56 protein-coding genes (2 of these 56 running past the window's edge) are annotated in these 56,379 nt (G+C 70.1%); 31 read left to right on the top strand and 25 right to left on the bottom strand.

All coding sequences use genetic code 11. The features are described 5' to 3' along the window. From R3I40_RS00275 to R3I40_RS00285, 3 genes are all read left to right on the top strand, one after another. Window positions 1-423, top strand: partial view of an NUDIX hydrolase gene (locus tag R3I40_RS00275; protein WP_285262043.1) — the 3' portion only. It extends 276 nt beyond the left edge of the window; 423 of the gene's 699 nt are visible here — the last part of the coding sequence; its start codon lies beyond the left edge, outside the window; the stop codon is at window positions 421-423. A 90-nt stretch (window positions 424-513) separates the two neighbouring features. Further along, entirely contained in the window at window positions 514-897 is a 384-nt protein-coding gene (locus tag R3I40_RS00280; RefSeq protein WP_259922595.1) for a cold-shock protein, read from the top strand. Window positions 898-899: 2 nt separating this feature from the next. Further along, window positions 900-1,874 (top strand): DUF3027 domain-containing protein, encoded by a 975-nt coding sequence (locus R3I40_RS00285; protein WP_285262042.1) that lies wholly within the window; start codon window positions 900-902, stop codon window positions 1,872-1,874. Window positions 1,875-1,889: 15 nt separating this feature from the next. Here the strand turns inward: R3I40_RS00285 and R3I40_RS00290 are convergent, their stop codons facing one another. The 5 genes from R3I40_RS00290 to R3I40_RS00310 all read right to left on the bottom strand — a co-directional run bounded on the left by R3I40_RS00290 (window position 1,890) and on the right by R3I40_RS00310 (window position 10,007). After that, the gene (locus R3I40_RS00290) at window positions 1,890-3,026 is read right to left on the bottom strand and encodes a DNA polymerase III subunit delta' (protein WP_285262041.1); all 1,137 of its coding nucleotides are present in this window, start codon (window positions 3,024-3,026) and stop codon (window positions 1,890-1,892) included. Beyond that, window positions 3,023-3,772: a dTMP kinase gene (tmk, locus tag R3I40_RS00295; protein WP_183376173.1), complete on the bottom strand. Its 750-nt coding sequence runs from the start codon at window positions 3,770-3,772 to the stop codon at window positions 3,023-3,025. The genes R3I40_RS00290 and tmk overlap by 4 nt, the downstream gene beginning before the upstream one ends. Before the next feature lie 320 nt (window positions 3,773-4,092). Then, window positions 4,093-6,804 carry a type I DNA topoisomerase gene (gene topA / locus R3I40_RS00300; RefSeq protein WP_259922598.1) on the bottom strand — a complete coding sequence of 904 codons (2,712 nt, stop codon included), beginning with the start codon at window positions 6,802-6,804 and terminating at the stop codon, window positions 4,093-4,095. A 58-nt stretch (window positions 6,805-6,862) separates the two neighbouring features. Then, the gene (locus tag R3I40_RS00305; protein WP_285262040.1) at window positions 6,863-8,521 is read right to left on the bottom strand and encodes a DUF7059 domain-containing protein; all 1,659 of its coding nucleotides are present in this window, start codon (window positions 8,519-8,521) and stop codon (window positions 6,863-6,865) included. Further along, complete coding sequence (locus R3I40_RS00310; protein ID WP_285262039.1) at window positions 8,511-10,007, bottom strand: PrsW family glutamic-type intramembrane protease; 1,497 nt, start codon at window positions 10,005-10,007, stop codon at window positions 8,511-8,513. Before R3I40_RS00310 ends, R3I40_RS00305 begins: the two co-directional genes overlap by 11 nt. 237 nt (window positions 10,008-10,244) lie before the next feature. On the opposite strand from R3I40_RS00310, the gene R3I40_RS00315 reads away from it, so the two are divergent. After that, window positions 10,245-12,545: a DNA 3'-5' helicase SftH gene (locus tag R3I40_RS00315; RefSeq protein WP_285262038.1), complete on the top strand. Its 2,301-nt coding sequence runs from the start codon at window positions 10,245-10,247 to the stop codon at window positions 12,543-12,545. On the opposite strand, the gene R3I40_RS00320 is transcribed toward R3I40_RS00315, so the two are convergent. The 7 genes from R3I40_RS00320 to R3I40_RS00350 form a co-directional block, all read right to left on the bottom strand. Further along, entirely contained in the window at window positions 12,542-12,745 is a 204-nt protein-coding gene (locus R3I40_RS00320) for a hypothetical protein (protein WP_239376709.1), read from the bottom strand. The two genes, R3I40_RS00315 and R3I40_RS00320, sit on opposite strands and share 4 nt — an antisense overlap. A gap of 76 nt (window positions 12,746-12,821) precedes the next feature. Then, window positions 12,822-13,184, bottom strand: coding sequence for an Rv3654c family TadE-like protein (locus R3I40_RS00325; RefSeq protein ID WP_259922605.1), 363 nt, complete (start codon window positions 13,182-13,184; stop codon window positions 12,822-12,824). A 47-nt stretch (window positions 13,185-13,231) separates the two neighbouring features. Then, window positions 13,232-13,606, bottom strand: coding sequence for a TadE family type IV pilus minor pilin (locus R3I40_RS00330; protein ID WP_239376708.1), 375 nt, complete (start codon window positions 13,604-13,606; stop codon window positions 13,232-13,234). Continuing rightward, window positions 13,606-13,821, bottom strand: a complete 216-nt coding sequence (locus R3I40_RS00335) for a DUF4244 domain-containing protein (protein WP_239376707.1) — start codon at window positions 13,819-13,821, stop codon at window positions 13,606-13,608. The genes R3I40_RS00330 and R3I40_RS00335 overlap by 1 nt, the downstream gene beginning before the upstream one ends. Window positions 13,822-13,986: 165 nt before the next feature. Beyond that, on the bottom strand, window positions 13,987-15,045 hold the full coding sequence (locus R3I40_RS00340; RefSeq protein ID WP_239376706.1) for a type II secretion system F family protein: 1,059 nt from the start codon (window positions 15,043-15,045) through the stop codon (window positions 13,987-13,989). Further along, window positions 15,042-16,169, bottom strand: a complete 1,128-nt coding sequence (locus R3I40_RS00345; RefSeq protein ID WP_285262037.1) for a TadA family conjugal transfer-associated ATPase — start codon at window positions 16,167-16,169, stop codon at window positions 15,042-15,044. The genes R3I40_RS00340 and R3I40_RS00345 overlap by 4 nt, the downstream gene beginning before the upstream one ends. Continuing rightward, the gene (locus tag R3I40_RS00350) at window positions 16,166-17,188 is read right to left on the bottom strand and encodes a nucleotide-binding protein (protein WP_239376704.1); all 1,023 of its coding nucleotides are present in this window, start codon (window positions 17,186-17,188) and stop codon (window positions 16,166-16,168) included. Before R3I40_RS00350 ends, R3I40_RS00345 begins: the two co-directional genes overlap by 4 nt. A gap of 258 nt (window positions 17,189-17,446) precedes the next feature. Between R3I40_RS00350 and R3I40_RS00355 the strand changes: the two genes are divergently transcribed. Further along, window positions 17,447-17,965, top strand: coding sequence for a tetratricopeptide repeat protein (locus R3I40_RS00355; RefSeq protein WP_183376189.1), 519 nt, complete (start codon window positions 17,447-17,449; stop codon window positions 17,963-17,965). Here the strand turns inward: R3I40_RS00355 and R3I40_RS00360 are convergent. Next, window positions 17,932-18,717 carry an exodeoxyribonuclease III gene (locus R3I40_RS00360; protein WP_285262036.1) on the bottom strand — a complete coding sequence of 262 codons (786 nt, stop codon included), beginning with the start codon at window positions 18,715-18,717 and terminating at the stop codon, window positions 17,932-17,934. The two genes, R3I40_RS00355 and R3I40_RS00360, sit on opposite strands and share 34 nt — an antisense overlap. 72 nt (window positions 18,718-18,789) lie before the next feature. On the opposite strand from R3I40_RS00360, the gene R3I40_RS00365 reads away from it, so the two are divergent. Together R3I40_RS00365 and R3I40_RS00370 are read left to right on the top strand one after the other, a co-directional pair. Then, window positions 18,790-19,668, top strand: a complete 879-nt coding sequence (locus R3I40_RS00365; protein WP_183376193.1) for an SDR family NAD(P)-dependent oxidoreductase — start codon at window positions 18,790-18,792, stop codon at window positions 19,666-19,668. 27 nt (window positions 19,669-19,695) lie between these two features. After that, the gene (locus R3I40_RS00370; RefSeq protein ID WP_183376195.1) at window positions 19,696-20,301 is read left to right on the top strand and encodes an orotate phosphoribosyltransferase; all 606 of its coding nucleotides are present in this window, start codon (window positions 19,696-19,698) and stop codon (window positions 20,299-20,301) included. Window positions 20,302-20,456: 155 nt separating this feature from the next. Here R3I40_RS00370 and ypfJ read toward each other — a convergent pair whose 3' ends face one another. Next, window positions 20,457-21,365, bottom strand: a complete 909-nt coding sequence (gene ypfJ, locus R3I40_RS00375; RefSeq protein WP_285262035.1) for a KPN_02809 family neutral zinc metallopeptidase — start codon at window positions 21,363-21,365, stop codon at window positions 20,457-20,459. A 209-nt stretch (window positions 21,366-21,574) separates the two neighbouring features. On the opposite strand from ypfJ, the gene R3I40_RS00380 reads away from it, so the two are divergent. Genes R3I40_RS00380 through R3I40_RS00390 form a run of 3 tightly spaced genes read left to right on the top strand, consistent with a single transcriptional unit; the run spans window position 21,575 to window position 24,098 of the window. Next, window positions 21,575-22,240, top strand: coding sequence for a DedA family protein (locus tag R3I40_RS00380; RefSeq protein ID WP_183376199.1), 666 nt, complete (start codon window positions 21,575-21,577; stop codon window positions 22,238-22,240). Further along, window positions 22,237-22,971, top strand: coding sequence for a TrmH family RNA methyltransferase (locus R3I40_RS00385; protein WP_183376201.1), 735 nt, complete (start codon window positions 22,237-22,239; stop codon window positions 22,969-22,971). Before R3I40_RS00380 ends, R3I40_RS00385 begins: the two co-directional genes overlap by 4 nt. 38 nt (window positions 22,972-23,009) lie before the next feature. After that, window positions 23,010-24,098, top strand: a complete 1,089-nt coding sequence (locus R3I40_RS00390; RefSeq protein WP_285262034.1) for an NAD(P)-dependent alcohol dehydrogenase — start codon at window positions 23,010-23,012, stop codon at window positions 24,096-24,098. 30 nt (window positions 24,099-24,128) lie between these two features. Here R3I40_RS00390 and R3I40_RS00395 read toward each other — a convergent pair whose 3' ends face one another. Then, complete coding sequence (locus tag R3I40_RS00395; protein WP_317700146.1) at window positions 24,129-24,800, bottom strand: response regulator; 672 nt, start codon at window positions 24,798-24,800, stop codon at window positions 24,129-24,131. Between the two features lie 247 nt (window positions 24,801-25,047). Between R3I40_RS00395 and R3I40_RS00400 the strand changes: the two genes are divergently transcribed. The 3 genes from R3I40_RS00400 to R3I40_RS00410 all read left to right on the top strand — a co-directional run bounded on the left by R3I40_RS00400 (window position 25,048) and on the right by R3I40_RS00410 (window position 29,326). Further along, window positions 25,048-27,180 (top strand): sensor histidine kinase, encoded by a 2,133-nt coding sequence (locus R3I40_RS00400; RefSeq protein WP_285262032.1) that lies wholly within the window; start codon window positions 25,048-25,050, stop codon window positions 27,178-27,180. 99 nt (window positions 27,181-27,279) lie between these two features. Next, window positions 27,280-28,311 (top strand): class II fructose-bisphosphate aldolase, encoded by a 1,032-nt coding sequence (gene fbaA / locus R3I40_RS00405; RefSeq protein WP_183376209.1) that lies wholly within the window; start codon window positions 27,280-27,282, stop codon window positions 28,309-28,311. Between the two features lie 175 nt (window positions 28,312-28,486). Next, window positions 28,487-29,326: a PTS sugar transporter subunit IIAB gene (locus R3I40_RS00410; RefSeq protein WP_183376211.1), complete on the top strand. Its 840-nt coding sequence runs from the start codon at window positions 28,487-28,489 to the stop codon at window positions 29,324-29,326. On the opposite strand, the gene R3I40_RS00415 is transcribed toward R3I40_RS00410, so the two are convergent. Next, window positions 29,327-30,067: a glutamine amidotransferase gene (locus R3I40_RS00415; RefSeq protein WP_259928077.1), complete on the bottom strand. Its 741-nt coding sequence runs from the start codon at window positions 30,065-30,067 to the stop codon at window positions 29,327-29,329. Window positions 30,068-30,118: 51 nt separating this feature from the next. Here R3I40_RS00415 and R3I40_RS00420 point away from each other — a divergent pair, with 51 nt between their 5' ends. Continuing rightward, on the top strand, window positions 30,119-31,741 hold the full coding sequence (locus R3I40_RS00420) for a PTS ascorbate transporter subunit IIC (RefSeq protein ID WP_317700033.1): 1,623 nt from the start codon (window positions 30,119-30,121) through the stop codon (window positions 31,739-31,741). 147 nt (window positions 31,742-31,888) lie between these two features. On the opposite strand, the gene R3I40_RS00425 is transcribed toward R3I40_RS00420, so the two are convergent. After that, entirely contained in the window at window positions 31,889-33,430 is a 1,542-nt protein-coding gene (locus R3I40_RS00425) for a UDP-glucose dehydrogenase family protein (RefSeq protein WP_285262030.1), read from the bottom strand. A 216-nt stretch (window positions 33,431-33,646) separates the two neighbouring features. Between R3I40_RS00425 and R3I40_RS00430 the strand changes: the two genes are divergently transcribed. Genes R3I40_RS00430 through R3I40_RS00440 form a run of 3 tightly spaced genes read left to right on the top strand, consistent with a single transcriptional unit; the run spans window position 33,647 to window position 36,194 of the window. Beyond that, complete coding sequence (locus R3I40_RS00430) at window positions 33,647-34,267, top strand: hypothetical protein (protein ID WP_285262029.1); 621 nt, start codon at window positions 33,647-33,649, stop codon at window positions 34,265-34,267. A 29-nt stretch (window positions 34,268-34,296) separates the two neighbouring features. Continuing rightward, window positions 34,297-35,565 (top strand): Nramp family divalent metal transporter, encoded by a 1,269-nt coding sequence (locus R3I40_RS00435; RefSeq protein ID WP_285262028.1) that lies wholly within the window; start codon window positions 34,297-34,299, stop codon window positions 35,563-35,565. Next, window positions 35,547-36,194, top strand: a complete 648-nt coding sequence (locus tag R3I40_RS00440) for a metal-dependent transcriptional regulator (protein ID WP_285262027.1) — start codon at window positions 35,547-35,549, stop codon at window positions 36,192-36,194. The genes R3I40_RS00435 and R3I40_RS00440 overlap by 19 nt, the downstream gene beginning before the upstream one ends. Before the next feature lie 20 nt (window positions 36,195-36,214). Here R3I40_RS00440 and R3I40_RS00445 read toward each other — a convergent pair whose 3' ends face one another. The 6 genes from R3I40_RS00445 to R3I40_RS00470 all read right to left on the bottom strand — a co-directional run bounded on the left by R3I40_RS00445 (window position 36,215) and on the right by R3I40_RS00470 (window position 40,657). After that, window positions 36,215-36,442, bottom strand: coding sequence for a hypothetical protein (locus R3I40_RS00445; protein WP_285262026.1), 228 nt, complete (start codon window positions 36,440-36,442; stop codon window positions 36,215-36,217). Next, entirely contained in the window at window positions 36,439-36,732 is a 294-nt protein-coding gene (locus R3I40_RS00450) for a DUF2516 family protein (RefSeq protein ID WP_285262025.1), read from the bottom strand. The genes R3I40_RS00445 and R3I40_RS00450 overlap by 4 nt, the downstream gene beginning before the upstream one ends. Window positions 36,733-36,741: 9 nt before the next feature. Continuing rightward, on the bottom strand, window positions 36,742-38,025 hold the full coding sequence (locus R3I40_RS00455) for an FUSC family protein (protein WP_239376238.1): 1,284 nt from the start codon (window positions 38,023-38,025) through the stop codon (window positions 36,742-36,744). Window position 38,026: 1 nt separating this feature from the next. Continuing rightward, the gene (gene ygfZ, locus R3I40_RS00460) at window positions 38,027-39,121 is read right to left on the bottom strand and encodes a CAF17-like 4Fe-4S cluster assembly/insertion protein YgfZ (RefSeq protein ID WP_285262024.1); all 1,095 of its coding nucleotides are present in this window, start codon (window positions 39,119-39,121) and stop codon (window positions 38,027-38,029) included. Next, window positions 39,118-39,660, bottom strand: coding sequence for a heme-binding beta-barrel domain-containing protein (locus R3I40_RS00465; protein WP_285262023.1), 543 nt, complete (start codon window positions 39,658-39,660; stop codon window positions 39,118-39,120). Before R3I40_RS00465 ends, ygfZ begins: the two co-directional genes overlap by 4 nt. 217 nt (window positions 39,661-39,877) lie before the next feature. Then, complete coding sequence (locus R3I40_RS00470) at window positions 39,878-40,657, bottom strand: hypothetical protein (protein WP_239376234.1); 780 nt, start codon at window positions 40,655-40,657, stop codon at window positions 39,878-39,880. Window positions 40,658-40,721: 64 nt separating this feature from the next. On the opposite strand from R3I40_RS00470, the gene mshD reads away from it, so the two are divergent. The 10 genes from mshD to R3I40_RS00520 all read left to right on the top strand — a co-directional run bounded on the left by mshD (window position 40,722) and on the right by R3I40_RS00520 (window position 51,028). Then, on the top strand, window positions 40,722-41,600 hold the full coding sequence (gene mshD, locus R3I40_RS00475; protein ID WP_285262022.1) for a mycothiol synthase: 879 nt from the start codon (window positions 40,722-40,724) through the stop codon (window positions 41,598-41,600). A gap of 66 nt (window positions 41,601-41,666) precedes the next feature. Continuing rightward, window positions 41,667-42,596, top strand: coding sequence for an NUDIX hydrolase (locus R3I40_RS00480; protein ID WP_183376235.1), 930 nt, complete (start codon window positions 41,667-41,669; stop codon window positions 42,594-42,596). Between the two features lie 136 nt (window positions 42,597-42,732). Continuing rightward, entirely contained in the window at window positions 42,733-43,836 is a 1,104-nt protein-coding gene (gene pstS / locus R3I40_RS00485) for a phosphate ABC transporter substrate-binding protein PstS (protein ID WP_183376237.1), read from the top strand. A 4-nt stretch (window positions 43,837-43,840) separates the two neighbouring features. After that, complete coding sequence (gene pstC, locus R3I40_RS00490; protein WP_183376239.1) at window positions 43,841-44,791, top strand: phosphate ABC transporter permease subunit PstC; 951 nt, start codon at window positions 43,841-43,843, stop codon at window positions 44,789-44,791. Window positions 44,792-44,801: 10 nt separating this feature from the next. After that, complete coding sequence (gene pstA, locus R3I40_RS00495) at window positions 44,802-46,061, top strand: phosphate ABC transporter permease PstA (protein ID WP_239376228.1); 1,260 nt, start codon at window positions 44,802-44,804, stop codon at window positions 46,059-46,061. A gap of 26 nt (window positions 46,062-46,087) precedes the next feature. Beyond that, the gene (gene pstB, locus R3I40_RS00500; RefSeq protein ID WP_239376226.1) at window positions 46,088-46,867 is read left to right on the top strand and encodes a phosphate ABC transporter ATP-binding protein PstB; all 780 of its coding nucleotides are present in this window, start codon (window positions 46,088-46,090) and stop codon (window positions 46,865-46,867) included. 181 nt (window positions 46,868-47,048) lie between these two features. Continuing rightward, window positions 47,049-47,375 carry a rhodanese-like domain-containing protein gene (locus tag R3I40_RS00505; RefSeq protein WP_183376243.1) on the top strand — a complete coding sequence of 109 codons (327 nt, stop codon included), beginning with the start codon at window positions 47,049-47,051 and terminating at the stop codon, window positions 47,373-47,375. Beyond that, entirely contained in the window at window positions 47,372-48,100 is a 729-nt protein-coding gene (locus R3I40_RS00510) for an SDR family oxidoreductase (protein WP_183376244.1), read from the top strand. The genes R3I40_RS00505 and R3I40_RS00510 overlap by 4 nt, the downstream gene beginning before the upstream one ends. Window positions 48,101-48,213: 113 nt before the next feature. Continuing rightward, the gene (locus tag R3I40_RS00515) at window positions 48,214-49,836 is read left to right on the top strand and encodes an MFS transporter (RefSeq protein WP_285262021.1); all 1,623 of its coding nucleotides are present in this window, start codon (window positions 48,214-48,216) and stop codon (window positions 49,834-49,836) included. Between the two features lie 7 nt (window positions 49,837-49,843). Continuing rightward, a complete protein-coding gene (locus R3I40_RS00520; RefSeq protein WP_239376218.1) occupies window positions 49,844-51,028 on the top strand; it encodes an amidohydrolase in 1,185 nt (394 codons plus the stop codon). Window positions 51,029-51,048: 20 nt separating this feature from the next. On the opposite strand, the gene R3I40_RS00525 is transcribed toward R3I40_RS00520, so the two are convergent. Both R3I40_RS00525 and purB read right to left on the bottom strand, forming a co-directional pair. Continuing rightward, window positions 51,049-51,342: a metal-sensitive transcriptional regulator gene (locus R3I40_RS00525; protein ID WP_183376247.1), complete on the bottom strand. Its 294-nt coding sequence runs from the start codon at window positions 51,340-51,342 to the stop codon at window positions 51,049-51,051. Then, a complete protein-coding gene (purB, locus tag R3I40_RS00530) occupies window positions 51,335-52,735 on the bottom strand; it encodes an adenylosuccinate lyase (protein WP_285262020.1) in 1,401 nt (466 codons plus the stop codon). The genes R3I40_RS00525 and purB overlap by 8 nt, the downstream gene beginning before the upstream one ends. Window positions 52,736-52,776: 41 nt before the next feature. Here purB and R3I40_RS00535 point away from each other — a divergent pair, with 41 nt between their 5' ends. The 4 genes in view from R3I40_RS00535 to R3I40_RS00550 are tightly spaced (at most 11 nt apart) and all read left to right on the top strand, a layout consistent with a single transcriptional unit that may run on beyond the window. Next, window positions 52,777-53,862 (top strand): histidinol-phosphate transaminase, encoded by a 1,086-nt coding sequence (locus R3I40_RS00535; RefSeq protein ID WP_285262019.1) that lies wholly within the window; start codon window positions 52,777-52,779, stop codon window positions 53,860-53,862. Next, entirely contained in the window at window positions 53,859-54,995 is a 1,137-nt protein-coding gene (locus tag R3I40_RS00540) for a thiamine pyrophosphate-dependent dehydrogenase E1 component subunit alpha (protein ID WP_317700034.1), read from the top strand. The genes R3I40_RS00535 and R3I40_RS00540 overlap by 4 nt, the downstream gene beginning before the upstream one ends. Then, a complete protein-coding gene (locus R3I40_RS00545) occupies window positions 54,995-55,975 on the top strand; it encodes an alpha-ketoacid dehydrogenase subunit beta (protein ID WP_285262017.1) in 981 nt (326 codons plus the stop codon). The genes R3I40_RS00540 and R3I40_RS00545 overlap by 1 nt, the downstream gene beginning before the upstream one ends. Before the next feature lie 11 nt (window positions 55,976-55,986). Further along, a protein-coding gene (locus R3I40_RS00550) for a dihydrolipoamide acetyltransferase family protein (protein ID WP_285262016.1) crosses the window boundary here: on the top strand, window positions 55,987-56,379 show its start. Its footprint extends 1,047 nt past the window's final position; only the first 393 of its 1,440 coding nucleotides appear in the window; the start codon lies at window positions 55,987-55,989; its stop codon lies beyond the right edge, outside the window.

Here is a 56,379-nt window from a genome sequence, read left to right on the forward strand (position 1 = left end):
GAAACATGGGAGGAGGTGGGGCTGAGCGCGGACCGCTTCACGGTGCTCGGGGCCCTCCCCCCGGTGGTGCTGGCGCTGCGGGACATCCGGGTGGTGCCGGTCATCGCGTGGATGCCGTCGGCCCCCGCCTCCCTCACCCTGAGCGAAGCGGAGGTGCACCGGGTGCTGTGCCCGCCGCTGCGGGGCCCCGGTTCGCTCAGCGACCCAGCGGTGGTGTGCTGGGCGCGGGCGATGGGCCGCAGCATGGGGGAGGCGTACGATCTGCCGCAGGACCCGGACGACCCGGATGACGATGCGTTCGTGTGGGGCTTCACGGCGGGGCTGCTGCGGCGTCTGCTGGCGGCGATCGACCCGTCGCTCGTGGTGGAGCCGACCGAGGAAAGGCCCGTTCCCGCGTACAGGGTGTGGCGGCCCGCCGGGTAGACTGGAGCGGATCAACGATCACAGATGCGTCGCGCGCAGAACCCTGCGACCGCTGACGCAGGCGAGCCGAGAACGAGGAGTGCGAGAGACGTGCCCAAGGGACGAGTGAAGTTCTTCGACGTGGAGAAGGGCTTCGGATTCATCACCAGCGAGGATCGGACCAGCGTATACGTGAACGCCTCGGTCCTCCCCGATGGTCTGACCAGCCTGCGTCCGGGCACACGCGTCGAGTTCGACATGGTCGACGGTCGCCGCGGACCCCAGGCGCTGTCCGTTCAGCTCCTGGAGCGCAGCCCGTCCGTGGCGCGCAACCGCCGCACCCCCGCGAAGGACATGGTGCTGATCGTTGAGGACCTCATGCAGCTGCTGGACGGAGCCTCGACGTCGCTCCGCCGCGGCCGCTACCCCGAGAAGCAGCAGGCGGAGAAGATCGCCTCCGTGCTGCGTGCCGTTGCCGACGATTTCGAGGCGTGAGCATGACGAAGAAGGCGAAGCTGGACGCGGTGAGCGCAGCGGCCGTTGACCTGGCCGCTGAGGCGCTCGTGGACGTCACCGAGTCAGGACAGGTGGGTGCGCATGTGCGCGCCGAAGCGACCGGCGAACGCCTGGTCACCCACGTGTTCGAATCCACCATCGAGGGCTACGCCGGTTGGTACTGGATCGTGACGCTTGCGCGCGCACCCCGCGCGAAGCAGCCGACGGTGTGCGAGACCGCGCTGGTCCCGGGCGATGACGCCCTCCTGGCGCCGGAGTGGAAGCCGTGGGCGGAGCGCCTGCGCCCCTCCGATGTGGGAGCCGACGACGTCCTCCCGTACCGCGAGTTCGATGAGCGCCTCGAACAGGGCTTCGAGCAGACCGACGCCGCGGAGGAGGACCGCGCGGTGCAGTGGGAGCTGGGCCTCGGCCGCCCCCGTGTGCTGTCCCGTGAGGGCCGCGAGGAGGCCGCGACCCGCTGGCACGGCAGCGACTTCGGACCGAAGCCGCTGTCCAACCGTCGCCGCCGCGGCACGGTGCAGGCGCACTGCTCCTCGTGCGGGTTCCTGTCCCTGCTGTCCGGGTCGCTGCGCCAGGAGTTCGGTGTGTGCACCAATGAATGGTCCCCGGCAGATGGTCGCGTGGTGTCCCTGCAGTACGGCTGCGGCGCCCACTCGGAGACCCGGTCCGGTGACGAATCCACCGGTGAGCAGCTGCCGCCGGCGGTTCTCGACGACAACGAAGTGGACTTTGTGGATCGCTTCGAGGAGAAGTCGATCATCGACGAGAAGCTCCTGCAGAAGGAGATCGAGAAGGCCGCGAAGGCGGACGCCGCCAAAGCCGACGCCGCCAAAGCCGACGCCGCCAAGGCCGAGGACGGCAAGCGCGACGGTGCTGAGGCCGATGGCGCGAAGGCCGACCAGGCCGATGACAGCACGCGCGATGACGTCGCGAACGAAGACCAGGCGAAGGACTGACCCCGTGGGCCCCGCTCAGCCGAGCGCGGCCTGAGCCAGCAGCGCCTCCAGCGCCAACTGCGGCGGCACGTTCCCGCCGATGCGCTCACGCGCCGTCCCCACCTCATCCAGCATCGCCAGGCTCGACGCCGGCGTGCTGTACTCCGCGCGCGCCTGCAGAGCATCCATCACACCCTCGTTGATGATCTCCGCGCCCGCATTCAGCTGCAGGGTCAGCACATCGCGGAACACCGAATGGATGTCCAGCAGGAACCGGTCGATCACATCGCGGGTCATGCGGGTGGCGCGCTTCTTCGCCTCATCCTCCAGCTGCTTCAGCTGCGACCGCAGCTGCGGCGGGATCCGCCCCGCAGCTTCCTGACCCGTGGCGCGCAGGAACTCCTCCTGCTGCGACTGCGCCACCCGGTCGGCTTCATCCTTCGCCTCCGCGTTCGCCGCCTCCACCAGCTTCTGCGCATATGCAACCGCGCCGCCCACACTGGTCAGCGCCAGCAGCGCCCGCGCCGCCTCCTCGCGCTGAGCCAGTGCCTCCGGCTGATGCACGTACCGGCGCGCAATCCCGATATGGCCCTGCGCTGCCCGCGCCGCCCGGCTCGCCGTCTGCGGATCCGCGCCGTCCCGGCGCGCAAGCAGGTCCGCCACATCCGCCGGCGCCGGTGTCACCAGCGTGACGAGCCGGCAGCGGGACCGGATCGTCTGCGCCATGTCCTGCGCCGACGGCACGCACAGCATCCAGATCGTCCGCGGCGGCGGTTCCTCGATCGCCTTCAGCAGCACATTGAACGTGCCCGCGCTCATCCGGTCCGCATCCTCCACGATGATGATGCGGTACGGCGCGGTCGCGGGGGAGCGCTGCGCAGTCGCCACCAGTGACCGCACCTCATCCTTCGAGATCGAGAGCGTATCCGTCGCCACCACCGACACATCGGCGTGGGACCCCGCGAGGACCATGCGGCACGCGTGGCACTGCCCGCACCCGTTGGCCTGCTCGCACTGCAGCGCCGCCGCGAACGCCCGCGCCGCAATCGACCGGCCCGACCCGGGCGGCCCCGCGATCAGCCACGCCTGCGCCAGATTCCCGCCGGGGACGAGGGCCCGCGTGAACTGCTCGATCGCGGCCCGCTGGCCGACGACCTCATCCCACACGCTCACAGCTGTCCCAGCTTCTCCGCCACCACGGCGGCGTGCGTGCGGGCCCATCCGGTGATGGCGTCCCGCAGCTGCTCAGTGACCTCATCGATCCCCGCGCCTGCATCGATCACGGCCCACCGGTCCGGCTCCTTCGCCGCACGCTCCAGGTACGCGGAACGGACGCGCTCATGGAAGTCGAGGGCCTCGCGCTCCAGCCGGTCATGCGTCCCCACATCGCGGCGCTCCGCCAGCTTCTGAGGTGCGATGTCCAGCAGCAGCGTCAGGTTCGGCATCAGACCGCCCACCGCCCACATGCTCAGCGACTCGACGTCTTCGACCGGGAGGGTGCGGCCCGCCCCCTGGTACGCGACCGACGAATCCAGATACCGGTCCGTCAGCACGATCCCGCCGGCGTCCAGATGCGGCCGGATCACCGTCTCCACATGGTGGGCGCGGTCCGCGGCGTACATCAGCGCCTCCGCGCGGTCCGCCACATGGTCCGAATGCAGGATCAGGGAACGCAGCTCGGCGCCCAGAGCGCTGCCGCCCGGCTCCTTCGTCCGCAGCACCGGCGGGCCGGTCGGAGCCCCGCCGGGCCGGGACCCGTCGGCCCCCGAGGAGAAGCCGACGAACGGGCTCTCGGGGCCGGAGAGGAACTCGTGCACGCGCGGCATCTGGGTGGTCTTGCCGCCGCCGTCGCCGCCCTCCAGGGAGATGAACAGTCCGCTCTCAGCGGTGCGGGCAGCAGGGGGAGTCAGCGAAAGCATGCCGCCATTCTCGCAGATCCCCGCGAGAGAACCCGAGCGGTACTGACGCGACTGTGGAGGACTGGCAGGCTACTCGTCGTAGACGTGCCCGAGGCCCGACGCCCGACGCCCGCATCTCCTTCACGCGCTGGTGGTCGTGCTCCACACTGAGCACGGAGTACCCGTACTCCTCGGTCAGCTCACGGTACGCGGCACGACCCACCGTGCCCATGCCCGGCACGATCGCGTTCGCATCCCCCAGCTCGATCGGACGGTCCTCGGGGGGGGGGAGGAACGGAGGGTCCATGCCGCCGCGCCGCGGGACGGGCGCGGCGCGCGGGTCACCTCTTCTGCGCGGCCTTCGAGGTCGTGGTCTTCTTCGCGGGCGCCTTGCGGGTGGTGGTGCGCTTCGTGGTCCGGCGCTTCGCCGGGCCCTTCGCGCGCTTCTCCGCGAGGCGCTCCACTGCGATCTCGTGCGTCAGGTTCTCCAGCACATCGTCGCGGCGCAGGGTCACGTTGGTGGTGCCGTCCGTGATGTACGGGCCGAACCGGCCGTCCTTCACCACGATCGGCTTCTCACTGGTCGGGTCCGTGCCGAGCTCCTTCAGGGGCGGCTTCGCGGCGGCGCGGCCGCGGGTCTTCGGCTGCGCGTAGATCGCCTGCGCCTCCTCCAGGGTGATGGAGAAGATCTGGTCCTCACTCTGCAGGGACCGCGAGTCCGTGCCCTTCTTCAGGTACGGGCCGTAGCGGCCGTTCTGCGCCGTGATCTCGGTGCCGTCCTCCTCGGTGCCCACCACCCGCGGCAGGCGCATCACCTTGAGGGCGTCCTCGAGCGTCACGGTCGCCATGTCCATCGACTTCAGCAGGGACCCGGTGCGCGGCTTCGGACGCTTCGTCTTCGGGATCGACTCGTCCACCTCGAGGACCTCGGTGAAGTAAGGGCCGAAGCGGCCGTCCTTCACGATGATCTCGTTGCCGGTGTCGGGGTCGGTGCCGAGGGCGCGGCCGTCGTCCTTCTGACGCTCCAGCAGCTCCTTCGCCTTCTCCAGGGTCAGCTCATCGGGCGCCAAGTCACCGGGCACGTTGGCGCGCACGGGGGAGCCGTCCACGGTCCTCTCCACGTACGGGCCGTACTGGCCGATGCGCAGGTCGATGCCCTCGCCGAGCTCGGTGGTGTTGATGGCCCGGGCATCGATCTCGCCGAGGTCGTCCACCAGGGTCTTCAGGCCGTGGGCGGCGTCGGGCGCTGCGCCCGGCCCGGCGTTCTCCGGACCGAAGTAGAAGTCCTTCAGCCATTCGGTGCGGTCCTGGGTGCCTGCGGCGATGCGGTCCAGACCCGCCTCCATATCGGCGGTGAAGTCGTAGTCCACGAGCTTGCCGAAGTGCTCCTCCAGCAGGCGCACCACGGAGAAAGCCAGCCAGCTCGGCACCAGCGCGGTGCCCTTCTTGAACACGTAGCCGCGGTCCTGGATCACGCCGATGGTGGCGGCGTAGGTGGAGGGGCGGCCGATGCCGCGCTCCTCCAGTGCGCGCACCAGGGATGCTTCGGTGTAGCGCGGCGGCGGGGTGGTCTCGTGGCCGTCCGGCGTCAGCGACACCACCGACAGCGCCTGCCCCTCCGACATCTGCGGCAGGCGCTTGTCCTTCGCGTCGTCGTCGTAGCGGCCCTGGTCGCGGGACTCCTCGTAGGCGGCGAGGAATCCGCGGAACGTGATGATGGTGCCTGATGCAGTGAACTCGGCGGTGCGGCCCTTACCGGAGACGCCGAGGGTGACCGACGTGGTGGTGCCCTTCGCATCCGCCATCTGGGAGGCGATGGTGCGCTTCCAGATCAGCTCGTACAGGCGGAACTCGTCACCGCTGAGCTGCGACCCCACCTCGGCGGGGGTTCGGAAGTTCGAACCGGCGGGGCGGATCGCCTCGTGCGCCTCCTGCGCGGACTTCGACTTCGAGGAGTACACGCGGGGACGGTCCGGCACATACTCGTCGCCGTAGAGGTCGGCGGCCTGGGCGCGGGAGGCGCGGATCGCCTCACCGGACAGCACCACTGAGTCGGTTCGCATGTAGGTGATGTAGCCGTTCTCGTACAGCCGCTGCGCCGTGGACATGGTCTGGCGGGCGCTCATCCGCAGCTTGCGGGACGCCTCCTGCTGCAGGGAGGACGTGGTGAACGGGGCGGCGGGCCGGCGCGTGTACGGCTTCGATTCGAGACCGGAGACCGTTGCGGGCTCTCCGTCGATCGCGGAGATGAGGGAGGCGGCGGACTCCTCGGTGAGGACCGTGACCGACGGGTTCTTCAGCTCACCGGCATCGGTGAAGTCGCGGCCGGAGGCGATGCGGGCGCCGTCCACGGTGCGCAGCAGCGCCGTGAACGCGGGGGTGTCCGCGGTGCGGTCGGCCCCGTCGGCGGTGGAGAACTCGCCGGTGATGTCCCAGTAGGAGGAGGGGACGAACGCCATGCGTTCGCGTTCGCGGTCCACCACGAGGCGGGTGGCGACGGACTGGACACGACCCGCGGACGTCCCGCGCTGCACCTTGCGCCACAGCACGGGGGAGAGCTCGTAGCCGACGATGCGGTCGAGGATGCGGCGGGTCTCCTGCGCGTTGACCAGGCGGTTGTCCAGTTCGCGGGTCTCGTGGAGGGCGCGCTGGATGGCGTCCTTGGTGATCTCGTGGAACACCATGCGGTACACCGGCAGCGACTTCTTCGGCTTCAGCGTCTCCAGCAGGTGCCACGCGATCGCCTCTCCCTCGCGGTCCTCATCGGTGGCGAGGTAGAGGGCGTCGGCGTCCTTCAGCAGGCGGCGCAGCTCGGTGACCGTCTTCTTCTTGTCGGGGGAGACCACGTAGTAGGGCTCGAACCCGTTCTCCACATCGACGGCGAACTTCTTGTACGGGCCCTTCTTCAGCTCCGCCGGGAGGTCCTTCGGCAGCGGCAGGTCGCGGATGTGGCCGACGGACGCCGCCACGGTGAAGTCGTCACCGAGGTAGCGGCCAATGGTCTTGGCCTTGGCGGGGGACTCGACAATCACCAGATTGCGGTCTGCACTCACGGCGGCACTCTCCTCGATCAACGTCTACGGCCTGGTCGCCATGAATGTAGCACCCTCGTCATTCGGCCCGGAAAGAGAGGAATCCCCAGTGGAGAAGTGTCCGCACCTGCTCCAGGACCCGCTCGCTCACCTCCTCGAACTCCTCACCGGACAGCGCTGCGTATGCCTGGACGAGCGGCTTCAGCGGGTGGGTGCCGTCGAGAACGCCCAGCACACCGGCCATTTCCGAGGTGAGCGGCAGAGTGCGTCCGAACGCGCCGCCCTGCACCAGATCGATCATGACGGGGTCCTCCGCCCCGGGCACGAAGTGGCGGCGCTCCATGACGTCGTCCGCGCGCGCGAGGTGGGATGCGAGCAGGTCATCATCGTTGAGGCCCGCCAGGGTGACGGCGTTCACCAGCATTCCCTTCAGTCGCGGACCCAGCGGCCCCTGCCCCGTGGTCCCCACCTCATCGAGCAACCGCACCGCGGGGCGGGTGTCCGTCGGCCGGTGGAGGATCACGTACCCGAAGCCGACCTCCTCCACATCTCGGGACGCGAAGTCCTCTAGGTAGGCGGTCATCATCGCCGCCCAGCGGTCATCGCGCGGGGTGAGGCCGCCGTCGCGCAGCCACGTCTGCGCGTAGGAGGCGGGGTCCTCCCGGTCGCGCTGGATGACGAACGCGTCCACGTCCGAGCCGTCGAGCCAGGCCGACGGGTGCTCCCGCCAGTCGGCACCGGCGGTGATCTCCCAGTTCGCGAGCATGGCGGCGATGCCGCCCGGCTCCAGATGGTTCGGGAGGTCGCGGATGAGGTCGGCGACGAGGGCATCACCGGCGCGGCCGCCGTCGCGGTAGGTCCACGTGTCCCCGCCGGGGGTGCGCGGGGTGATGACGAACGGCGGGTTCGAGACTACGAGGTCGAAGCGCTCCCCGGCGACGGGCTCCAACATGGAGCCCTGACGCAGCTCCAGGGCGCACCCGTCGGGCAGCGATTCTCGGTTGAGGAGGGCGTTGAACGCGGTGAACGCGAGAGCGCGCTCGGAGATGTCGGTGGCGATGACGCTGCGGGCGTGGCGGGCGGCGTGCAGCGCCTGGATGCCGCAGCCGCAGCCGAGGTCGAGGGCGCTGCGCACCTCACTGCGCGGGGTGAGGGCGATGAGGGTGGAGGTGGCGCCGCCGATGCCGAGGACGTGGTCGCCGTCGAGGGCGCGGCCGGTGGCGGTCTCGCCGAGGTCGGAGGCGATCCACCAGAGGATGGCGCCGTCGTCGTCCTCGGCCTCGTAGGGGCGCAGGTCGATGGCGGCGCGCACGAGGCGCGGCCGGCCGTCAGCGTCGCGCCCGAGGGCCCCACCGGCGGGATCGCCGGCGGGGGTGAGTAGGCCGAGCGCCAGCGCACCCGCCACCGTCAGCGTGGGCAGAACCTCCTCGACCTCGTCCGCGGGCAGAGCGGCGCCGAGCGCGAGCAGCCGCATGAGCAGGGCCGACGGGTGCTCACTGACCGCCAGTTCCCGCTGCGCCGGGATCGCGTTCTCCGCCTCCAGGGCGCGCTGCGCCATGGGGGAGAGGACCTCATTGAGGCGGGTGACGGTGAAGTCAGCGGCCGCAAGGTCCGCGCGCAGCGCGTCGATCGGAGGGAGGACTCCGTCGGCCCCCGCCTCGCCGCTGATGCGGAACGGTGACGCGCTGTGCGTGAGGTGACCGAGCAGGGGCCCGATGGACAGCGGTTCAGCGGCCATACCCCACCCCCTGCGGCACCACACCCGCCTGGCGCGCCTGCGACAGGAGGTTCGCGCGGTTCGCCTCCATATGGTTGAGGAAGTACTGCTCCGCCTCGAGGTGGCGGGGCTTCGCGCCGTCGGCCAGCAGACGCTGACGGGTGAACGCCAGCTCCGCCGCCTGACGGATGAACTTCTTCATCGTCGGCTTCGCGTTGAACGTGGCGGCCCAACGGCGGCCCTCGCGGCGACCGCTCCAGGTGGCGAGCATGGTGACCTCGTCGTGGGTGAGCCAGCCCTGGTTCGCGTAGTCGCCGAGGCGGGCGCGGGTCAGGCCCGATTCGAGGCGGATCAGGACCGCGATCAGAATGAACCAGATCGTGAACATGACGAACCAGCCGATCGCCAGGAGGACCAGGCCGCCGAAGCCGCCCAGGAGCGTGGAGGAGAAGTTCCACATGAAGTGCAGGAACATCGCCGGCAGCGGCGCCACCAGGAACGAGAGGATCGCCGGGACCAGACCGAAGCGCCGGTCGATCAGGCCGATCACCATGCCGGTCATCGACGTGAACACGCAGTGACCCCAGATGCCGAGCACACCGCGCACCACGATCAGCATGGTCGCGGCCTGCACCCCGCCGGCCTCCGCGGCCCGCAGGTAGTACTGAATGTTCTCCACGAACGCGAAGCCGCCGCCCACCAGGGCACCGATGATGATGCCGTCCAGCGGGCCCGTGATGTGCTTGCGGAACACCAGGAAGATCAGCGCCACCCCGAGGCCCTTCAGCAGCTCTTCGGTGACCGGCGCGGAGAACATCGCGGTGGCTGCGTGCGCGGTCTGCTCATCCAGGAAGTACGCGTACGCGAACTCGCCGAACACGGAATTGAGGATGCCGGCGATCATCGTGGACACGCCCGCACCCCACAGCACCGCGATGATCTTCATATAGACCGGCATCGGGTGCCACATGTCCACCAGGAACATCACCAGGATGATCACCACGAGGGAGCAGAAAGCGACGGTGCCGTAGAACGCCGTACCGAGGACACCGAACGTCAGCGCGTACAGCAGGAACGACGCCGCGAGCACCACCAGCAGCACCGGCACCATGAGCCAGCCGATGACGGCGCGCCAGTTGACGGTCCTGACCTCATTGTTGACCGCCTCGATGCGGCGCAGCTGCGTGCCCCACGCCGACTCCGGCTGGATCTGCTGCGGCTGGGTGACCGGCTGGCCCCACTGGTCGAGGGCCGGCGCAGGCGCCTGGCGGCGCGGCCTGGGACCCCCGGACACTCCCTGCGGCTGTGCGAACTGCTGCTGGCCCGCGTATCCCGGACCCTGCGGCTGGCCCGCCGTACCGGGCCCGCGCGGAACCGACGGCGGCTGCTGCGGCTGCGCGCCCGCGCGGCGACGCAGCCCTGTGCCACCTCCCTGGACACGGCGCAGCCCGGTCTCGAACAGCTTCGGAACCTCGTAGGACTGCTGCACCGGCTGCTGCTGCCACACCGGTGCCTGTCCACTCGCCGCCGGCTGACCGGCCGCACTGCTGGGGCCCCGTCGGCCCGGCTGCTGCGACTGAGCGGACCGCCCAGGCTGACCGGGTCCACCGGGCTGAGCAGGATGACCAGGCTGACCGGGCTGCTGCGGATGGGAGGGGTGGGCGGGCTGGCGGCGGGGGTCACGGGGTGAGTTCGCGTTCGACGCGGGGTGAGATGGGTGGCTCATGACTACCATTGTGCGGCAATGACAACCGCGGCACAGCTCGTTGAGCGGATAACGGGACCCATCGATCGGGCGGAGAGCCTCCTCCGCCTCGAACGCATGCCCGGCCGGGCCGCCCAGCACGCACCCTGGCCCCGCTGGATCGACCCCCGGCTCGTCCTCGCTCTGCAGGACCGCGGCGTCCGCGAGCCTTACACCCACCAGGTGGAGGCCGCCGAGTTCGCCCGCGCCGGCCGCCACTGCGTGATCGCCACCTCCACCGCGTCCGGGAAGTCACTCGCCTACCTGATGCCGGTGCTGACGGCGCTCGCGGCGCCCCGCTCGGAGGCGAAGCGCGCCACCGCCCTCTACATTGCGCCCACGAAGGCGCTCGCGCAGGACCAGCTGCATTCGGTCCGGACCCTGGCCCGCGACGCCGGCATGCCCGAGGTCCGCGCCGCCACGTTCGACGGCGACACCCCGAGCGAGGAGCGCCGCTGGATCCGCAGCCACGCCAACCTCATCCTCACCAACCCGGACATGCTGCACTTCGGGATCCTGCCCGGTCACGAGCACTGGGTGCACACCCTGCGGGCGCTGCGCTACATCATCATCGACGAATGCCACGTGTACCGCGGCGTCTTCGGCGCCCACACCGCCATGGTGATGCGCCGCCTGCAGCGCATCGCCCGCCACTACGGCGCGAACCCCACGTTCATCCTCGCCTCCGCCACCTCCGCGGCCCCGTCGGCCTCCGCCTCCCGCCTCACCGGGGAGTCCGTCACCGCCGTCACGGCCGACGGGTCCCCGCATGCGGGCCGCACCATCGCGTTCTGGCAGCCGCCCGCGGATGCGTCACCACCCGCCGAAGCGGGCGGGCTCCTCGCCGACCTCGTGGATGCCGGGGCGCAGACCCTCGTGTTCACCCGCGCCCGCCGCTCCAGCGAACTGGTGGCGCGCACCGCCCAGCGGATCCTGGAGAGCCGCCGGCCCGACGCCGGCCGAGTGGTGGCGGCCTACCGCGGCGGCTACCTGCCGGAGGAGCGCCGCGCCCTCGAACAGCGGCTGCGCAGCGGCGACCTGCGGGGCCTCGCCTCCACCAACGCCCTGGAGCTCGGCATCGACATCGCCGGGCTCGACGCCGTGGTGGTGACGGGGTGGCCCGGCACCCGCGCCTCCCTGTTCCAGCAGTTCGGGCGCGTGGGCCGCTCCTCCGCCAGCGGGGCCGACGGCGGCCTCGCCCTGTTCGTGGCGCGCGACGACCCCCTGGACCAGTACGTGGTCACCCACCCGGACACGATCCTGGATCAGGACGTGGAAGCGGCCGTGTTCGACCCGGAGAACCCGTACGTGCTCTCCCCGCACCTGGCGGCGGCCGCGTCCGAGCTGCCGATCCGGGACGGGGAGGAGCACGTGTTCGGGCCGACGGCACGGGAGCTCCTCGACGAACTCGCGGCGCGGCGCGTGCTGCGACGGCGAGCATCGGGCTGGTTCTGGACGCTGGATGCGAACGCGCACGACCTCACGGACCTGCGCGGCAGCGGCGGGGAGCCCGTCAGGATCGTGGATTCGGAGACGGGGCAGCTGATCGGCACTGTGGACGGCGGCTCCGCGCACACGCACGTGCATGACGGCGCGGTGTACCTGCACCAGGGCGTCAGCTTCGTGGTGGACCGGCTCGATGCGGATGCGAACGTGGCGATGGTGCACCGGGAAGCGCCGCCGCACACCACGCACCCGCAGTCGCAGACGTCGCTGACGATCCGACAGGTGCGCGACTCTGTGCGCTGGGGCGAGGTGCAGGTGTGCACAGGCCGCGTGGACGTCACCAGTCAGGTCACCGGGTATCAGGTACGGGACATCTACACCTCCGCCGTGATCGCGAACCGGAATCTGGACCTGCCGCCGCGCACGCTGCAGACCGCGGCGGTGTGGTTCGAGATCCCGTCGGCCCTGACGGAGGCGGCGGGGATCGAGGCGGCGGACCTGCCGGGCGCGCTGCATGCCGCGGAGCATGCGCAGATCTCCCTGCTGCCGCTGCTCGCCACCTGCGACCGGTGGGACCTCGGCGGGCTGTCGAGCGCCCACCACCCGGATGTGGGCGGGCCCGCAATCTTCGTGTACGACGGCGCCCCCGGTGGTGCGGGCTTCGCCGAGCGCGGCTACGCGACGGCGCAGTCGTGGCTCTCGGCGACGGCGGACCTCATCGAGTCATGCCGCTGCGCCGACGGGTGCCCCGCCTGCGTGGTGTCCCCGAAGTGCGGCAACGGCAACGAGCCGCTGTCGAAGGCGGGGGCGGTGCGGCTGCTGCGGGCTCTGCTCGACCGCGTGCCGTCGGACTAGCCGCGCAACCCGTCGGGCCAGCCCCCCACGACCCGCCGGGCCGTCTCGCCCACGAGGACCATCATGGCGACGAAACCGATGATCGAGTCCAGGGACGAACGCGGGACCAGACCGACCACCCTGGCCGCCCACAGCACACCGATGATGATGACGCCCTTGATCGCGCCGGTGAAGAGGTGCCCCGTGATGGCGTGGACCATTGGAGGCGGAGTGAACTGGGCGGATGCTGGTTCGCTGCTCACGTCCTGTCCCAGAATCGGGGATCTGCCTTCCACCCTAACCAGAGCGCTCGGCGCCGGTGGGTGCGGGACCGGCACGGGCGATGGCGCGCGCGGATCCGATCCGTCCCGCAGGGAGCCGCACCTCGATGACGACGTCCTGACCGTCGCTGCTGCAGGAGAGCACATCCGCCCCGTTCGCGTGCGCGATCATGGCCGCAGTGGAGCACCCGTCGGCCCCAACAGCGGCCGCGTCCGCGCCCGAGAGCGCCGCCAGATCTGCCGCACCCTGCGCACGGGCATGGGCGATGTGCACCTGGCCGAGCATGACCACGAGGGCGAGCAGCAGCGACGCGATGGAGCACCACGTCAGCATCGCTGCCGGTGCCGACCCCTCCTCCGAGCCGCACCGCCCGATCACGCGGCGGCGCGCTCCAACAGGAGCGGCGCTCGCGGGCCGGCGGGGCGTCACGGTGCACCACCCGGTGCCAGATGCGGTTCCAGGCGCGCCGTCGCCTCCGACCTCAGCGTCAGGCTGAGGCCGCCGAGCAGCCCACCGGCGAGGCGGTGCTCCTTCGTTGCCCGCACCGTCACGAGGTCACCGGACCGCGACACGCTGAACTGAGCGCCGTCCCCGGCGACGGCACGGCCATCACGCGCCGGATCGTCCTCGCCGCGCATAGCGGCGCGCGCAGTCGCGGAGGCGCCGTCGTGCAGGCGGGCGCCGTCGGCCATCACTGCCCCCACCTGCGCGATCAGCAGGAGGAGGGCGGAGACGACCGTGAGCACCACAGCCGTCTCCGCCGTGACGGCACCGCGCTCGCCGCGAAGTGCCGTCATCATCAGCCGCCCATTCCCAGGGCACTGGTGACGATGCCCATCAGCAGGCTCTGCACCTCCTCGGACCGCAGCAGTGCGACCAGCACAGCCGCGAACCCGCAGGCGGCGAGAAGAGTGATGGCGTATTCCGCGGTCGTGGCGCCGTCCTCACGGGCGAGTCGGGCGCGCAGGGTGCCGATTGTGCGGTTCATGCGTCGGCGGATCGTGGTGGTGGACATGGTTTCTCCTTCTTTCTCCAACCGGGCCGGGCGGCCCGGAGACAGCGGGGGAGAGGGGCGGGGGTTGCCGGCGCTGCAGGCGGGAGGCCGACGGGGCCGTCGGGGGCGCAGGAGGGAGGCCGACGGGTGCGCCGGTGGGGGCCGACGGAGCCAGCGGTGGGTGGGCTACCCGCCGCCGAGGATCAGGCCCAGATCGGCGGTGAGCAGGTCGATGATGATCGGGACGATGCCGAGCGCCACGAACGCGGGCAGGATCGCGACCCCCGTCGGCAGGACGAGCCGGACGGCGAGCCGCGCCGCCGCCGCTTCCGCATCGCGGGCGCGGGAGCGCCGCAGGTCCCGAGCCTGCATCCGCAGAAGCGGCGCCAGCTGCGCACCCGTTGCGTGCGCGAGGATAGCGGTGGAGCGGATCGAGGCGAGCTCGCCGCCCAACCGGGACAGCGCAACCGTCGCGGCGACTCCCTGTTCGAGGGCGAGCCCCGCGCGGACCAGTTCCGGGCCGGGCGGTTTATCGCCCAGCGCGCGGCCCACTGCTCGCAGCGCGTGCGCGAGCGGTGACCCCGCTTCGATCACGGCGGCCAGAACATCCAGGATGATGCTGGGGTCCACGTGCGGAACCGTCCCCCGGGCCACGTGCAGAAGGCGCAGCATCCACCACCAGCCCGCGGCGGTCAGCGTCCCTCCGAGCGCCAGCAGACCGAGACCGGCGGGGGAGCCGAACAGAACACTGAGCGGGTCCGCGCCGAGCGCGAATCCGAGCACGAGCGCCGCCAGCGGCAGCGCCATCAGGATCCGCGCCGTCGCCTTCGGGCCGGCGAACGCGCTGTCGCGGGCGCGCTCTGCATCGGCCAGGTCCCGCAGGGAACCCGCGAGGTGCAGCAGCAGACTGCTCGCCGCCGCGCCGCTGGTGGCGCTGATGCGCAGACAGAGCGCCAGGGCCCGCAGGTGCGGGTCGTCGCCGTCGGGAACGGCGCCGAGAGCGATCCGCTGCGCGAGAGCCTTCGGCGCCTCCGCCTCCTGCGCGGCGGCGACGGCAGCCCAGGCGCGCGACGGTGCGATGCCGCCCTGCAGCACCATGGACACCTGGTCGAGCAGGGCCGTCAGCTCCGCCGGCGCGGGATTCGCGCCTCGGGCCGGGCGGGCGCGCCGGACCGCGCGGTCGACCTGGGCAGGGCGGTCGAGCCGAGCGGGGCCGACGGGGACCGAAGCACGCGCCGCAGTCATCGCAGCCTCGCTTCGATCTGGTCGAACGCCGGGAAGAACCGTGCATTGTCCCCGGTGAACCGTGCTGCCAACTCACTGGTGAGGCGCCCGTCGGCCCCGCGGCAGAGGATCGCGACCGAATCCAGCACTCGGTGCGCGCCGTCGCGGCGCATGTGCAGCACGAGGTCGATCGCGGACAGCACCTGCGCGCTCAGAGCACGGTCCGTCAGCCCCGCGAGCGACCCGAGCGCCTCCAGACGCGCCGGCACATCCGCCGCCGTGTTCGCATGCAGCGTGCCGCAGCCGCCCTCATGGCCCGTGTTCAGCGCCTGCAGCAGTTCACGGATCTCCTCACCGCGGCATTCGCCCACCACGATCCGGTCCGGCCGCATCCGCAGGCACTGCCGGACGAGCATCCCGAGCCCCACCTCGCCGGCGCCCTCCGCATTCGCGTGCCGTGCCTGCAGATGCACCGTGTGCGGGTGGTCCGGCTCCAGCTCAGAGGCATCCTCCACGATCACAATCCGCTCCCGCTGGCCGACCTGCGCCAGCATCGCGGACAGCAGAGTCGTCTTGCCCGTGCCGGTGCCGCCGGAGATCAGGAACGCGCAGCGGCGGTCGATGATCCGCTCCAGCAGGGTGCGAGCCGACGGGTGCAGTGTGCCCGTCGCCTCCAGCGCATCCAACGACAGGGGAGTGGCGGCGGCCAGGCGCAGCGAGATAACGGCCCCGCCGGCGCTCAGCGGCGGCAGCACAGCGTGCATGCGGATCCCGCCGGGCAGCTGCGCATCCGCCCACGGCATCGCGTCATCGAGGCGGCGCCCACCGATCGTGGCGAGCCGCACCGCGAGCTGCCGGGCCTCGTCCCGGCCCAGGCGCAGGTCAGCGCGCTTCAGACCGTCGGGGGAGTCGGTCCAGACGGTGCCGTCGGCGTTGACGAGGATGTCGGTGACGCCGGGGGCGGCCAGCGGCTGCAGCGGGCCGAGGCCACTGATGTGGTCGCGCAGCTCCGCGGTGACCTCCAGCAGGCTCTGCGGGCCGCGCACCTGGCCGTTCTCCTCCAGTACCCGGGCCACCCTCGCCACATCAACCTCGCCCGGGTGGGCGAGCAGGTCCGCGTGCACCAACGACAGCAGATCGGTCATGACCGTGCCTCCCATGACGACCAGAACGCCGCGCAGGCGGCATCGGCCCCGCCGCGGCGCACATCCACCACGGGCTGCACGCCGGGGCGGCTGTCGCGGAACGACATCGCCACCGGCAGGTCCAGGTCTGCGCGCACATCCCGCACCCCCACATCGCCATGGCGGCGCACAGCGATCCCCATCGACGGTGCCGCCTCCCGCAGCTGCTCCGCGCGCCGCACAGCCGAGCGAACAGCGAGGTCACGGGCGTGCACCACCATGAGCACCTCGCGGCTGAGCGGCGCGATCTCCGCGGCGATGCCGAGCCCCGCATCGACCACCACGAAGCCGTCCACGCTGGTGAGCGCGGTGAGGATCCGGCCGACGGTGGCCGCCGCCGGCACAGGCCCGGTCAGCAGGTGGATCCCGTCGATCTGCGGCAGGGCGGAGCGGATCGCGGACCCGGCCGCGGCATCCGCGTCTGCGAAGTCCGGCCAGTGGGCGCCGGGGACGTGGGCGGCGCCGATGACGTGCTCCATCCCCGGCCCCGACGGGTCCGCATCCACGAGGGTGACGGGCCTGCCCGTGCGGGCAGCCGCCCCGGCGAGACGTGCAGCGAGGGATGTGGCACCGGCGCCGCCGGACCCGGGTACAACGGTGATGATCGCGCCGCGGCCGGGCCGGCGGGATGCGCCCGCGAGGTCTGCGAGCAGGTCAGCGGATTCGCCGGGGAGGATCCGGAGGCTCGCCGCCCCGGCGTCCAGGGCGCGGCGCCAATCAGCGGCGCGGGGAGCAGTCGAGGTCAGCACGATCACCGGCGCGTCAGGCGAGGCGAGCGATGCGGACCCGGCGGCGGAGCTGAGGTTCGCCAGCCCCGTCAGTCCGGTGAGGACGACGGCGCAGCCGGGCTGGGGTTCGGTCACCACGCGCATCTGCGCCGCCTCAGCATGGTCGATCGCCGACTGCCTCAGGTCGGGCGGCAGGTCGACCACGGCCGCCGTCGGCTGTGATCTGTGCGGGTGGGTGGGGAAAACGCTCATGTCCCCATCGAACGGGAGCCGCCGGCACCGGGCCAGGGGCGGGCCCGGGATGGGGACAAGTGGGATGGGGGACGGACGTCCCGATGCCTCCACCCCATCCCCATCTCCATACGACTGTCAGGTAACCATCGGGTCACAGGGTCTTGTGCATTGGATCACAGCGCCGCACAATGGAGGACGTCCGCGCTGCCGCGCTGATACACCCCCGTCATCCGCTCCCGGTCCGTTCGGATCAAGGATTCAGCGAAGGAGCCACCCGTGACCTCAGAGATCCCCGCCCAGCCCATTGCGGCATGCGGCTGGTACATCGATGTCCGCACGCTTCTGCCCGTCATCAACGACCTCGCCGCATTCCGCGCCCACTACGCCGCCGACCCCGCCCGTGACGCCGTCGAAGCGCTCTGGACCGGTCACCCGGACCGTGCCGAACAGCTGCTGATGGAGCTCAGCGCCGAGAACCCGTCGAACCTCCGCTACCGCGCCCTCCTCGCGGACGCCCACCGGGACCAGGGCGACACCGACTGGGCGGTCGCCGCCTACCACCAGCTCGTGGACGCGACCCGCGGCGGCGCGCTCGAAGCCGTCATGTGGCAGCACCTCGGCAAGGCGCTGTTCGTCGCCGGCAGCTTCACCGAAGCGGAGAACGCGTTCAGCCGCGCGCTCGACCTCCGCATCGCCGGCGGCGCCGACGACGACCTCATCGAGTCATCCATGCTGGCGCTGGACCGCGCCAAGCAGCTCGCTCACAGCGAGACGTCGAGGATGATCGGCGCGTGATCGCTGGTGCCCTTCTGGGCGCGCTCCTCCGTGTCGATCATGGCGCCGGTGGCGGCCTCATGCACCGCCGGTGAGGAGAACAGGAAGTCGATCCGCATGCCCTGCTTCTTCTGGAAGCGGCGAGAGGTGTAGTCCCAGTACGTGAACGTGCCGGGTGCGTCCAGCCAGTCGCGGGTGGCGTCGCGGAACCCCGCCCCCTCCAGCGCTCGGATGCGGCGGCGCTCCGGCGGTGTCACGTGGGTCTTCCCCTCGAAGAACGACGGATCCCACACGTCGGCATCCGTCGGCGCGACGTTGAAGTCACCGGCGAACACGATGGGGGCCGACGGGTTCTTCGCCAACAGAGAGCGCCCATGCTCGGTGAGGCAGTCCAGGAACTCCAGCTTGTAGTCGTAGTGCGCGTGGTCGATCTCCCGGCCGTTGGGGATGTACAGGGAGGTCAGGCGCACCCCGCCGACGGTCGCGGTGATGGCGCGGGCTTCGGCGACGCCGTCGTACTCCGGCATGTCCGGCAGGCCGATCTCCACATCCTCCAGACCCACGCGGGACACGATCGCGACACCGTTCCACTGGTTGAGCCCGTGCGCCGCCACCTCGTAGCCGCGGGCCTCGAGCTCGGCGAGGTCCAGCTGTTCGGGCTTCGCCTTGATCTCCTGAAGGGCGATGGCGTCGATCTGCCGGGTGTCCAGCACGTCCAGCAGGCGGCCCATGCGGGCGCGCAGTGAGTTGATGTTCCACGAAGCGATGCGCATGCGGGCCAGTCTACGGGCGGCGGGTGGCCGATTCCTCGGACCCCGGTGAGCATCGCGGTCTACAGTGGCGCTATGACTCGAGCACTGATCACCGGCGCCACTTCCGGCCTCGGTCTCGAATTCGCCTGGCAGCTGGCCGGGCTCGAGCACGATCTGGTGCTGGTCGCCCGCAACGCCGAACGCCTGGACGCTGTCGCTGCACAGATCGAATCCCTCCACGACGTCCGCGTCAGCACCCTCGCGGTGGACCTGTCGGACCGCGACGGGCTCGACCGCGCGGCGCGGCGCCTCACCGACCCGGTCACTCCGATCGATCTGCTGGTGAACAACGCCGGCTACGGCCTGCACACCGAGTTCCTCGCCACGGACGTCGAGGAGCACGAGATCCAGCTGGACCTCCTGGTCAGGGCGGTGCTGGTGCTCTCGCACACGGCCGCGAACTCGATGATGCAGCGCGGCCGCGGCGCCATCATCAACGTGTCCTCCCTCGCCGGATACACCGCCGCCGGCACGTACGCCGCCGCCAAGAGCTGGGTCACCGTGTTCACCGAAGCGCTCGCTCTCGAACTGGAGGGCACGGGGGTGACCGCGACTGCGCTGCTGCCGGGGTTCGTGGAGACGGAGTTCCATGAGCGCGCCGCGATCGATGTGCAGGGCCTGCCCCGCGTCACCTGGCTGAAGGCCCCGTACGTGGTGGAGCAGGCGCTGAAGGACAGCGCGAAGGGGGAGGTGCTGTCGATCCCGTCGCTGAAGTACCGGACTGCCTCGGAGATCTCCCGGATCATGCCGCGGCCGCTGATCCGTCGGCTGACGGGGCCGGGATGGTCGCGCCGCCTGAACGAACGCAAGCTGCGCACCGCCCGCACTGGCAGTGCGCTGCGCCGCCTGCGGATGCCGTGGTGGGACGCCCCGGAGGCCGACGGGGGCCGCGGCGACAAGCCCCGCCGTTGAGGCAGTCGCGCCGCTTAGACTGGGGGCATGGTCACCAACAGCCCCTTCACCGTCTCCTCTGAAACCGCTCGCGCCCGCCTGCTCGACCTCATCGGCGAACTCGCCGTGGTCCACCAGCGCGTCACCCTGTCCTCCGGCAAGGAGGCCGATTTCTACATCGACCTGCGCCGCATCACCCTCCACCACGAAGCAGCCCCGCTCGTGGGCCGCGTGATGCTGGACCTCTTCGAATCCCAGGGCCTGCTGGGGACGGTGGAGGCCGTCGGCGGCCTCACCCTCGGTGCCGACCCCGTCGCCACGTCCATCATGCACGCGTCCGCGGCGCTGTCCGCCGCGGGGTCCCTCACCGGTGACCCGCTGGATGCGTTCGTGGTGCGCAAGGCGAACAAGGCGCACGGTCTGCAACGCCGCATCGAGGGCCCCGGTGTGCAGGGGCGCCCCGTCATCGCCGTGGAGGACACCTCCACCACCGGCGGATCGGTGCTCACCGCCACCGAGGCGCTCGAACAGGAGGGTGCGGACATCCGCGCGGTCGCCGTCATCATGCACCGCTCCGAGGAGTCCCGCCGTGCCGTCACCGACGCCGGCTACGACTACATCTACGCCTACGAACTGTCCGAACTCGGGCTCTGACCTCAGACTCGCCAGCGACCAGGCCTGCTCCCCCTGCGCCCGTGCCGCCGGCGCAGGTGTGTGCGCATGAGAAAGCGCCCCGCCGGAGATGATCCGACGGGGCGCTTCGTCAATCCGAATCGGGCTGCGGGGTCCGCTCCCGCTGCCGCTGTGGGTCAGCCGCGGTTGCTGAACGTGTCGCAGGCGCCGTAGGAGCCTTCGTTGTAGCCGGTGATGAACCACTGCTGGCGCTTCTCACTGGAGCCGTGCGTCCACGTATCGGGCTGAACCCTACCGCCGGCGACCTCCCCCTGAATGTGGTCATCGCCCACCGCGGAGGCGGCCGAGAGGGCGTCCTTCACATCCTGCTCGGTGAGCGGCTCCATGTAGCGGTTGCCGTCCGAGTCCTTCGTCTCCACAGCATTGCGGGCCCAGACACCGGCGTAGCAGTCGGCCTGCAGCTCGAGCGCCACCTGGTCGGACTTCGGGCCCGTATCACGACGGTTGATGCGGTTCATCGTGCCGTCGAGGTTCTGGATGTGGTGGCCGTACTCGTGCGCCACCACGTAGGCCTTCGCGAGCTGCCCCTGGTTCGCGCCGAAGCGGCTGGAGAGCTCATCGAAGAACGACACGTCCACGTAGATCGTGGAATCGGCCGGGCAGTAGAACGGGCCGGTGTCCGAGGAGGCGGCGCCGCAGCCGGTGCTGACGCTGCCGGAGAAGACTCGGCCCTGCGGCTCCTTCCAGGTGAAGCCGGCGGACTTCGCCTCCTGCTGCCAGAACGCGTCCGCAGTCTCCACCACGGCCTGGACGTAGCAGTCGTCCTTCTCGTTGGCGTCCTTGCCGGTCTGGCAGTGCTCCAGGGCCCCTCCCTGGGCGCTCTGCTGCTCCTGGCCGCCACCGCCGCCCCCGCTGAACATGCCGGAGAACAGGAGGAACAGGATGATCAGCACAATGGTGCCGCCGCCACCGCCGCCCAGCATCATGAGCGGGCCCAGGGGCAGTCCGCCGCCCCCGAATCCGCCGCCACCGCCGGCGCGGCCCACGTTCCCTGAGCCGATGTTGGCATTCGGATTGAAAGTCATAACAGTACGGTAACCCTCCGACCGTCGCATTCCTACTGAATGCGGCGGATCCGTGCCCGTCTGCGGAGCCCGTCGCCCCTCATCCCCGCACCCGTCGGCCCCCGCTCCCGCCCACCCTTCAGTCGGGTTCGTCACCCGTTCGCGCAGACGACGTGCAGAACTCGTGGAGGCCGGCCGGGTCGTCGGGGGAGGTGCGTAGGATTGCCGGCGTGAACATCATTGACTGGGCCGTGAACACCATGGGGACGCTCGGCGGGCCGGGCGTTGCCCTGCTTCTCCTCCTCGAATGCGTCTTTCCGCCGATCCCCTCCGAAGTGATCCTCCCGCTCGGCGGCGTCTCCGCCGGCCGCGGCGAACACACCTACATCGGCATCCTCATCTGGTCCGTGATCGGGTCCGTGCTCGGCGCGTACATCCTGTACGGCATCGGCCGCGCCCTCGGCCCGGAGCGAACCCGCGAGATCTTCATCCGTCTGCCGCTGATCAACGCCAAGGACTTCCAGAAGACCGACGAGTTCATGCAGAAGCACGGCAAGACCGCCGTGTTCCTCGGACGCTTCATCCCCGGCATCCGCTCCCTGATCTCCGTGCCCGCCGGCATGTTCGCCATGCCGTTCGGTGTGTTCACCCTGCTCACCGCCGCCGGCTCCGCGATCTGGAACGCGATCTTCATCGCCTTCGGCTACTACCTCGGCTCCCGCTGGCAGGTCATCGAGCCGTACACCGACATCTTCTCCAAGGTCTGCTACGTGCTCGTCGTGCTGGTGTGCCTGTGGATCCTCGTCAAGCTGATCATGCGTGAGCGCAAGCGCCGCGCCGCGGGCCTGCCGGACCCGGACGAGAAGCACCTCGAAGAGCTCAAGAAGGACCAGTGAGCGCCAGCGACCCCGTCGGCCCCGCTGACCCGGCGGCGCCCGCCGCACCGGCTCAGCCGGCGGAGCGCACCGCCCCGGCAGCCCCTGCGACGTCGGCCTCCCCGGGCCGGCCGGCGGTCGGCGTGGGCCCGCACCCGGAGCCCTGGCCGACGGATCCCCGCCTCGACCCGGACCTCCTCGCCCACGGGGACCGACGCAACGTCCCCGATCGCTTCCGCTACTGGCGGCGCGACGCCATCGTGGCCGAGCTCGACCGCGCCACCCGCAACGACCTGCACATTGCGATCGAGAACGTGGAGCACGACTTCAACATCGGCTCCATCGTCCGCACTGCGAACGCCATGGGCGTGGCCGCGTTCCACATCGTCGGCCGACGCCGCTGGAACCGCCGCGGCGCCATGGTCACCGACCGCTACCAGCACGAACACCACCACCCCACGCCTGAAGAGTTCATCGCCTGGGCGCGCAGCGCGGGCCGCGAGATCATCGCGATCGACAACGTCGACGGCGCCGTGCCGCTCGAGCACACCCCGCTGCCCGCCAGCAGCGTCCTCGTGTTCGGTGAGGAGGGCGGGGGAGTGAGCCCCGAGATCCTCAGAGCCGCATCGGCCATCGTCGGGATCTCCCAGTTCGGCTCCACCCGCTCCATCAACGTGGGGCACGCCGCCGCCATCGTCATGCACACCTGGGTCACGCAGCATGTCGACGTGCCGCGCGACCTGCACCGGTAGCCCGCCGAACCTCCAGGCCGCGTCGCTACCCTGGCGGCATGACCTTCACCGTGAAAGCCCTGCAGAAGACCGGACCCGATCAGCCCTTCGACGTCGCCGAGATCGAACGCCGCGACCCCCGCGCCGACGACATCGTCATCGACATCAAGGCTGCCGGCGTGTGCCACAGCGACATCCACACCATCACCAACGAGTGGGGCCGGGCGCACTTCCCGCTCACCGTCGGCCACGAGATCGCCGGCGTCGTCAGCGAGGTCGGCGCGGACGTGACCCGATGGAAGGTCGGCGACCGCGTCGGAGTGGGCTGCCTCGTCAACTCCTGCGGCGACTGCGAGCAGTGCCGCGAGGACAACGAACAGTTCTGCCTCAACGGCGCCACCGGAACCTACAACTCCGAAGACGTCGACGGTACCATCACCCAGGGCGGATACTCCGAGAAGATCGTGGTCAACGAACGCTTCGCCGTCCGCATCCCCGAGAAGCTCGAGTTCCTCGAAGCCGCGCCGCTGCTGTGCGCCGGCATCACCACCTACAACCCCATCACCCACTGGGACGTGAAGGAGGGCGACAAGGTCGCCGTCGTCGGTCTCGGCGGGCTCGGCCACATGGGCGTCCAGATCGCCGCTGCGAAGGGCGCCGATGTCACCGTCCTGTCCCGCACCCGCGCCAAGGAGGCCGACGCGCTCGCCCTTGGCGCGAACCGCCTCGCGGCCACCGCGGAGGATCCCGACTTCTTCGCGAATCACCGCGGCGAATTCGACTTCATCCTCAACACCGTCTCCGCCGCATTCGAGCTGAAGGACTACCTGGGCCTGCTGAAGCCGCGAGGCGCCATGGTGCTCGTGGGCCTGCCACCCGAGGGCCTGCCGCTGCCGGCCGGCGCGGTCATCGGCAACTCCAAGGTCCTCGCCGGCTCCAACATCGGCGGCATCGCCGCGACGCAGGAGACCCTCGACTTCTGCGCGGAGCACGGCCTGGCTGCGAAGATCGAGGTCATCAGCGCTGAGCAGATCGACGAGGCGTACGAGCGCGTGGTCACAGGCGATGTGCACTTCCGCCTCGTCATCGACACCGCGACGATCACCGACGCCCCCGTCGGCCCAGCCGCAGCCGCCAGCGCCGCATAGCAGCGCCCGGCCGCCTGACCCGGCCCCCGGTCACCGCCCGGCGCTGCGGACCAGGCCGTTCTCGTACGCGAACACGACGATCTGCGTGCGGTCGCGCAGATCCAGCTTCTGCAGGATCCGCGACACGTGCGTCTTCACGGTCGGTTCGGCGAGGAAGAGCTCGGCGCCGATCTCGGCGTTGGACCGGCCCGCGGCGATCAGCTGGAGCACACCCTGCTCCCGCTCGGTGAGGGTGTCGTACGCGGCAGCAGCGTCGGAGCGGGGCTGACCGGAGTCGTCCGACGGGGTCCACTTCCGCTCCGGGTCCGCGGCATAGTCGGCGATGACCCGCTGGGTGATGCTCGGCGCGAGCAGAGCCCCTCCTTCGTGCACCACGCGGACGGCGTTGAGGAGCTCCGGCACGGCGGCGTCCTTGAGGAGGAAGCCGCTGGCGCCGTCGCGCAGGGCGGTGAACACATAGTCGTCCGCATCGAACGTCGTGAGGATGATGATGCGCGGGGCGTCGGCATCGGCGCCGTGCTCCGCGAAGATGCGGCGCATCGCCTCGAGCCCGTCCATCTGCGGCATGCGGATGTCCATGAGGATGACGTCCAGGGGGCTGGACTGGGCGAGGCGGACGGCCTGGAACCCGTCGGCGGCGGTGCCCACCACCTCCATGTCCGGCTGCACTGCGAGGATGGCCGAGAAGCCCTCGCGGACCATCGGCTGGTCGTCCACGATGGCGACGCGGATCGGCGCGACCGCGCCCGCACCGCCCTCGGACGGGCCGGTACCGGGCGCGGCGGTGGGAGTGTTCTTCTCAGGTGCGGAGCTCATGGTCTCAGAGTATCCGTCGGCCCCGCCGCGGCGCCTCCCCCGACGGGCCCCTCCTCCGCTCGGCTGAGCCGCGCCGGGCGCAATGGTCCTTCGGCATGACGCGCGCGCCCGACCCCGCCGCTAGCGTGGACACATGATCACCGCTCTGCGCTTTCAGCTCATCCGAGCCGGCCACGACCTCGTGTTCGTGTCCGGCGGCATGCTGATCTCCGCCGCCCTCACCATCGCCACGTTCGGCGTGCTCACCCTCCTCGGTGTGGTCGGCCCGCTGGTGATCGCGGCGATGGTGCTGCTGCTGCCGCCCACTCTGCTGCTGTGCGGGTGGGCGGCGCAGCTGACCCGCTCCCGCGTCAACTTCTGGGCGCAGGACGACGGGTGGCGGATCCCCGATGCGGGGTACGAGCCGATCACGTCGATGGAGACCCTCGGCCGGGCGTTCGCGGATGTGCGGCGCTGGCTGGACGTGCTGTTCGAAGCGGTGGTCGCGCCGATCATGCGCGGATGCTGGGCGGTGATGCTGGTCGGGTGGGCGGCTCTCGCACTGTTCTCCACGGTCAGCGCGGTGGCGGCGCTCGGGTCGCTGGGGGTCGCCGGCACAGAGCCCGCGACTCTGCAGGTGGTGCGGATGCTGATGGGCATGGACCCGTCGGTCCAGGAGGCCGGCGGCGGCTGGATGGTCGCTGACCTGGTCGTCTTCACCACGATGGCGGTCGCGTTCATCGTCACGGCCCCGCTGCTGCTGCGGGTGATGGCGCTGATCGAAGCGCGGGTGACGCTGGCGGCGCTGGGGGACCGTCGGGGTGCGGTGCCGCTGGAAGGGTGGGAGGAGGCCGACGGGACCCGCGATCGTCTCGGCTTCTCCCTGCACGGCTGGGTGGTGGTGCAGGCACTGCTGGGGGCCACCGCCCTCGTGCCGATCCTGCTGCTGATGTTCGCGGTGGTCTCCTCGTGGTCGAGCGCGGATTCCGGGGCCGGGACGGAGGTGTTCGGGCCGGTTGCGCTGACCTCGATCGCGCTGCTGGTGGCGGGGCCGGCGCTGATGTGCGCGTCGGTGGCGGCGGCCGGATGGTGGCCGCGCATCACCTCGGCGACGATCCTGTTCAGCGCGGTCCTCCTGCTGAGCATCCGCTTCATCTCGGGCGATGCCCTGGTGGCTCTGCCCACCACGCTGGCGGCGACCCTCGCGGTCAGCGTCTTCGTGTACCTGCAGCTGTTCGCCGGCCGGCAGGTCCTCGGCCTGACGGTCGCCTCGGCCCTGCTCGGCGCCATCATCGTCTCCGAAGCGGCGGGGGTCCTCCTGCACACCTCGCTCGGCTGGGCAGTGACGATCGTGCTGCCGATCCTCGCCGCGAGCACCCTCGCGACAGCGGGGGTCGCCGGGTACCTGCTGAACCAGTTCCTGGAGAACCGGCAGGCGCTGGCGGCGGAGCGGCGCGAGTCGCTGCGGGTGGTGCAGGAGCGCGACCGGTCGGAGCAGGCGCGCACCGACCTGGAGGAGCGCACCCGGATCGCGCGCGAGCTGCATGATGTGGTGGCGCATTCGATGTCGGTGATCAGCGTGCAGGCGTCAACAGCGCAGTACCGCCTCCCGGGGGAGATGGCACCGGAGGTGGTGGAGGAGTTCGACCAGATCGCGGCGACGTCCCGGCAGGCGCTGACGGAGATGCGGTCGCTGCTCGCGATCCTCCGAGCGAATCCGGATCCGGCCGCGGCAGGCGCCGCGGGCGCCGGTGCTGTGGGAACAGCCGCACCCGGTGCGGCCGGTGATTCCCGCGGGGGATCCGAGACGGGCGGCGGGGGAGCAGGCGCGGTCGACGGGTCCGCTCTCACCGCGCCCCAGCCCGACCTCACGGACCTGCCCCAGGTGATCGACGGCACCCGTCGGGCCGGGGTCAGCGTCACCGAGCACTGGCACGGTGACTGGGAGCAGGCGCCGCTGGAGCTGCCGCCCACCCTGCAGCTCGCGGTGTGCCGCACCGTGCAGGAGGGACTGTCCAACGCGATGCGCCACGCGCCCGGCGCGGCGGTGGACGTCGACCTGGAGCGGAGCGCGGACGCGGTGACGGTGCGGATCCGGTCCGGGAAGGCGGTCGATGAGAACGCCGTCGCCGCCCCCGGTGCGGGTCTCGGAATCCGGGGAGTGCGCGAACGCGTCGGCGCTCTCGGCGGGGAGGTCACCGCGGAGCCCACGGAGGACGGCGGCTTCGTCCTCGCCGTGACCGTGCCGGCGAACGGTCCGACGGCTGGACGCATGCCGAGCCGGTGACCGGTGCCGCAGCGGGGGACTTCCGCCCTGCTGGACGGCCAGGTGCCCTGTGGGAGGATGGAAGCGTTCTGTTCGACAGCCCCATGAAGGAGATCAGGGATGGCCATCGCAACCCCAGAGAAGTACGCCGAGATGATCGACCGCGCGAAGAAGGGCAAGTTCGCCTACCCCGCGATCAACGTGTCCTCCTCGCAGACCGCGACCGCCGCCATCCGCGGCTTCGCAGAGGCGGAGTCCGACGGCATCCTCCAGGTGTCGTTCGGCGGCGCTGAGTACTTCTCCGGCTCCACCGTCAAGGACCGCGTCAAGGGCTCCCTCGCGTTCGCCGAGTACGTCCACGTGATCGCTGACAGCTACGACGTCACCGTTGCACTGCACACCGACCACTGCCCGAAGGACATCCTCCCCACCTGGGTGGACCCGCTGATCGACTGGGACCTCGAGAACCGGGTGAAGAAGGGCCTGAACCCCCTCTTCCAGTCGCACATGTGGGACGGCTCCGCTGTGCCGGTCGAGGAGAACCTCGAGATCGCCAAGCGCCTGCTGGAGAAGTCGCAGGAGGCGAAGAAGATCCTCGAGATCGAGGTCGGCGTTGTGGGCGGCGAGGAGGACGGCATCGCCGCGGACACCTCTGACAAGACCAAGCTGTTCTCCACCGTTGAGGACGGCATGGCGATCGTGGAGGCCCTCGGGCTCGGCGAGAACGGCCGCTACCTCACCGCCCTCACCTTCGGCAACGTGCACGGCGTGTACAAGCCGGGAGGCGTGAAGCTCACCCCGTCGATCCTCAAGGAGATCCAGGACGCTGTGGGCGAGAAGTACGGCAAGGACGCGCCGTTCGACCTCGTGATGCACGGCGGCTCCGGCTCCTCCCACGAGGACATCATGGAGGCCGTGGACAACGGCGTCATCAAGATGAACGTCGACACCGACACCCAGTACGCCTTCACCCGTCCCGTCGCCGAGCACATGCTCCGCAACTACGACGGTGTCCTCAAGGTGGACGGCCAGGTCGGCAACAAGAAGATGTACGACCCGCGCGCCTGGGGCAAGGCCGCTGAGGCCGGCATGGCCGCCCGCGTGGTCGAGGCGGCGGAGAACCTCCGCTCCGCCGGCACCAAGATGAAGTGATGCGGCCCGGGACCGCCACGGTCCCGCACTGCCGAATCGACGCGGGTCCAGCCCGCTGACGTGAACGACCGTCCCCGCAGACCCGGGGGCGGTCGTTCGCTGTGTACGCTGAAACCGCTGGCCGGCCTCGGCCCGCACGAGCCCCGGGCATTCGCCCGCACACCAGGAGGAGCGCATGACCGATCTCGCCGACCTGATCCCCGCCGGAGCGGTTCGTATCCGAGCCGAGGTCGCCGACTGGCGCAGCGCCGTCGTCGCGGCGGGTGCCCTGTTGGAGGAGGCAGGGGTTGCGGACTCCGCCTACACCGACGCGATGGTCGCGAGCGTGGAGGAGCACGGCCCGTACATCGTGATCGCCCCCGGGTTCGCGCTGCCGCATGCGCGCCCGTCGGACTCCGTGACCCGCACGGGGATGTCGGTGCTGCGGCTCGCCCACCCGGTCGAGTTCGGGCACGAGAGCAACGACCCGGTGGAGATGGTGGTGGCGCTCGCCGCTGCGGACTCCGACCAGCATCAGCAGGCGCTCGCGCAGCTCGCCGGCGTGCTCGCGGATGCGGAGCAGCGGCGGCGCCTGTTCGCGGCCCGCAGTGAGCAGTCGGTCCGACGGGTGCTGCGCACCCGCGATGCCGGGGCGGCGCCCGCCGGGCCGCCGCCCGCGACGGACCCGCCTTCTCGTGGTGATGATGAGGGGCCGACGGGTGCCGACCGCGCCGCCGGCACCGGCACTGAGACGCACCTGGCGCTGACCGTGTGCGGCAACGGACTGGGCACCAGTCTGTTCCTGAAGAACACGCTCGAGCAGGTGCTGGAGGACTGGGGCTGGACCCGCTACGTGAATGCGGAGGCGACGGACACGATCTCCGCGAAGGGCCGTGCGAAGGAGGCGGCGTTCATCCTCACCTCCGGCGAGATCGCGAAGACCCTCGGCGATGTGGGGGTGCCGATGGAAGTGATCGGCGACTTCACCTCGAAGCAGGAGATCGACCAGGCGCTGCGCCGCATCTACGACGTCTGATCAGTCCCGCGCGAACAGTTCCACGAACGCCCGCAGCAGACGGTTCGCCTCCGGGGTGCGCGCCTGCGCCACCCGGCCCAGCAGCTCGTCCATCTCCTCGGGCGCGAAGTATCCCTCGTGGCGGTAGATGCGGATGCGCTCCGCCAGGCCCTGCTGGTCCAGTTCCGGATGGAACTGGGTTGCGTACTGCCGGGTCCCCACGCGGAACATCTGAACCGGTGCGGCCTCACCGGTGGCGAGCACCACGGCATGCTCCGGCAGGGATGCCACTCCCTCCTTGTGCCCCACGAACGCGGGGAACGTGCCCGGCAGGTCAGCCTGCCGGATCAGCGGGTCGGCGGCGCCGTCGGCCGTGAGCGTGATCGGCGTGGGGCCCACCTCCTCCCCGTATTCGGTGCTCAGCACCGCGCCCTGGTGGACGCCGAGCGTGCCCACGCCGTAGCAGGCGCCGAAGAAGGGGATGTCGCGGTCGATGACCTGGTCCAGCAGCGCCGACAGCTCCGCCTCCGCCGCGACCTGCTCCGCAGACTTCGCATGGGGCGGATCTGAGGTGGTGTAGGGCGAGCCGCCCACGATGATGCCGGAGATGTCGTCGAGGTCGATGTCGGAGGGGAAGGGCCCTGCTTCGAGGCGGACACGGCGCAGCTGAGACGGCTGCAGGCCCGAGAACCGCAGGACCGCTTCGTACTCGGGGTCGGCGGCGGCGTCGGCTCGGGTGGCGATCACAATGAACGGCTTCATGGCGGGAATCGTAGCGGCCGACGGGGTCTCCCCGCCCGGTAGTCTGACGTCATGGACATCCTGGTCAGCATCGCCGCGTTCATCGTCAACGAGATCCTTGCGGTCCCCGCCTTCCTCATCGGCCTGATCACCGCTGTCGGCCTGCTCGCGCTGCGGCGCTCCACCGGCCAGGTGATCGGGGGCGCCGTCAAAGCCACCCTCGGGTTCCTCCTCATCGGCGCCGGCGCCGGCCTCGTCGTCGCTTCGCTCGCGCCGCTGGGCACCATGATCGAGGACGCGCTCGGCGCGCAGGGTGTGGTGCCCACGAATGAGGCGATCGTCGGCATCGCCCAGCAGGACTTCGGCGCGCAGGTGTTGTGGCTGATGATCGCCGGGTTCCTCGTCGCGATCCTGCTGGCGCGCATCACTCCGCTGCGGTACGTGTTCCTCACCGGGCACCACCTGCTGTTCATGGCCACCCTGCTGACGATCGTGCTGGCGTCCGCGGGGATGCCGTCCGTGCTGGTGGTGCTGATCGGCGCCGTTCTGCTCGGCATCATCATGGTCGCGACCCCCGCACTCGGGCACGTCTGGACCCGTAAGGTCACCGGGAACGATGCGATCGCGATCGGCCATTTCGGCACCGCCGGGTACATCGCGGCGGGCGCTGTGGGCCGCCTCGTGGACCCGAAGGGCCGCTCCCGCTCCACCGAGGACATCAGGGTGCCGGAGTCGCTGCGGTTCCTGCGCGACTCGATGGTCGCGACCGCGCTGTCGATGGTGATCATGTACGTGATCGTGGCGCTGGTGGCGCTGGCCCGGGTCGGCCAGGAGAAGGCGTTCGCGGCGTTCGCCGCCGGGCCGGGGGAGGCGGGCGCATCAAGCGTCGGCAACTTCATCATGCTGGCGGTGACGCAGGGCCTCCAGTTCGGCATCGCCGTGGCGGTGATCCTGTTCGGTGTGCGCACCATCCTCGGTGAGCTCGTGCCCGCGTTCCAGGGCATTGCGAAGAAGGTGGTGCCGGGCGCGATCCCCGCGCTGGACTGCCCGATCGTGTTCCCGTACGCGCAGAACGCCGTGCTGATCGGATTCCTGTCCTCGTTCACCGGCGGTCTGATCGGCCTGCTGCTGCTCGGCACCGTGTTCGGGCCGGCGTTCGGCCTCGCGCTGATCCTGCCGGGCCTGGTGCCGCACTTCTTCACCGGCGGCGCAGCGGGCGTGTTCGGCAACGCGACCGGTGGCCGGCGCGGAGCCATCGTCGGCGCGTTCGTCAACGGCCTGCTGGTGACGTTCCTGCCCGCCCTGCTGATGGGGGTGCTCGGCTCGTTCGGTTCCGCGAACACCACGTTCGGCGACACGGACTTCGCCGTGGTCGGCATCCTGCTCGGGTGGGGAGCGTCGGCGGGCGCCGTGCTCGGCGCGGTCCTGCTGCTCGTGTTCGGCGCCCTCCTGCTCGGGGCGGCGATCCTGGTGCAGCGCCGCCTCGTGGACGGCCACTGGGATCCGGCGCCCGCCCGCCGCACCGTCACCGCGGGGACCCCGGGTGTTGACGGATCCGCTGGCGCCGCGGGCGCTGCAGGGGCCGACGGAGCCACCGCCCCCACCGGTTCCGCTGCCGCAGTCTCGGCCGTCAGCGGCCGCTACCCGAAGATCCAGCCGCCCGCCGGCGCCCCGACCCCTCCGGCCGCGCTCTGACCCTGCCGCCTGCTCACCGACTACTCCGGCTCCGCTCTGGCCCGGCCGTCTGCTCCCTGACCCGCCCCGCCGGGACGGGCATGGGCGCCTAGCGGCAGGGCAGCCGCTCTATCGCAACAGCCAGCCGATAGACGCCCGTGCCTGCTCTCAGGCGCCTGCGGCCGCGCCGACGCTGGTGACCGTGCCGGTGTCTGCGGCCGCGCCGGCGCTCGCGTGCGCGGCGGTGGGCTGGGGGACATTCGCGTGCGCAGTGGCGGGCCGGGCGGCAACGGGCTGCGCGACGCGCTTCTTCTGAGATCGGCATCCGTCGGCCATCCACGACGGCTGCTGCACCGGGAAGCTGTGCTGGGGCGACATGCGGCCGAGAGCGTGGAACACCCAGCCGGCGGCGCGCCACGCGGCCGGATCGAGGACGTTGCGGGCGTCGATGATGGACGCGCCCGGGTGCACGAGCCGCATCGTCACCGTCGGCGACAGTTCCCTGAAGCGCGCCCACTCGGTGCCGAGGATGACCAGTTCCGCATCGATCATCGCCTCCTCACAGTTCTCCACATACGTGAGCTCCGGGAAGCGCCTGCGGGCATTGGGGATCGCCTGCGGGTCCGTCACCGTCACCTTCGCGCCCTCCCGATGCAGCATGTGGGCCACGTCGAGAGCGGGGGAGTCGCGGGTGTCGTCACTGTTCGGCTTGAACGCGGCGCCGAGCACGGTGACGCGCTTACCGGCGAGATCCCCCTGCAGTTCGAGGCGGGCGAGGTTGAGGACGCGCTCACGCCGGCGGATGTTGATCGCGTCGATCTCGCGGAGGAAACCGACCGCCTCACCGACGTTCAGCTCCTCCGCGCGGGCCATGAACGCCCGGATGTCCTTCGGGAGGCAGCCGCCGCCGAAGCCGAGACCGGCGCGCAGGAACTTCGACCCGATGCGCTCATCCGCCCCGATCGCCTCCGCCACCTGGGTGACGTCACCGCCGGTGGCTTCGCACACCTCGGCGATCGCGTTGATGAAGGAGATCTTCGTGGCGAGGAACGCGTTGGCGCTGACCTTCACCAGTTCGGAGGTCTCCAGGCCGTAGACGAAGCGGGGCACACCGGTGTCGATGATGGCCCGGTACACCTCGTCGAGGATCGCGACTTCGGGTGCGGTCTCGTCGTCGGCGGCGACGCCGTACACGAGGCGGTCCGGGGTGAGGGTGTCCTGGACGGCGAAGCCTTCGCGGAGGAACTCGGGGTTCCACATGAGGTCAGCATGGTCGGCCACCTGGTCGCGCAGCTTGCGGGCAGTGCCGACGGGAACGGTCGACTTCCCGACGATCAGTGGGCGGGACCCCTCGCCCCCGCCGGAGGCACCGGCGGCAGCGAGGGCGCCGGTCAGGGAGGCCAGTGCCGACTGGATGTAGGACAGGTCCGCGCTGTTCGAATCCGGCTTCTGCGGTGTGCCGAGCGCGAGGAAGTGCACCCGGCAGTCGGTGAGGTCCGCCCAGTCGGTGGTGAAGCGCAGTGTGCCGCTGCTGATCCCGTCGGACAGCAGCTCATCGAATCCCGGTTCGAAGAAGGGGGAGCGGCCCTCGTTGAGAGCGGCGACTCGGTCGGCATCGATGTCGATGCCGACCACGTCATGCCCCAGCTTCGCCATCGACGCGGCATGAACCGCACCGAGGTAGCCGACTCCGATCACTGACATCTTCATGGACGGGCTCCTTCCAGGATTCGGTCATCGTGAGGGCCCCGCGGCGCAGCGTCCGGATGGGCCGGTCACGATGCCCACCTTGGTGCGGCCCGGCAACACGATGGGGAACACAGGATGATCGACCGGTGAGGGACAGATGAGCGTCCAGGCAACCTCGCCGAGCCTCGGCTGGTGGGCTCGCCTGAGGTCCCGGGCCGTCGCGGCTAGAGTGAGGCCATGAGGATCACCACCACACCGGAGTTCATCGACGCGATCGGCCGCATCGTCGAGACCGTCCCCGCCGAGGCCCCGACTCGGGATCAGCGCCGCGTCGCTGCGCTCTCCTACGCTGACGACTTCGCCGCCATCGCCGAGGCCTTCTCCCGCGGTGACGACACCTGGTTCGACGACTTCCGCGCCGCCGCCGAAACCCGCGCCCTCGCCGACCCTGATGCTCTGCGGATGATCGGCGACGCCCGAGACCGGGTGGGCGCCCAGCAGGTGGACTCCGCCTTCGCCCAGCTGTTCGCCGCCGGCACCGGCTCCAGCGCTCTCGACTCCATGGTCCCCGCGCTGCGGGCCTACGACTCCGACCTCACCGCCGAAGCCGTCATGGGCATCGGCGCCGCGGTCCTCTTCGGACTCGCGCCGTGGGAGTACGTGCCGTACCACGACGCATCCGCCAGCTCATTTCTGCGCCGACTCGGCACCGAGCCGTGGCCGATCGACGAGCCGTCCGACCGCTACGAGCAGGTCATCGGAGCGCTCGCGATCCTGCTGCGGGTATCGCGACAGGCCGACGGGCCCCTGCGCGACCTGGTGGATGCGCAGGTCGCGGTGGATCAGCTGATGAGGTGATCACCGGAAGTTAAGGTAACTTAACTTCCATGTCTGCTCGATCCCGCCTCATCGTCCTGCTCGGTCCCGCATTCGTCGCCGCTGTCGCCTACGTGGACCCCGGCAACGTCGCCGCCAACCTCACCGCCGGCGCCGACTATGGCTACGGCCTTCTGTGGGTGCTCGTGCTCGCCAACCTCATGGCGGTGCTCGTCCAGTACCTCTCCGCGAAGGTCGGGATCACCTCCGGCCGTTCCCTGCCGCAGCTGGTGGGGGAGCGCCTCGGCCGGCGCAGCCGCCTCACGTACTGGGCGCAGGCGGAACTCGTCGCCGCCGCCACCGACCTCGCCGAAGTGGTGGGCGGTGCCATCGCGCTGCACATCCTCTTCGACCTGCCCCTGCTCGTCGGCGGGGTCATCACCGCGGTGGTCTCCCTCGGCATCCTCGCCCTCCAGACCCGCCACCGCTCCCGTACCTTCGAGATCGTCATCCTCGGACTGCTGCTCATCATCACCGGCGGGTTCCTCGCCGGGCTCGTCATCGCCCCGGTCAGCGCCACCGGCATCGCCGGCGGCCTGGTGCCTCGGTTCGCCGACACGAACGCGGTGCTGATCGCCGCCAGCATGCTCGGCGCCACCGTGATGCCGCACGTCATCTACCTGCACTCCAGCCTGGGGCGGGATCACGCCGAGCGCACCGGCGCCACCCGAACCAGCGCCGCCCGTACCGGCACCGGCAGCTCCGGCGCCACCACCCGGGCCCGCCTGCTGCACGCCACCCGCATCGACGTGGTCCTCTCCCTCCTCCTCGCCGGCTCGGTCAACATCGGCATGCTCGTGCTCGCCGCCGCGGCCCTCCCAGGGGCCGACGGGACCGACACGATCGACGGCGCCCACGCGCAGATCGCCGCTCAGGTCGGCCCCGTCGTCGGGGGACTGTTCGCGGTGGGCCTGCTCGCCTCCGCCCTCGCCTCCACAAGCGTGGGGGCGTTCGCGGGGTCGGAGATCATGGCGGGCCTGCTGCACCGTCGGATCCCCCTGCTGGCCCGCCGCGCCGTCACCGTTCTGCCGGCCCTCCTCATCCTCGCGATCGGCGCCGACCCCACCGAGGCGCTCGTCCTCAGCCAGGTGGTGCTGAGCCTCGGCATCCCGTTCGCGCTCGTGCCCCTGGTGCGGTTCGCCTCCGACCGCACCCTCATGGGCGAGCACCCCACGTCCCGCTGGCTCATCGTCGCCGCGTGGACGACGGCCGTCGCGATCATCGCACTCAACCTGCTGCTGGTCGCACTATGGTGGGGGCCGTGGACATCGACGATCTGACCCCGGTGGCGCAGGACTATGTGAAGGCGATCTGGGCCGCGGCCGAATGGGACTCCCAGCCCCCGTCGGCCGCCCAGCTCGCTGAACGGTTCGGCACCTCCCGCGCCGCCGTCACCGACACGGTCCGCCGTCTCACCGCGCAGGGCCTGCTGACGCACGAGCCGTACCGGCCGGCTGAGCTCACCGACCTCGGCCGGCGCCTCGCCCTGCAGATGGTGCGCCGCCACCGCCTCATCGAGACGTACCTCGTGGAGGCCGTGGGCTACGCGTGGGATGAAGTGCATGATGAGGCCGAACGGCTGGAGCACGCGGTCAGCGACCTGTTCCTGGACCGCATCGACCGCCTGCTCGAGCATCCGCAGCAGGACCCGCATGGGGATCCGATCCCGTCGGCCGACGGCGTCCTGCCGCCGCTGAGCACCTCGCAGCCGGCGGTGCTCGCGGAGGCGGAGGCGGGGTCCTCGGTGACGGTGGTGCGGGTGTCCGACGCGGACCCTGCCGTCCTCGGCCGGGCGCGTGAGCACGGCCTGCTGCCGGGGGCGCGCGTCACTGTGGGTGCGGACGCTCTGGCCGATGAGGACCTCGCCGCCGCCGTTCTCGTGCGGCCGACGGATGCCGCTGCCGACTAGCCGATCCGTCGTCCCCGCGGTCAGACGTCCCGGGTCCAGAGGAACAGGCCGGCGCCGAAGAAGATCGCCGTCACCACGGTGGACACGATGACCGGGGCGGACGCCAGGGCGCTCCCGGTGAAGATGAAGAAGATGCCGGCCAGACCGGCGATCGCCGCGATGACGATGAGTGCGAACGCGATCTGGAGGCGCCGCTCCCCAGCGGGGTCGGCGCGCAGATCATTGCGGCTCTGCGGTGCGCGGTTCACCGGCCGGTCACCCGCTTCAGGTTCGGCAGCATGTCCGCGAGGAACACGCCGGCCACGCACACCGCCACCATGGACAGCAGGAAGAGCCGGCCGCCGGACAGGAAGCTGAGCACGCCGACGGCGAGCGCGCCTCCAGTCAGCGCCACCCAGAAGCCCTTCGGGCGCCGGAAGGTCGCGTTGTAGGCGTCATTGCTGAAGCGGACTGCGTTGATGAACGCCCACACCTCCACACCGAGGGTGAGGATGAGCAGGACGAACTGGATCCACGAAGCAATGACGAAGGCGAACACGCAGCCATCCTATGTCAGACGCCGCGGGTGATTGCGGTCCGGGTCGGTACGGTCGGTGATGAGCAGCTCCAGCGCCTCGGTCGTGGCCGGCGGCTCCACGGCCTGCAGCTCCATCGTGAGGGGGCGCGGCCCGATCGCGTTGCCGTCGGACGCGACGATCAGCGACGGCAGGAACCTGCGCGCCTCCGCCGCCTCCAGGCCCGTCGCCTCCAGCAGGTCGATCGCGAGCGACCGCAGCTGGATAACGAGGGTGATGCCCTGGAAGTGAGCGGCACGGCCCAGCGGATCCTCGCCGCGAGGACGCAGCAGGTCCTCCGGCGTGAGGTACGCGGTGAACTCCTTGAGCTTGCGGCGCGCCTCGGTGAACTCCGCGTCCTCACCCACCGAGAGGCGGATCGCCTGCACAGCGTCCACGCCTGCCACATAGGCAGCGGCGAGGGTGGGGAATTCGCGCCCGGGCGAGGCCGACATGAACTCGACCTGGCGGCGCGCGATCACTCGGACGTTGCGCATGGCGCGGTCGGAGCCCACCAGCAGATGATGCACCTTCTGAACATGCCGGGCGTGCCGGTGCGCGGTGGGGGAGTAGGTGGTGATCTCCTCCGCCGCATCATTGGCGAGCTGCCAGGCGTCCGTGTGGCGCTGGGAGCTGCGGCGCAGACTCCGCAGCGCGGCCCGCGCCACGTCCTGTGTGCCGGTGCGGGCACTGAGCGCGAGGGAGTTGAGGGCATCCTCCAGCTCGAGGAAGAAGCTGTTCGCGGCGCGGGACTGGGCGCGGCGCGGATCCCCGGTGAACAGGAACGACGCGATCGCGCCGAGGATGATCCCGGTGAGGGCGTCGACGATGCGACTGGTCGGCTCCATCACCGGCGTCACCGGCATCACCATCACCAGCAGGGACTGGATGCCCGCCTGGATGGAGAACACGATGCCGTCGTTGAGGAACCGGGAGATCGTGACCGCCACCGTGATCGTCACGAAGATCTGCCATACGCCGGAGCCGATCGTGAGCCGGGCGGTCTCCCCGAGCAGCACGCCGAGCAGAACCCCGAAGGAGAACCCCAGCACCTTGTTCACCTTCGTCTCCAGGGTGAATCCGATGATGATGAACGCGGTGATGGACGCGAAGAAAGGGTACTGGTGGCCCCACAGGGTCAGGCAGATCAGGTACGCGACCGCGGCGGTGCCCGCCGCGAGGAGGATCTGGGGCAGGCTCAGCTTCACGCGTGTGAAGCCGCCCCCGGCCCAGCCGCCGACGGCCATGCGCACACGGTCCGAGACCGGCGGAGCCACGTCAGCGCCTCGTCAGGCTGGACGTCGTCGGCCGGGCGGCATGCTCGCGTTTGCGCACGATCGGCTCCTGAGCGGCGTCGACCGCGACTTCGTCCTCACCCACCGTGAACTGCACGGTCAGCGGCTGGTCGAGGGGGACGGCGCGGCGCACCATGGCGAGGCCGACGGGCCCCGCATCGGCGTGGACCACCGATGTCGTCACGGTGCCGACGCTCTTCTTCCCGAACTTCACCTCGGCGCCCACCGGCACGAGCAGGTCCTGGGAGCCGTCGAAGTGCAGCAGGACGAGCCGGCGCGGCGGCTGCCCAAGGTTCAGCACCTTCGCGACCGTCTCCTGGCCCCGGTAGCAGCCCTTCGCGGTGTGCACGGCGGTGCGCAGCAGGTCCAGTTCGTGAGGGATGGAGCGGTCGTCGACGTCGCGGGCGAAACGGGGCCGGTGGTTGAGCACGCGGATCGCTTCAGCGGCGGCCAGCCCGGCCATCTGCTCGGCCTTCAGGCGGCCCTCCGCCACGGCGGTCCGCAGCGCGGACTCCTCGAACAGGCCGATGAACCACGGCTCCACCAGATCCGGGCCGGTGCTGTAGGCGACACCCCCGGGCGCCACCTCAGGCCATGACTCCTCGAACTCGGCGACGGGCTCGGCGCCGTCGATGAACCCGCGCAGGGAGCACGTGGCGCCGAGGGCGCGCAGATCGTCGCGGTCGGTGAGCTCGATCCGGTTCGCGAACGTCATCAGCTCCAGGTAGTCGCGCAGGCCTGCCCGAGCTCCGGTATCCAGGATCATGAGCACGGAATCAGGGGTGCCGATGACCTGCGCCCAGTGCTCCACGCGGCCCTGCGGGGACAGCACCGTCAGTTCGGCGCTGTCACCGTCGGCGAGGGCCGAGAGGTCCTGCGAGGTGATGGTGGTCAGCCAGGTGAGGCGGTCCGGACCGGAGACTTCGATGATCTCCAGGTGCGGCAGGTCCACCACGGCGCGGCCGTCCTCGAGGCGGCGCTGCTCGCGCAGCAGTTCGCCGTAGTGCCAGGCGGCAGCGGCGTCGGGCCCGTCGCCGGGAACGGCGCCCCGGGTGATGAGGGTGTTCAGCGCGCTCATGAGCGATCCAGCTCCACCGAAAGGGTGGGGGACAGGTTCGTGGGGGAGTCCCCAGCTTCCTGCAGCCACATGATGCGGGGGCCGATCATGCCGAACATGCGGGTGAAGAAGCGCCCGTCGGCCTCCGCTCCCACATGGAGGCGCGGTCCGCGGACCTCACCGTTCCAGGTCTCACCGCCGTCCACGGTGAAGCGGACGCCGTGGGAGAGGTAGGACTCGGGGGAGCCGGCGGGGGCGGCAGCGGCGGCCTCTTCGTTCTGGCCGGGCAGCAGACCGGTGGTGGTCCAGGTGCCGCGCTCCTTCATGAGGAGTTCGCGTTCGGGGCCGTCGTCGTCGGTGCGCAGCAGCCAGGTCTGCATCGACCAGGTGAGCTCGGGGGTGCCGCTGTGGGACACGGTGACGCGCTGTTCGATGCGGCGGCCGTGCTCTTCGCCGTCGTCACCGGTGAGCTGAGCGGCGCCGGTGCCGCTCCATTCACCGACGAGCCACGCGAGGGGGCGGATGTCGGGGTGGAGGGTGTCGTCGAGCGGGATCGCCATATCAGCCGCGGTTGAACAGGCGGGAGACCACGACGTACGCGAAGCCGGCTGTGCCCACGCCCACCAGGCCGGAGAGGATGAGGAAGATGACAGACAGTGCTTGTTCCATGCCCGCCATCCTACGTCGTTGCTGCGCGCACCGCGATCAGCGCCGTCACCGCAGCGGACGCGTCGGACACGGCGGTGGGAGCATCGGCTGGGCAGGTGGGAAGGGCGCTCAGCCGAGGCCGAGCCACTGGATGCCGGCGCGCATGAACAGCAGCACCGCCACCCCGGCCACCGCCACGGGGGCGGCGCCGACGGCTGCGTACCCGGCGTTGTCGTACGCGGCGATGACGCGCACCATCAGATAGTGGGTGGACACGGCAACGCCCGCCACCACGGCCCCCATCGCCCCGCACAGAAGGATCGTGAGGATCGGAGAGGTGAACACGGTCGCCATCAGGGAGCACATCACGGCACCGGCGATGATTGAGCCCGGCACCCGCGCCTTCCCGCTGCCCGGCAGCGCCAGCACGGCGAGGCTGGCGCACAGCCCCAGGGTGAGGGAGGCGAACAGGGCGTCGGCGCGCCACGGCGACGCCTGCGCCAGGGAGAACGCCTGCAGCCAGGTCACGCACAGCAGGCTGAACAGGCAGCCCACCACCGTGCCGGACAGCGACAGGGTGAGGCGGTGACGGGAGGGCCGCAGCATTTCCCGCATGATGCACAGGAAGAACACGATCGCCATCACCACGGAGATCGGCACTTCGAGGCTCAGCTCCGTGTTCAGCAGCCAGCCCACCCCGAGGGCGGACAGGCCGGACGCTGCGATCAGAAAGGTCGCCGAACGGGGCGCCGGCAGCTCCAGCAGGCGCGGCCACCCCCAGGCGAGCAGGCCGATCGTCACGACGATCCCCGCGATCAGCAGTTCGCGCGCGAACAGCGTGGACAGCGTGGACAGGGAGAGGAGCAGCGCCAGGGCGCTCCCGAGGGGAGCCCGCACCTGCTGGACCATCGACGACCGCCGTTCTGCTCAGACAACTCGTTACAGTTGAGTGTAGTTCCGATGAGGAGGACCGATGACATCCGACGCCCTGGTCACCGAACTCGCGCCCGCCGAGGTGGACGCTGTGCGGGACCTTCTGCGGACAGCCGAGCAGGCCGACGGGGACGCCGCCCTCGACGAAGCGGCCCGCCTCGCCCTCAATCGTCCAGGCACCGCCCGCCACGGCCTCATCACCGGGGACGGCGGTGCTGCGCTCGGGTACGTCAGCCTGCTGGCCGACGGAACCGTGCAGGGCATGGTCCACCCCGATCACCGCCGGACGGGCCTCGGCTCCCGACTGCTCACCGCCGCCACCGCCCAGGCCGCGGCCGACGGCACCACCCCCGCCGTCTGGGTGCACGGCGGATCCGGCGATTCCCTCACCTTCCTGCGCAGCCGCGGATTCACCGCGGTGCGTGAGCTGCTGCAGATGCGCCGCGAGGCCGCACCGATCGAAGTCGTGGATCCGTCGGCCGCGGACATCGCCTTCGCCCCCTACGCCGGTGAGTGCGACCTCGACGACCTCGTCGCCGTCAACGCCCGCGCCTTCGCCGACCACCCCGAACAGGGGCGGCTCACCCGTGAGGACCTGCAGGCGCGCATGGCCGAGCCGTGGTTCAGAGCGGAGGACCTGCTGCTGGCCCGCAGCGCGAACGGCGACCTGCTCGGCTTCTCCTGGCTGAAGCGGGAGGACGGCGGGGTCGAGGTGTACGTGGTGGGTGTGGACCCGTCGGCCCAGGGGCAGAAGCTCGGAGCTGCACTCACCACCCGCGGCATCGCCGCAGCCGACGGCGCCGCGGTTGACCTCTTCGCCGACGGCGACAACGCGCCTGCGGTGACCATGTATGAGAAGCTCGGCTTCGCCGTGACGGGCCGGCACCTCCAGCTGATCCCTCACAGCAGCCGTTCCTGACAGTCAGATCGGCAGTCCGCAGGGGGAACATGGGCGCCGACATCACCAGCAAGCGAAAGCGAATCCGTGCCCTCCAAGATCGTTCTGGCCGCCGGTGCGCTCGTCTGGCGCGAGCACAACGGGTCCATCGAAGTTCTGCTCATCCATCGCCCCAGCTACAACGATTGGTCGATCCCCAAGGGCAAGTTGGACAAGCGCGAATCCTTCCCCGCCGCGGCCGTCCGCGAAGTGGAGGAGGAGACCGGCTATGCGATCCGCCTCCACCGGCCGCTGCCGTCCACCCAGTACAAGGTGGGCCGGAACACGAAGTTCGTCGCCTACTGGGTCGGCACGGTGCGTGCGCGCCGTCGCCCGGGACCGGTGAACCGCGGTGAAGTGGACCAGGTTCAGTGGATGAGCCTCGACGAAGCGCTCGCCCGCGCCACCGGCGAGCACGATCAGGAGCTGATCCGCACGTTCGCGAAGTCCGTCAGGAAGAACCAGCACCGGACGGCCGCGGTCATCGTGCAGCGCCACGCCTCTGCCCTGCCCCGCTCGAAGTGGCCCAGTGGTGAGGAGGCGAGTCGGCCGCTCACCAAGAAGGGTCGCAAACAGGCATCCGCGCTGCCGAATCTGATCTCCGCCTTCGACCCCTCCAGCGTCATCAGCTCCCCGTGGCAGCGCTGTCTGGACACGGTCATCCCGTACGCGGAGAGCGCCGGGCAGGACGTGGTGGTCAAGACCCAGCTCACCGAGGACAACCATTCCCGCCGGCCCTCCCAGGTGGCGGCGCTGGTGGCGCGCTCCCTGGAGCAGAGCGAGGCGACCCTCATCTGCACCCACCGCCCCGTGCTGCCGACCGTGTTCACCACGCTGCGCAACTGCGCGAAGAAGAAGGTGGCCGCGTCGTTCCCCGACGGGGACCCGTATCTGCTCTCAGGGGAGATGCTGGTTGCTCATGTGACCAGTGAGGGCAAGGTCATAGCGACCGAGAAACATATGCCTGACCTGGGCTGATTCCTCCAGGTTCCCTGAGTTCACCCAGTGTTCACCAACCGGAGCGCTGGAGGACACCTCGTCTCCGTACGTTGGGTCCGTCCCATTCGGGACCCCTGACCCCGTGCCGGACACCGCGTCCGGAAAGGAACGAGAAGTGAACGTTTTCTCCCGTAAGACCATTGCTGCGCTGGGTGCAGTCAGCGTCCTTGCTCTGTCCGCATGCGGCTCCGACGGCGGCAAGCCGGTCGACGGCGGCAAGGCCGACACCGGCAAGTCCGACTCCAAGCCGGTCTCCGGCAAGCTCGTGGGCTCCGGCGCCTCCTCCCAGGGCGGCGCACAGGACGCGTGGCTCGCCGGCTTCACCGCGCAGAACCCCGAAGCACAGGTCACCTACGACGCCACCGGCTCCGGCAAGGGCCGCGAGGCATTCCTCTCCAAGGCCTCCGACTTCGCCGGCACCGACGACTTCCTCGACGAGGAGGAGATGACCAAGGCGAAGGACCGCTGTGAGGGCGGCACCGCGATGAACATCCCGGTGTACATCTCCCCGATCGCCGTGGTCTACAACCTCGAGGGCGTGGACGACCTGCAGCTCTCCCCGGAGACCCTCGCCGGCATCTTCGCGGGCACCATCACCAAGTGGGACGACCCGAAGATCAAGGCTGACAACCCGGACGCCGAGCTCCCCTCCAAGCCGATCGTTCCGGTGCACCGCTCCGACAAGTCCGGCACCACCGGCAACTTCACCGACTACCTCTCCAAGGCTGCTCCGAACGAGTGGACCCACGGTGCGATCGAAGAGTGGTACGAGTCGGGCGGCCAGTCCGGTGACAAGACCGCCGGCATGATGTCCACCGTCAAGGGCGGCGACGGCACCATCGGCTACGCCGACGCCTCGCAGGCCAAGGACGTGGGCGTCGCCAAGATCAAGGTCGGCGAGAAGTTCGTCGAGCTGTCCGCTGAGGGCGCCGGCAAGACCGTCGACGACTCCAAGCCGGTCAAGGACGGCGACCTCGCCCTCGAGCTGAACCGCACCACCACCGCTGACGGCGCCTACCCGCTGGTCCTCGTCTCCTACATGGCTGTCTGCGACACCTACGACAGCCAGGAGAAGGCAGACCTCGTGAAGGCCTACGCCTCCTTCGTCATCTCCGAGCAGGGCCAGAAGGACGCCGAGAGCTCCTCCGGCAGCGCCCCGCTCCCCGCCGAGATGAGCAAGAAGGCGCAGGAGAACGTCGACAAGATCAAGGCTAAGTGACCCTGTGACCACCACCTCCCCTCAGAAGACGAACAGGACTCCGGTCCGCCTCGGCGACAGGATCTTCACCTCGCTGAGCGTGGGCTCGGGCCTGCTCATCTTCGCCGCGCTCCTGGCCGTCTTCCTGTTCCTGCTCGCGCAGAGCTGGGATGCGATCCGGGCCTCCACTGAAGTCATGGGCCAGTCCGGTGAGTTCTCCCTCGCGGAGTTCGTCGGCCCGCTGGTCTTCGGCACGGTGCTGGCGGCCGGACTCGCCCTTGTGATGGCAGTGCCCGTTGCCGTGGGCATCGCACTGTTCATCTCCCACTTCGCGCCGCGCAAGCTGGCGACGCCCATCGGATACGTGGTCGACCTGCTCGCAGCGGTCCCCTCCGTTGTGTTCGGTCTGTGGGGAGGTGTGTGGCTGGTCCCGAAGCTCGAGCCGGCGTTCCGATTCCTGCACGAGTCGCTGTTCACCCGCTGGTTCCCGATGTTCCAGGGCAGTGACCAGGAGGTCACCAGCCCCATGCGCAACGTCCTCGCCGCGGCGGTGGTGCTCGCCGTGATGATCCTGCCGATCATCACCGCCGTGTCGCGGGAGGTCTTCCTCCAGGTCCCCCGACTCAACGAAGAGGCCGCCCTTGCACTGGGCGCCACCCGCTGGGAGATGATCCGCACGGTGGTGCTGCCGTTCGGCCGCTCCGGCGTCGTGTCCGCCTCCATGCTCGGCCTCGGCCGTGCGCTCGGCGAGACCATGGCGGTCCTCATGGTGATGGCCCCGGGCCTCACCTACACCCTGCACGTGCTCGCCGTCGGCCAGCACTCGACGATCGCGTCCTACATTGCGGCGCAGAACGCCGAGTCCACCGGCCTGGACATGTCCAAGCTGATCTTCGCCGGCCTTGTGCTCTTCGTCATCACCTTCATCATCAACTTCATCGCACGCGCGATCGTCTCCGCGAGCAGCAAGAAGTAGGAGTTCGGATATGTCGTCTTCTGCAGTCATCAAGGACCAGGACCTCGTCCGTGGTCGCGCTGCTCAGCAGTCCCCGCGCCCGAAGGGCCCCCGTTCCGCCGCCGCTCGTGAAGAGCGCCGCCTGCCCTGGTACCACGCACTGATCACCGCCGGCATCGCCCTGGCGCTGTCCGTGGTGATCCTCGCCGGCGTCCAGGCGCTGGTGGGCCTCCTCCCGGAGGATCAGCAGGTCAATCTGGTGGGCCGGGACTTCTCGCCCTTCTCCCTCGCCTCCGTGCTGGTGTTCGGCTACGTGCTGCACCTCGCGGTCGCCTATGTCTACTCCCGACTGCGCGAGGGACGCCGCTGGGCGATGGACCGCGTGGTCACCCTCGTGGTCACCGGCGCCTTCGTGATCGCCATGATTCCGCTGGTCTCCCTGCTGACCGAGGTCGTTGCACGCGGCCTGCCCCGTCTGCTCACCCCGGGCTTCCTGACCGGCACCATGCAGGGCTTCACCGGCGGCGCCGACGGCGGCGGCATCCTCCATGCGATCGTCGGCACCGTCCTCATCACCCTGGGTGCGTCGATCATCTCGATTCCGATCGGCCTGTTCACCGCCGTGTTCCTGGTGGAGTACTCGAAGACCGGTGTGAAGCGGATGCTCGGCCGCGGCGTCACCTTCCTGGTGGACGTCATGACGGGCATCCCCTCGATCGTGGCCGGCCTGTTCGCCCTCGCCCTGTTCATCACCATCACCAATGACCCGGGCATCCGCTCCGGCCTGATGGGCTCTGTGGCCCTGTCGCTGCTGATGATCCCGACCGTGGTGCGCTCCAGCGAGGAGATGATCCGCCTCGTGCCGCACGACCTGCGCGAAGCAGCCCTCGCCCTCGGCGTGCCCCGCTGGATCGTGACCGTCCGCGTGGTGCTGCGCACCGCGATCGCCGGCCTCACCACCTCGGTCACCCTCGCCGTGGCCCGTGTCATCGGTGAGACCGCGCCCCTGATGTTCACCATCGGCGGTCTGACCCTGCTGAACGCGAACCTGTTCGAGGGTCGTATGGCGGCTCTGCCGCTGGTCATCAACGGCCAGTACGCCGCCGGTGCAGCACCGTGCTCCGGTGACACCGTGATCAACTACTTCACCCGCGCCGAGTACGCCTGCAACACCGGCATCAACCTCGAACGCGCTTGGGCCACTGCGCTGACGCTGATCATCCTGGTGATGGTGCTGAACGTGGTCGCCCGCCTCGTGTCCTACTACTTCGCCCCCAAGACGGGCCGCTGAGCATCCGGCTCAGGAAAGGAACCACTGTGTCCCTCCCCATTGAGATCGAGGACCTGAACGTCTTCTACGGCGACTTCCGCGCCGTGGACGGGGTCTCGATGACCATCGCTCCCAACAGCGTGACCGCGCTGATCGGCCCGTCGGGCTGCGGCAAGTCCACCTTCCTGCGGACCCTGAACCGCATGCACGAGGTCATCCCGGGCGCCTACGCCGAAGGCACCGTTAAGATCGACGGCCAGAACATCTACGGCCCGGGCGTCGACCCGGTGAACGTGCGCCGCCGCGTCGGCATGGTGTTCCAGAAGCCGAACCCGTTCCCCACGATGTCGATCGCGGAGAACGTCCTGGCCGGCGTGAAGCTGAACAACAAGCGCGTCTCCCGCGCTGAGGCGGACCAGATCGTGGAGGAGTCGCTGCGCGGCGCCAACCTGTGGGAAGAGGTCAAGAACCGCCTGAACAAGCCGGGCGGCGGCCTCTCCGGTGGTCAGCAGCAGCGCCTCTGCATCGCCCGCACCATCGCGGTGAAGCCGGAGGTCGTCCTCATGGACGAGCCGGCGTCCGCGCTCGACCCGATCTCCACCCTCGCCATCGAGGACCTGATCGGTGAGCTGAAGAAGGACTACACGATCGTGATCGTCACGCACAACATGCAGCAGGCTGCGCGCGTGAGCGACAAGACCGGCTTCTTCAACATCGCCGGCACCGGCACGCCCGGCAAGCTCATCGAATACGACGACACCAACACGATCTTCAACTCCCCGGCCAACAAGCAGACCGAGGACTACGTCTCCGGCCGCTTCGGCTGATCGGCCACCGCAGACCGACGGGTCCCTCCAGCCGTCGGGACCGCAGGGCACCAGCGGTCCCCGCGTGATGGAGGCGACACCGTACAGGGAGAGCCCCGCCCGGCACAGCATGTGCTCGGCGGGGCTCTCCGCATTCGTCGGTCCCCTCGCCTCCCACAGGGCCCGCCCGTACACTCGAGGTATGAGCTTCGAATCCGTCGGCCCCACTGAAGTGCCTGAGAACGCCCATCTGATCGACGTGCGCGAGGACCAGGAGTGGGCCGCTGGGCATGCTCCCAACGCCCAGCACATCGCCGCCTCCGGTCTCCTGGAGAACCTCGACCAGCTGCCCGAGGACGGCGACCTCTACATCATCTGCCGCTCCGGCGGCCGCAGCGCCCAAGTGACCCAGTGGCTGAACCAGAACGGATTCGACGCCATCAACGTCACCGGCGGCATGGACCAGTGGTTCATGGCTGACCTCCCTCTCGTCAGCGATGACGACTCGCGAGAGCCGTACGTGCTGTGAGCCGCTACCTGATCACCGGGGCGAGCCGCGGCATCGGCCTCGCGATCGCCCGTGTCCTCCACCCCCACCACGACCTCATCCTCACCGCTCGCTGCGCTGACGGCCTGGATGCCGCCGCCCAGGAGCTGTGCGCCGGTGACAGCCGCGGCGGCAAGGTCCGCAAGCGCGTCGCCGCCGGAGGATCCGTCGAGACCCTCCCGCTCGACCTCTCCGACCCTGACTCCATTCCAGGGGCCGTCGACGGCATCGACGGTCCCATCGACGGGGTCATCCACTCCGCTGGTGTGCTGGTGTCCGGGACCGTCGCGGATCTGACGGCGTCGGACTGGCAGCGCTCCCTCACCCTCAACGTGACCGCGCCGGCGGTGCTGACCGCGGCGCTGCTGCCGCGCCTGCGGGAGAGCCGCGGGTCGGTGGTGCTGATCAACTCCGGCAGCGGCTTCACGGCCGGTGCGGGCGGCGGTGCCTACAGCGCCTCGAAGTTCGCGCTGCGCGCCTTCGCCGATTCGCTGCGCGCGGAAGAGCGGGAGAACGGGGTGCGGGTCATCAGCGTGCACCCCGGCCGTGTCGATACGGATATGCAGCGGCAGCTGCGGTCCTTCGAAGAGGGGGAGTACGAGGCGGAGAAGTACATGCGGCCGGAGTCGGTCGCTGCGGTCGTCGCCTCGACCCTGGCGATGGGGCCGGACGCCACCATCGAATCGGTCAGCGTCCGCCCCGCCTGAGGCCGTCGGTCTGCGCGGGGGTGGGGCGCTGAGGCGGGGTCGGAGGTCCCGGGCGCGCGGGTTTAGGATGAGGGCTGTTATCTTTCTGTGACCTGAACCGCTCGGAGGCCTCTATGAGCTCAACCCCATCCCATCGACGGGCATCCGCCGCCTCCCGCGGCCCGGGCGCCGACCATGCCGACGGGTCTGCCCCTTCGGGCACCGCCCGCGCTGACGGTCCCCGCCGCGCGCGCCGGGCCGCTGAGGCCAGCGCCACGGAGGGCATCCCGCGGGCCGACGGGTTCCGCGCCACTGACTCGTGGCTGTTCGGCGCAGTCCTCGCGGTCCTCACCTTCTGGCTGTTCGCCCAGACCCTCGTCAACGTCAAGCCCGACATCGAGGCGGAGCTCGGCACCGCCACCACCATCACGAACCTCGCCGTCTCCATCACGGCCCTGTTCTCCGGCATCTTCGTAGTCCTCGCCGGCTCCCTCGCCGACCGGCTCGGCCGGGCCACCATCCTGAAGTTCGGCCTCCTGCTCAGCATCATCGGCTCCGGTCTGATCGCGGGCACTCCCGTCAACGCGGGCGGCCTCACCACGTCCATGCTGCTCGGCGGCCGCATCATCCAGGGCCTGTCCATCGCGGCGATCATGCCCGCCGTCCTCGCGCTCATCAGCACCTTCTACGAGGGCGCGGCGCGTCAGCGCGCCGTGTCGTTCTTCTCCATCGGCACCTTCGGCGGCTCGGCCCTCACCTCGATCGTGGGCGGCGTCGTCGCCTCCGCCATCGGGTGGCGGTTCATCTTCATCGCGTCGATCCTGGCGGCGGCGCTGTCGCTGTACCTGGTGCGGAAGACCCCGAACGTGAAGGCGGAGTTCGACGAGGCGAAGGGCTACCCGGCCTTCGACTGGGGCGGCTTCCTCACCTTCATGATCGCGCTGGTGGCGATCAACGTGTACATCTCGCAGGGCAAGCTGATCGGCTGGACGTCCTGGATCGGCATCCTGCTGCTCGTGGTGTTCGCCGTGTTCGCGGTCGCCTTCATCCTGTGGGAGAACAAGCGGCGCGGCCTCGCCCCGTTCATCGACCTGGGCCTGTTCAGCAACAAGCGGTTCTTCGGCCCCACCCTCGCGAACTTCCTCGTCAACATGGGTGTGGCGGTCCTGCTCGTCACCCAGACACTCGCGCAGAAGGGCGCGGGCATGAGCGCCCTGCAGGCTTCCCTGCTGACCCTCGGCTACATGATCGCGATCTTCCTCGTGATCCGCGTGGGGGAGAAGCTGCTGCGCCGCTTCGGCCCGAAGAAGCCGATGCTCTGGGGGCTCGGCATCGTCGCCATCGGCACGGCCCTCAACACACTCACGTTCGTGCCGCAGACTCCGTACCTGGTGTTCGCCTTCATCGGCTTCACCTGCTTCGGCATGGGACTGGGCTTCTTCGCCACGCCGGCGACGGATGCCGCGATCTCCTCGGTGCCGAAGTCGCAGACCGGTGCCGCGTCCGGCATCTTCAAGATGGGTTCCTCCCTCGGTGGCGCCATCGGCATCGCGATCGCGGCGGCGCTCATGGTCGCCGGGTCCGGTGTCGCGATCCAGACCGTGCAGGAATGGGGCTTCTTCACCGGGTGGACCGCTGAGGCGGGCCCGCTGCGCTTCGGCGCGTTCCTCGGCAACCTCTTCGTCGTCATCATGATGGTCGTGGCCCTGGTCGCCACCGTCATCACCGTTCCCGCCGGTCAAGAAACCAAGGAGTGAACCCCGCATGTCTCTGATCACGCCGTTCGAATCCGCCCTCACCGAGCGCACCGACCTGGAGGAGCTGTACAAGCACTTCCACCGCCACCCCGAACTGTCGATGCAGGAGGAGAGGACCGCGGAGCGCATCGAACAGGAGCTGCGGGCGCTCGGCCTGCAGCCGCAGCGCATCGGCGGGGGAGTGGTCGCCGTCATCGAGAACGGTGACGGACCCGTGGTGCTCACCCGCGCCGACTTCGACGCCCTGCCCGTCACGGAGGACACGGGGCTGGAGTACTCCTCGGAGGCCGACGGGGTCATGCATGCCTGCGGGCACGACTTCCACACCACCGCGCTGATCGGCGCGGCACGGGATCTCGTGGATGACCGCGACTCCTGGTCCGGCACGGTGATCGCCCTGTTCCAACCGGGTGAGGAGACCGCGGAGGGCGCCGCCGCCATGGTGGCGGACGGCCTCGCGGATGCTGTCCCCGCACCGGATGTGGCCCTGGCGCAGCACGTGATGCCGGCGAAGGCCGGGCACATCGGCACCGCCGTGGGTCCGATCCTGTCGCAGGGTGATTCGGTGAGGGTGACGATCCACGGGAAGGGGTCGCACGGGTCGATGCCGCATCTGGCGATCGATCCGGTGGTGATCGCGTCCTCGATCGTGGTGCGGCTGCAGTCGATCGTGGGTCGTGAGGTGCCGCCGAACGAGTTCTCCGTGGTGACCGTCGGTGCGATCAACTCGGGCACGAAGTCGAACATCATCCCGGATTCGGCCCAGCTGCTGCTGAACCTGCGGCACTACGAGCCGGCGGTCCGGGACCGCGTGGTCGCCTCCCTGGAGCGGATCGTCAGGGCCGAATGCGCGGCCGGCGGCTGCGAGAAGGACCCGGAGATCGAGTTCTACGACCAGTTCCCGCTCACCACGAACGACGAGGACCTCACTCGGGTCGTCACCGATGCGTTCATCGCCGAGTTCGGTGAGGAGAAGGTCGGCACACAGGTGCCGGTGACGGCGTCGGAGGACTTCTCCCGCATCCCCGATGCGCTCGGGGCGCCGTACACGTATTGGACGGTGGGTGGTTTCGAGGAACCCGACGGGGCTCCCGCGAACCATTCGCCGTTCTTCGCGCCGGTTCTGCAGCCCACCCTCGATGTGATGGTTCAGGCGCAGATCACTGCGGTGCGAGCGTTCGTCGGGAAGTAGTCATTCAGCGCCGCGGTGCGTCACATGAGACGGCGCATCGCGGCGAGGACCTCATCGAGCTTCTCCTCGATGACGGCGCTGTCCTCGGACGCGACCGCGTCATGCACACAGTGGTGCATATGGTCCTCCACGAGGGCGAGGGAGACGGACTCCAGCGCCTTCGTGGTGGCGGCGATCTGCGTGAGCACGTCGATGCAGTAGGTGTCCTCGTCCACCATGCGGTGCAGTCCCCGCACCTGGCCCTCGATCCTCTTGAGGCGGGCCAGGTACTTGGACTTCGCATCGTGGTAGCCGGGGCCCACCTCGTCAGCCATCGAGGTGCTCCAGGATCCGCGGCGCCAGCCCGATGTAGGCGGCGGGCGTCAGCTCCAGCAGACGCGCCTGCTCCTCCTCCGGCAGACCGAGTCCCATGATGAACTCCCGCATCGCCTCACCGTCCACACGGTGACCGCGGGTCAGCTCCTTCAGTCGCTCGTACGGCTGATCCATGCCCTCCACGCCCTGCACACCGAGGGTGCGCATCACCGACTGGACGGCTTCACCGAGCACCTCCCAGTTCTGGTCGAGATCGGTGAGCATCTGCTCGGTGTCCACATCCAGGCCCTTCAGGCCGCGCTCGATGTTGGAGATGGCGAGCAGGGAGTGGCCGAACGCCGGCGCAATGTTGCGCTGCGTGGTGGAGTCCGTCAGGTCGCGCTGCAGGCGGGAGGTGACGAGGGTCTGCGCCAGGACGTCGAACAGAGCGCCGGAGATCTCCAGGTTCGCCTCCGCATTCTCGAAGCGGATCGGGTTCACCTTGTGCGGCATCGTGGAGGAGCCGGTGCCGCCCTGGGCGGACAGACGCTGACGGAAGTAGCCGAGCGAGATGTACGTCCAGATGTCGGTGGCGAGGTTGTGCAGGATGCGGCCGGCGCGGGCCACATCGGAGAACAGCTCCGCCTGCCAGTCATGCGACTCGATCTGGGTGGTGACGGGGTTCCAGGTGAGGCCGAGGTGCTCCACGAACGTGCGGGAGACCTCCTGCCAATCGGTGCCCGGCACGGACACGGCGTGCGCGGCGTAGGTGCCGGTGGCGCCGTTGATCTTGCCGAGGATCTCGTCGGCCTCGATGCGGCGGGCCTGGCGCTGGAGGCGGTAGGCGAACACCGCGATCTCCTTGCCGAGGGTGGTGGGAGTGGCGGGCTGGCCGTGGGTGCGGGACAGCATCGGCGCGTCCTGGCAGGAGCGGGCCAGCTCCTCGAGGTCAGCGATGATGCCCTTGAGGGCCGGCAGCCACACGTCCTGCACGGCGCCCTTGACCATGAGGGCGTAGGAGAGGTTGTTGATGTCCTCGGAGGTGCAGAAGATGTGCACGATCTCAGCGAGGTCCTCCAGGCTGGTGCCGGTCAGGCGCCGCTTGATGTAGTACTCCACGGCCTTGACGTCGTGCACGGTCTCGCGTTCGATCTCGGCGTGCTCGCGGATGCCGTCGGCCCCGAAGCCCTCCGGGATGGAGCGGAGCAGGGCGCGCTCCTCATCGGTGAGGAGGCGCAGGCCGGGAATGGCCTCGCTGTCCAGGAGGTGGATCATCCATTCGGTCTCCACGATGATGCGCGCACGGTTGAGGGCGGCTTCGGAGAGGTGGTCCACGAGCGGGGCGACCTGCGGGCGGTAGCGTCCGTCGAGCGGGGTCAGGGCAATGGGCGGCTGAATGTCCGAAAGATGCATGGGTCCATCATCTCATGGCGGCAGTGCCTAGAATCGGCCCCATGACTGAGGAGATGACACGCATACGCGCCTGCCTGGAGGGCATCCCCGCCTACGTCCCCGGGAAGCCCGCCCCCGCCGAATCGGCGAAGCTCTCGAGCAACGAATCGCCGTTCCCGCCGCTGCCGGCGATGCGGGACGCTGTCGTCGCCGAGGTCGACGGCCTCAACCGCTACCCCGACGCCGCTTCCGTCGCCCTGCGCACCGCCCTCGCCGAGAAGCACGGTGTGGACTGGACGCAGATCCACGTCTCCACCGGTGCCTCCTCCGTGCTCGGGGAGATCCTCCGCGCCGTCGCCGGCGCCGGTGACGAGGTCGTGTTCCCGTGGCGGTCCTTCGAGCTGTACCCGATCATCGTGCAGTCCCACGGCTGCGACCAGGTCCGCGTCCCGCTCACCGAGGACCACCGCGTGGACCTCGACGCGATCGCGGACGCGATCACCGATCGCACCCGCCTGGTGTTCCTGTGCACGCCGAACAACCCGTCCGGTAGCTGCGCCACCACCGAGGAGCTGCGGTCCTTCCTGCAGAGGATCCCGTCGGACATCGCGGTCTGCCTCGACGAGGCGTACGGCGAGTTCGCCGGCGACCTCCACCCCGATGCGGACGCCCTGTTCCGCGAGTTCGGCAACGTGGTGCGGCTGAAGACGTTCTCGAAGGTGCACGGCATCGCGGGGCTGCGCCTCGGCTACGCCATTGCCCACCCGAAGCTCGCCGCAGCCCTGGGCCTGGTGACGATGCCGTTCGCGGCGAACACCCTCGCGCAGGCCGCGGCCGTCGCCGCTCTCGAGCCCGCTGCTGCCGCTGAGCTGCAGGAACGGGTCGAGTTCGTCATCGCTGAGCGCCAGCGCATCGTGGAAGCGCTGGAGCTGGACCTCCCGGCCTGCGGCGGCAACTTCGTGTTCCTCCCGCTGGCGGAGCGGTCGGGTGAGTTCGCGGACTTCGCGCGGGAGCGCGGCCTCGTCGTCCGCGCCTACGGGACCGACGGGGCCCGCATCAGCATCGGCACCGCCGAGGAGAACGACCGGACGATCGCGGTGGTCGGCGAATGGTTCGCCTCAGCGCCCTCCGATAGTCTCATTCCGTGACTGTTTTTCGAACGAGCATCCCGCAGGCCCCGCAGGAGGAGCCCACGCTCCGCCTCCTGGAGGCCGACGGGACCCGGCATCCGCACGAGGAGCTGGATGCGGCCATCGCCGATGTGACCGCTGAGCAGATGCGCGGCTTCTACCGGGACATGGTGATGATCCGCGCCGCCGATCTCGAGGCGACGAACCTGCAGCGGCAGGGGCAGCTGGGCCTGTGGGCGAGCGCCCTGGGGCAGGAGGGCGCCCAGATCGGCGCCGGTCACGCCTGCCGCCCCCACGACTACCTGGTCCCCACGTACCGGGAGCACGGCATCGCGTGGGCGCGCGGCATCGAACCGTGGCGCCTGCTGGAGATGTTCCGCGGCGTCAGCCACCTCGGCTGGGATCCGAAGGCGCTGAAGACGCACCCGTACATGATCGTGCTCGGCTCGCAGGTGCCGCAGGGCGTCGGTTACGCCATGGGCATCAAACGCGACGGCCTCGTGGACACCGGCGACCCGGACAAGGACACGGCCGTGCTCACCCTGTTCGGCGACGGCGCGTCCTCCGAAGGCGAAGTGTCCGAGGGGTTCACGTGGGCGGCGTCGTTCCAGACCCCGACCGTGTTCTTCACCCAGAACAACCAGTGGGCGATCTCCGTGCCCACGTCCGTGCAGACCCGGGTGCCGCTCGCGCAGCGCTCCCGCGGGTGGGGGATCCCGTCGGCCCGCGTGGACGGCAACGACGTGCTCGGTGTCCTCGCCGCCACCCGCATCGCCATGGATGCGGCCCGCTCCGGCGGCGGCCCCCGCTTCATCGAAGCGCTCACGTACCGCATGGCGGCGCACACCACCAGTGATGACGCCACCCGTTACCGGCCCTCCGAGGAGGAGGAGTCGTGGCGGCAGAAGGACCCGATCAAGCGCCTGGGCGCCCACCTCGACTCCCTGGACGAGATCGATGACGACTTCGTGAAGTCCTGCGAGGCGGAGGGCCACAACCTCGCGATGGAGCTGCACCACCACATCCATGCGCTGCCGGACCCGGACCCGCGGGAGATGTTCGAGTACGTCTACGCCGAACCGCACCCCCTGATCGAGGAGGAGCGCGCCCAGTTCGAGGCGTTCCAGGCCCAGTTCGAGGAGGACGAGTGATGGTCGAGAAGCTCCCCATCGCCAAGGCGATCGGCCTCGGCCTGCGCGATGCCATGCGCGCCGACGACAAGGTCCTCATCATGGGCGAGGACGTGGGCCGCCTCGGCGGTGTCTTCCGCGTCACCGACGGCCTGTTCGACGAGTTCGGCGGCGACCGCGTGGTCGACACCCCGCTGAGCGAAGCGAGCATCATCGGCACCGCGATCGGGCTGGCGTTCCGCGGCTACCGCGCGAACTGCGAGATCCAGTTCGACGGCTTCGTGTTCCCCGCGTTCAACCAGATCACCACGCAGCTGGCGAAGATGCACAACCGCACCGAGGGCCGTGTGCGGGTCCCCGTGGTCATCCGCATCCCCTACGGCGGCGCGATCGGTGCGGTCGAGCACCATTCGGAGTCGCCGGAGGCGTACTTCACGCACACGGCGGGGCTGCGCGTCATCACCCCGTCCACCGCGAACGACGCCTACTGGATGACCCGCCAGGCCATCGAATGCGAGGACCCCGTCATCGTGTTCGAACCCAAGCGCCACTACTGGCTGCGCGGCGAGGTCGACCTCGACCATGCCCCGGAGGAGTCGGCGTTCCAGGCACGCATCGCCCGCCCCGGTGAGGACGCCACCGTGGTCGCGTGGGGGCCGACGGTCTCCACCGCCTTGGAAGCGGCCGCGCTCGCCGAGGAGGAGGGCCGCAGTGTGGAGGTGATCGACCTGCGGTCGCTGAACCCCATCGACATGCCCACCGTCATCGAGTCCGTGCAGCGGACGGGCCGGCTCGTGGTGGTCCATGAGGCGCCGGTGTTCGGCGGACTCGGCGGTGAGATCGCCGCGCGCGTCACCGAGCAGTGCTTCTACCACCTGGAGGCGCCCGTGCAGCGCGTGGGCGGCTACTCCACGCCCTACCCGCCGGCACGGATGGAGCGCCACTACCTGCCGGACGCCGAACGCGTCCTCGACGCCGTCACCGCAAGCTTCGCGTACTGAGAGGGACCGCTATGAGCGACATCGTCACCGTTCAGCTGAACGACCCGGGCGAAGGCCTGACCGAGGCCGAGATCATCGAGATCCGCGTCCAGGTGGGCGACCGGGTCGAGATCAACGACCCCATCGTCACGGTGGAGACCGCGAAGAGCGCGGTGGAGCTGCCCTCGCACGTGGCGGGCACCGTCGCTGCGATCCACGTCGCCGTCGGCCAGGAGGTCCCCGTCGGCGATCCGCTGCTGGACATCGACACCAGCGGGGGAGGGGCCGACGGATCCGCCCCCGCCAGCAGTGCCGACGCCTCGGCCGCCGACGCTGACGCCGGCTCCGCAGCTGGCGCCGTCGCTGGTGAGGCCCCTGCGGGTGCGCAGGCCGCCGCCGAGACCGGCGGTGACGACGCGGCCGCC

It is taken from the genome of Helcobacillus massiliensis (assembly GCF_033106145.1).
GTDB lineage: Bacteria > Actinomycetota > Actinomycetes > Actinomycetales > Dermabacteraceae > Helcobacillus > Helcobacillus massiliensis.

Coding starts and splice junctions, on each gene's coding strand:
- R3I40_RS00305 (WP_285262040.1), bottom strand. CDS start 8,521: ATGGCCGCTGAACCGCTGTCCATCGGGCCCCTGCTCGGTCACCTCACG.
- purB (WP_285262020.1), bottom strand. CDS start 52,735: ATGCATCTTTCGGACATTCAGCCGCCCATTGCCCTGACCCCGCTCGAC.
- R3I40_RS00505 (WP_183376243.1), top strand. CDS start 47,049: ATGAGCTTCGAATCCGTCGGCCCCACTGAAGTGCCTGAGAACGCCCAT.
- R3I40_RS00515 (WP_285262021.1), top strand. CDS start 48,214: ATGAGCTCAACCCCATCCCATCGACGGGCATCCGCCGCCTCCCGCGGC.
- R3I40_RS00415 (WP_259928077.1), bottom strand. CDS start 30,067: ATGAAGCCGTTCATTGTGATCGCCACCCGAGCCGACGCCGCCGCCGAC.
- R3I40_RS00315 (WP_285262038.1), top strand. CDS start 10,245: ATGACAACCGCGGCACAGCTCGTTGAGCGGATAACGGGACCCATCGAT.
- R3I40_RS00390 (WP_285262034.1), top strand. CDS start 23,010: ATGACCTTCACCGTGAAAGCCCTGCAGAAGACCGGACCCGATCAGCCC.
- R3I40_RS00425 (WP_285262030.1), bottom strand. CDS start 33,430: ATGAAGATGTCAGTGATCGGAGTCGGCTACCTCGGTGCGGTTCATGCC.
- R3I40_RS00465 (WP_285262023.1), bottom strand. CDS start 39,660: ATGGCGATCCCGCTCGACGACACCCTCCACCCCGACATCCGCCCCCTC.
- R3I40_RS00330 (WP_239376708.1), bottom strand. CDS start 13,606: ATGATGACGGCACTTCGCGGCGAGCGCGGTGCCGTCACGGCGGAGACG.
- R3I40_RS00420 (WP_317700033.1), top strand. CDS start 30,119: ATGGACATCCTGGTCAGCATCGCCGCGTTCATCGTCAACGAGATCCTT.
- R3I40_RS00320 (WP_239376709.1), bottom strand. CDS start 12,745: ATGGTCCACGCCATCACGGGGCACCTCTTCACCGGCGCGATCAAGGGC.
- tmk (WP_183376173.1), bottom strand. CDS start 3,772: ATGCTTTCGCTGACTCCCCCTGCTGCCCGCACCGCTGAGAGCGGACTG.
- R3I40_RS00365 (WP_183376193.1), top strand. CDS start 18,790: ATGACTCGAGCACTGATCACCGGCGCCACTTCCGGCCTCGGTCTCGAA.
- R3I40_RS00520 (WP_239376218.1), top strand. CDS start 49,844: ATGTCTCTGATCACGCCGTTCGAATCCGCCCTCACCGAGCGCACCGAC.
- ygfZ (WP_285262024.1), bottom strand. CDS start 39,121: ATGAGCGCGCTGAACACCCTCATCACCCGGGGCGCCGTTCCCGGCGAC.
- mshD (WP_285262022.1), top strand. CDS start 40,722: ATGACATCCGACGCCCTGGTCACCGAACTCGCGCCCGCCGAGGTGGAC.
- R3I40_RS00430 (WP_285262029.1), top strand. CDS start 33,647: ATGAGGATCACCACCACACCGGAGTTCATCGACGCGATCGGCCGCATC.
- R3I40_RS00535 (WP_285262019.1), top strand. CDS start 52,777: ATGACTGAGGAGATGACACGCATACGCGCCTGCCTGGAGGGCATCCCC.
- R3I40_RS00345 (WP_285262037.1), bottom strand. CDS start 16,169: ATGACCGATCTGCTGTCGTTGGTGCACGCGGACCTGCTCGCCCACCCG.
- fbaA (WP_183376209.1), top strand. CDS start 27,280: ATGGCCATCGCAACCCCAGAGAAGTACGCCGAGATGATCGACCGCGCG.
- R3I40_RS00410 (WP_183376211.1), top strand. CDS start 28,487: ATGACCGATCTCGCCGACCTGATCCCCGCCGGAGCGGTTCGTATCCGA.
- R3I40_RS00435 (WP_285262028.1), top strand. CDS start 34,297: ATGTCTGCTCGATCCCGCCTCATCGTCCTGCTCGGTCCCGCATTCGTC.
- R3I40_RS00350 (WP_239376704.1), bottom strand. CDS start 17,188: ATGAGCGTTTTCCCCACCCACCCGCACAGATCACAGCCGACGGCGGCC.
- ypfJ (WP_285262035.1), bottom strand. CDS start 21,365: ATGACTTTCAATCCGAATGCCAACATCGGCTCAGGGAACGTGGGCCGC.
- R3I40_RS00360 (WP_285262036.1), bottom strand. CDS start 18,717: ATGCGCATCGCTTCGTGGAACATCAACTCACTGCGCGCCCGCATGGGC.
- R3I40_RS00285 (WP_285262042.1), top strand. CDS start 900: ATGACGAAGAAGGCGAAGCTGGACGCGGTGAGCGCAGCGGCCGTTGAC.
- R3I40_RS00400 (WP_285262032.1), top strand. CDS start 25,048: ATGATCACCGCTCTGCGCTTTCAGCTCATCCGAGCCGGCCACGACCTC.
- R3I40_RS00545 (WP_285262017.1), top strand. CDS start 54,995: ATGGTCGAGAAGCTCCCCATCGCCAAGGCGATCGGCCTCGGCCTGCGC.
- R3I40_RS00335 (WP_239376707.1), bottom strand. CDS start 13,821: ATGTCCACCACCACGATCCGCCGACGCATGAACCGCACAATCGGCACC.
- R3I40_RS00525 (WP_183376247.1), bottom strand. CDS start 51,342: ATGGCTGACGAGGTGGGCCCCGGCTACCACGATGCGAAGTCCAAGTAC.
- R3I40_RS00470 (WP_239376234.1), bottom strand. CDS start 40,657: ATGGTCCAGCAGGTGCGGGCTCCCCTCGGGAGCGCCCTGGCGCTGCTC.
- R3I40_RS00370 (WP_183376195.1), top strand. CDS start 19,696: ATGGTCACCAACAGCCCCTTCACCGTCTCCTCTGAAACCGCTCGCGCC.
- pstA (WP_239376228.1), top strand. CDS start 44,802: ATGTCGTCTTCTGCAGTCATCAAGGACCAGGACCTCGTCCGTGGTCGC.
- R3I40_RS00340 (WP_239376706.1), bottom strand. CDS start 15,045: ATGACTGCGGCGCGTGCTTCGGTCCCCGTCGGCCCCGCTCGGCTCGAC.
- R3I40_RS00395 (WP_317700146.1), bottom strand. CDS start 24,800: ATGGTCCGCGAGGGCTTCTCGGCCATCCTCGCAGTGCAGCCGGACATG.